Source organism: Adhaeribacter aquaticus DSM 16391 (assembly GCF_000473365.1).
Classification (GTDB): domain Bacteria; phylum Bacteroidota; class Bacteroidia; order Cytophagales; family Hymenobacteraceae; genus Adhaeribacter; species Adhaeribacter aquaticus.
The window spans coordinates 2,483,860-2,541,371 of the sequence record NZ_KI421517.1 but is presented as its reverse complement, the minus strand read 5'-3'; the positions used below and the strand labels follow the sequence as shown (position 1 = coordinate 2,541,371).

General features: G+C 38.9%; 55 protein-coding genes (1 of these 55 running past the window's edge). 32 read left to right on the top strand and 23 right to left on the bottom strand.

From position 1 onward, the window contains the following. Positions 1-18: 18 nt before the first annotated feature. From ADHAQ_RS0113305 to ADHAQ_RS0113290, 4 genes are all read right to left on the bottom strand, one after another. Positions 19-579: a hypothetical protein gene (locus ADHAQ_RS0113305; protein WP_026463352.1), complete on the bottom strand. Its 561-nt coding sequence runs from the start codon at positions 577-579 to the stop codon at positions 19-21. 70 nt (positions 580-649) lie between these two features. Next, positions 650-1,417, bottom strand: coding sequence for a M48 family metallopeptidase (locus tag ADHAQ_RS0113300; protein ID WP_245590613.1), 768 nt, complete (start codon positions 1,415-1,417; stop codon positions 650-652). Between the two features lie 75 nt (positions 1,418-1,492). Next, positions 1,493-2,320: a YkvA family protein gene (locus ADHAQ_RS25650; protein ID WP_034256809.1), complete on the bottom strand. Its 828-nt coding sequence runs from the start codon at positions 2,318-2,320 to the stop codon at positions 1,493-1,495. A gap of 256 nt (positions 2,321-2,576) precedes the next feature. After that, a complete protein-coding gene (locus ADHAQ_RS0113290; RefSeq protein ID WP_026463350.1) occupies positions 2,577-3,227 on the bottom strand; it encodes a C40 family peptidase in 651 nt (216 codons plus the stop codon). Positions 3,228-3,568: 341 nt separating this feature from the next. Between ADHAQ_RS0113290 and ADHAQ_RS0113285 the strand changes: the two genes are divergently transcribed. Both ADHAQ_RS0113285 and ADHAQ_RS0113280 read left to right on the top strand, forming a co-directional pair. Next, positions 3,569-3,829 carry a DUF4157 domain-containing protein gene (locus ADHAQ_RS0113285; RefSeq protein WP_245590612.1) on the top strand — a complete coding sequence of 87 codons (261 nt, stop codon included), beginning with the start codon at positions 3,569-3,571 and terminating at the stop codon, positions 3,827-3,829. Between the two features lie 58 nt (positions 3,830-3,887). After that, a complete protein-coding gene (locus ADHAQ_RS0113280; RefSeq protein WP_026463348.1) occupies positions 3,888-4,403 on the top strand; it encodes an acyl-CoA thioesterase in 516 nt (171 codons plus the stop codon). A 177-nt stretch (positions 4,404-4,580) separates the two neighbouring features. Here ADHAQ_RS0113280 and ADHAQ_RS0113275 read toward each other — a convergent pair whose 3' ends face one another. Then, on the bottom strand, positions 4,581-5,225 hold the full coding sequence (locus ADHAQ_RS0113275) for a porin family protein (RefSeq protein ID WP_026463347.1): 645 nt from the start codon (positions 5,223-5,225) through the stop codon (positions 4,581-4,583). 369 nt (positions 5,226-5,594) lie between these two features. Between ADHAQ_RS0113275 and ADHAQ_RS0113265 the strand changes: the two genes are divergently transcribed. Continuing rightward, positions 5,595-6,842 carry an MFS transporter gene (locus ADHAQ_RS0113265; RefSeq protein WP_051359910.1) on the top strand — a complete coding sequence of 416 codons (1,248 nt, stop codon included), beginning with the start codon at positions 5,595-5,597 and terminating at the stop codon, positions 6,840-6,842. Positions 6,843-6,923: 81 nt separating this feature from the next. Here the strand turns inward: ADHAQ_RS0113265 and ADHAQ_RS27650 are convergent, their stop codons facing one another. After that, complete coding sequence (locus ADHAQ_RS27650; RefSeq protein WP_071781112.1) at positions 6,924-7,058, bottom strand: 30S ribosomal protein THX; 135 nt, start codon at positions 7,056-7,058, stop codon at positions 6,924-6,926. Positions 7,059-7,614: 556 nt separating this feature from the next. Between ADHAQ_RS27650 and uvrA the strand changes: the two genes are divergently transcribed. After that, entirely contained in the window at positions 7,615-10,422 is a 2,808-nt protein-coding gene (gene uvrA, locus ADHAQ_RS0113255) for an excinuclease ABC subunit UvrA (protein WP_026463344.1), read from the top strand. 178 nt (positions 10,423-10,600) lie between these two features. On the opposite strand, the gene ADHAQ_RS27265 is transcribed toward uvrA, so the two are convergent. The 6 genes from ADHAQ_RS27265 to ADHAQ_RS25635 form a co-directional block, all read right to left on the bottom strand. Beyond that, entirely contained in the window at positions 10,601-11,878 is a 1,278-nt protein-coding gene (locus tag ADHAQ_RS27265) for a 3-keto-disaccharide hydrolase (protein WP_051359909.1), read from the bottom strand. Positions 11,879-12,059: 181 nt separating this feature from the next. Continuing rightward, positions 12,060-12,479: a PH domain-containing protein gene (locus ADHAQ_RS0113245; protein ID WP_026463343.1), complete on the bottom strand. Its 420-nt coding sequence runs from the start codon at positions 12,477-12,479 to the stop codon at positions 12,060-12,062. A gap of 169 nt (positions 12,480-12,648) precedes the next feature. Continuing rightward, complete coding sequence (locus ADHAQ_RS0113240) at positions 12,649-13,014, bottom strand: nuclear transport factor 2 family protein (protein WP_026463342.1); 366 nt, start codon at positions 13,012-13,014, stop codon at positions 12,649-12,651. Positions 13,015-13,903: 889 nt separating this feature from the next. After that, positions 13,904-14,344: a hypothetical protein gene (locus tag ADHAQ_RS0113225; protein ID WP_169728000.1), complete on the bottom strand. Its 441-nt coding sequence runs from the start codon at positions 14,342-14,344 to the stop codon at positions 13,904-13,906. A 224-nt stretch (positions 14,345-14,568) separates the two neighbouring features. Further along, entirely contained in the window at positions 14,569-15,483 is a 915-nt protein-coding gene (locus ADHAQ_RS25640) for a hypothetical protein (RefSeq protein ID WP_051359908.1), read from the bottom strand. 157 nt (positions 15,484-15,640) lie between these two features. Beyond that, positions 15,641-16,561: a DUF4380 domain-containing protein gene (locus ADHAQ_RS25635; protein WP_051359907.1), complete on the bottom strand. Its 921-nt coding sequence runs from the start codon at positions 16,559-16,561 to the stop codon at positions 15,641-15,643. Between the two features lie 167 nt (positions 16,562-16,728). On the opposite strand from ADHAQ_RS25635, the gene ADHAQ_RS0113210 reads away from it, so the two are divergent. Together ADHAQ_RS0113210 and ADHAQ_RS0113205 are read left to right on the top strand one after the other, a co-directional pair. Beyond that, a complete protein-coding gene (locus tag ADHAQ_RS0113210) occupies positions 16,729-17,082 on the top strand; it encodes a hypothetical protein (RefSeq protein ID WP_026463339.1) in 354 nt (117 codons plus the stop codon). A 133-nt stretch (positions 17,083-17,215) separates the two neighbouring features. Next, positions 17,216-17,743, top strand: coding sequence for a ferritin (locus ADHAQ_RS0113205; protein ID WP_026463338.1), 528 nt, complete (start codon positions 17,216-17,218; stop codon positions 17,741-17,743). A 31-nt stretch (positions 17,744-17,774) separates the two neighbouring features. Here the strand turns inward: ADHAQ_RS0113205 and ADHAQ_RS25630 are convergent, their stop codons facing one another. Beyond that, complete coding sequence (locus tag ADHAQ_RS25630) at positions 17,775-18,101, bottom strand: (2Fe-2S) ferredoxin domain-containing protein (RefSeq protein WP_051359906.1); 327 nt, start codon at positions 18,099-18,101, stop codon at positions 17,775-17,777. Between the two features lie 212 nt (positions 18,102-18,313). Between ADHAQ_RS25630 and tpiA the strand changes: the two genes are divergently transcribed. From tpiA to ADHAQ_RS0113170, 6 genes are all read left to right on the top strand, one after another. Then, positions 18,314-19,075 (top strand): triose-phosphate isomerase, encoded by a 762-nt coding sequence (tpiA, locus tag ADHAQ_RS0113195; RefSeq protein WP_026463337.1) that lies wholly within the window; start codon positions 18,314-18,316, stop codon positions 19,073-19,075. A 178-nt stretch (positions 19,076-19,253) separates the two neighbouring features. Then, positions 19,254-19,637 (top strand): 7(1) septoil knot domain-containing protein, encoded by a 384-nt coding sequence (locus ADHAQ_RS0113190; protein WP_026463336.1) that lies wholly within the window; start codon positions 19,254-19,256, stop codon positions 19,635-19,637. Positions 19,638-19,649: 12 nt separating this feature from the next. Further along, complete coding sequence (gene prmA, locus ADHAQ_RS0113185) at positions 19,650-20,480, top strand: 50S ribosomal protein L11 methyltransferase (protein ID WP_026463335.1); 831 nt, start codon at positions 19,650-19,652, stop codon at positions 20,478-20,480. 8 nt (positions 20,481-20,488) lie between these two features. After that, positions 20,489-25,720 (top strand): hypothetical protein, encoded by a 5,232-nt coding sequence (locus tag ADHAQ_RS25625; protein WP_051359905.1) that lies wholly within the window; start codon positions 20,489-20,491, stop codon positions 25,718-25,720. Between the two features lie 272 nt (positions 25,721-25,992). Further along, positions 25,993-26,637, top strand: coding sequence for a glycerol-3-phosphate 1-O-acyltransferase PlsY (gene plsY / locus ADHAQ_RS0113175; protein ID WP_026463333.1), 645 nt, complete (start codon positions 25,993-25,995; stop codon positions 26,635-26,637). Between the two features lie 62 nt (positions 26,638-26,699). Then, on the top strand, positions 26,700-28,061 hold the full coding sequence (locus ADHAQ_RS0113170; RefSeq protein ID WP_026463332.1) for a dipeptidase: 1,362 nt from the start codon (positions 26,700-26,702) through the stop codon (positions 28,059-28,061). Positions 28,062-28,117: 56 nt separating this feature from the next. Here the strand turns inward: ADHAQ_RS0113170 and ADHAQ_RS25620 are convergent, their stop codons facing one another. The 4 genes from ADHAQ_RS25620 to ADHAQ_RS0113150 all read right to left on the bottom strand — a co-directional run bounded on the left by ADHAQ_RS25620 (position 28,118) and on the right by ADHAQ_RS0113150 (position 31,176). Next, the gene (locus tag ADHAQ_RS25620) at positions 28,118-28,771 is read right to left on the bottom strand and encodes a porin family protein (protein WP_051359904.1); all 654 of its coding nucleotides are present in this window, start codon (positions 28,769-28,771) and stop codon (positions 28,118-28,120) included. 331 nt (positions 28,772-29,102) lie between these two features. Then, positions 29,103-29,756, bottom strand: coding sequence for a porin family protein (locus ADHAQ_RS0113160; RefSeq protein ID WP_051359903.1), 654 nt, complete (start codon positions 29,754-29,756; stop codon positions 29,103-29,105). A 187-nt stretch (positions 29,757-29,943) separates the two neighbouring features. Continuing rightward, positions 29,944-30,516, bottom strand: a complete 573-nt coding sequence (locus ADHAQ_RS25615) for a thioredoxin domain-containing protein (protein ID WP_051359902.1) — start codon at positions 30,514-30,516, stop codon at positions 29,944-29,946. Positions 30,517-30,519: 3 nt separating this feature from the next. After that, a complete protein-coding gene (locus tag ADHAQ_RS0113150; protein WP_026463330.1) occupies positions 30,520-31,176 on the bottom strand; it encodes a 4'-phosphopantetheinyl transferase family protein in 657 nt (218 codons plus the stop codon). Between the two features lie 127 nt (positions 31,177-31,303). On the opposite strand from ADHAQ_RS0113150, the gene ADHAQ_RS0113145 reads away from it, so the two are divergent. From ADHAQ_RS0113145 to folB, 3 genes are read left to right on the top strand one after another with little or no spacing between them, the layout of a single operon-like run. Continuing rightward, positions 31,304-32,257, top strand: coding sequence for a WD40 repeat domain-containing protein (locus tag ADHAQ_RS0113145; RefSeq protein WP_026463329.1), 954 nt, complete (start codon positions 31,304-31,306; stop codon positions 32,255-32,257). After that, positions 32,232-33,227 (top strand): DivIVA domain-containing protein, encoded by a 996-nt coding sequence (locus tag ADHAQ_RS0113140; protein WP_026463328.1) that lies wholly within the window; start codon positions 32,232-32,234, stop codon positions 33,225-33,227. Before ADHAQ_RS0113145 ends, ADHAQ_RS0113140 begins: the two co-directional genes overlap by 26 nt. Before the next feature lie 12 nt (positions 33,228-33,239). Beyond that, entirely contained in the window at positions 33,240-33,596 is a 357-nt protein-coding gene (gene folB / locus ADHAQ_RS0113135) for a dihydroneopterin aldolase (protein ID WP_026463327.1), read from the top strand. A 159-nt stretch (positions 33,597-33,755) separates the two neighbouring features. Here folB and ADHAQ_RS0113130 read toward each other — a convergent pair whose 3' ends face one another. After that, complete coding sequence (locus tag ADHAQ_RS0113130; protein WP_026463326.1) at positions 33,756-34,664, bottom strand: bestrophin family protein; 909 nt, start codon at positions 34,662-34,664, stop codon at positions 33,756-33,758. 780 nt (positions 34,665-35,444) lie between these two features. Here ADHAQ_RS0113130 and ADHAQ_RS0113125 point away from each other — a divergent pair. From ADHAQ_RS0113125 to ADHAQ_RS0113115, 3 genes are all read left to right on the top strand, one after another. Beyond that, complete coding sequence (locus ADHAQ_RS0113125) at positions 35,445-37,880, top strand: penicillin acylase family protein (protein WP_026463325.1); 2,436 nt, start codon at positions 35,445-35,447, stop codon at positions 37,878-37,880. A 22-nt stretch (positions 37,881-37,902) separates the two neighbouring features. Continuing rightward, positions 37,903-38,241, top strand: coding sequence for a hypothetical protein (locus ADHAQ_RS0113120; protein WP_026463324.1), 339 nt, complete (start codon positions 37,903-37,905; stop codon positions 38,239-38,241). A 355-nt stretch (positions 38,242-38,596) separates the two neighbouring features. After that, the gene (locus ADHAQ_RS0113115; protein WP_157433413.1) at positions 38,597-38,746 is read left to right on the top strand and encodes a hypothetical protein; all 150 of its coding nucleotides are present in this window, start codon (positions 38,597-38,599) and stop codon (positions 38,744-38,746) included. A gap of 23 nt (positions 38,747-38,769) precedes the next feature. Here ADHAQ_RS0113115 and ADHAQ_RS0113110 read toward each other — a convergent pair whose 3' ends face one another. Beyond that, positions 38,770-39,576, bottom strand: a complete 807-nt coding sequence (locus ADHAQ_RS0113110) for a phosphatase PAP2 family protein (protein WP_026463322.1) — start codon at positions 39,574-39,576, stop codon at positions 38,770-38,772. 152 nt (positions 39,577-39,728) lie between these two features. Here ADHAQ_RS0113110 and ADHAQ_RS25610 point away from each other — a divergent pair, with 152 nt between their 5' ends. Both ADHAQ_RS25610 and metK read left to right on the top strand, forming a co-directional pair. Beyond that, on the top strand, positions 39,729-40,382 hold the full coding sequence (locus ADHAQ_RS25610; protein ID WP_034256807.1) for a hypothetical protein: 654 nt from the start codon (positions 39,729-39,731) through the stop codon (positions 40,380-40,382). 115 nt (positions 40,383-40,497) lie between these two features. After that, complete coding sequence (gene metK, locus ADHAQ_RS0113100) at positions 40,498-41,751, top strand: methionine adenosyltransferase (protein ID WP_026463321.1); 1,254 nt, start codon at positions 40,498-40,500, stop codon at positions 41,749-41,751. A 92-nt stretch (positions 41,752-41,843) separates the two neighbouring features. Here the strand turns inward: metK and hpf are convergent, their stop codons facing one another. The 3 genes from hpf to rpsU all read right to left on the bottom strand — a co-directional run bounded on the left by hpf (position 41,844) and on the right by rpsU (position 43,313). Then, the gene (gene hpf / locus ADHAQ_RS0113095) at positions 41,844-42,143 is read right to left on the bottom strand and encodes a ribosome hibernation-promoting factor, HPF/YfiA family (protein ID WP_026463320.1); all 300 of its coding nucleotides are present in this window, start codon (positions 42,141-42,143) and stop codon (positions 41,844-41,846) included. A gap of 26 nt (positions 42,144-42,169) precedes the next feature. After that, complete coding sequence (locus ADHAQ_RS0113090) at positions 42,170-43,048, bottom strand: tyrosine-type recombinase/integrase (RefSeq protein ID WP_026463319.1); 879 nt, start codon at positions 43,046-43,048, stop codon at positions 42,170-42,172. 70 nt (positions 43,049-43,118) lie between these two features. Beyond that, positions 43,119-43,313, bottom strand: a complete 195-nt coding sequence (gene rpsU, locus ADHAQ_RS0113085; RefSeq protein ID WP_026463318.1) for a 30S ribosomal protein S21 — start codon at positions 43,311-43,313, stop codon at positions 43,119-43,121. A gap of 448 nt (positions 43,314-43,761) precedes the next feature. Between rpsU and ADHAQ_RS25605 the strand changes: the two genes are divergently transcribed. From ADHAQ_RS25605 to uvrB, 12 genes are all read left to right on the top strand, one after another. Further along, entirely contained in the window at positions 43,762-44,631 is an 870-nt protein-coding gene (locus ADHAQ_RS25605; RefSeq protein WP_051359900.1) for a polysaccharide biosynthesis/export family protein, read from the top strand. A gap of 32 nt (positions 44,632-44,663) precedes the next feature. Beyond that, the gene (locus ADHAQ_RS25600) at positions 44,664-47,099 is read left to right on the top strand and encodes a GumC family protein (protein WP_051359899.1); all 2,436 of its coding nucleotides are present in this window, start codon (positions 44,664-44,666) and stop codon (positions 47,097-47,099) included. A gap of 3 nt (positions 47,100-47,102) precedes the next feature. Then, the gene (locus ADHAQ_RS0113070) at positions 47,103-47,873 is read left to right on the top strand and encodes a tyrosine-protein phosphatase (RefSeq protein ID WP_026463317.1); all 771 of its coding nucleotides are present in this window, start codon (positions 47,103-47,105) and stop codon (positions 47,871-47,873) included. An 18-nt stretch (positions 47,874-47,891) separates the two neighbouring features. Further along, positions 47,892-48,872 carry an NAD-dependent epimerase/dehydratase family protein gene (locus tag ADHAQ_RS25595; RefSeq protein WP_034256804.1) on the top strand — a complete coding sequence of 327 codons (981 nt, stop codon included), beginning with the start codon at positions 47,892-47,894 and terminating at the stop codon, positions 48,870-48,872. 79 nt (positions 48,873-48,951) lie between these two features. Next, positions 48,952-50,349 (top strand): tetratricopeptide repeat protein, encoded by a 1,398-nt coding sequence (locus ADHAQ_RS0113060; protein ID WP_026463316.1) that lies wholly within the window; start codon positions 48,952-48,954, stop codon positions 50,347-50,349. Positions 50,350-50,410: 61 nt separating this feature from the next. Continuing rightward, entirely contained in the window at positions 50,411-51,187 is a 777-nt protein-coding gene (locus ADHAQ_RS0113055) for a phosphosulfolactate synthase (RefSeq protein WP_026463315.1), read from the top strand. Between the two features lie 60 nt (positions 51,188-51,247). Next, positions 51,248-51,925 (top strand): DedA family protein, encoded by a 678-nt coding sequence (locus ADHAQ_RS0113050; RefSeq protein WP_026463314.1) that lies wholly within the window; start codon positions 51,248-51,250, stop codon positions 51,923-51,925. Positions 51,926-51,970: 45 nt separating this feature from the next. Then, on the top strand, positions 51,971-52,705 hold the full coding sequence (locus ADHAQ_RS0113045) for a shikimate dehydrogenase family protein (protein ID WP_026463313.1): 735 nt from the start codon (positions 51,971-51,973) through the stop codon (positions 52,703-52,705). Between the two features lie 215 nt (positions 52,706-52,920). Further along, positions 52,921-53,175: an RNA polymerase sigma factor gene (locus tag ADHAQ_RS28685; RefSeq protein WP_245590611.1), complete on the top strand. Its 255-nt coding sequence runs from the start codon at positions 52,921-52,923 to the stop codon at positions 53,173-53,175. Beyond that, positions 53,169-53,498, top strand: a complete 330-nt coding sequence (locus ADHAQ_RS28680) for an RNA polymerase sigma factor (protein ID WP_245590610.1) — start codon at positions 53,169-53,171, stop codon at positions 53,496-53,498. Before ADHAQ_RS28685 ends, ADHAQ_RS28680 begins: the two co-directional genes overlap by 7 nt. Continuing rightward, complete coding sequence (locus ADHAQ_RS0113035; protein ID WP_026463312.1) at positions 53,479-55,122, top strand: hypothetical protein; 1,644 nt, start codon at positions 53,479-53,481, stop codon at positions 55,120-55,122. Before ADHAQ_RS28680 ends, ADHAQ_RS0113035 begins: the two co-directional genes overlap by 20 nt. A 227-nt stretch (positions 55,123-55,349) precedes the next feature. Continuing rightward, positions 55,350-57,380 (top strand): excinuclease ABC subunit UvrB, encoded by a 2,031-nt coding sequence (gene uvrB / locus ADHAQ_RS0113030; protein WP_026463311.1) that lies wholly within the window; start codon positions 55,350-55,352, stop codon positions 57,378-57,380. A gap of 54 nt (positions 57,381-57,434) precedes the next feature. Here the strand turns inward: uvrB and ADHAQ_RS0113025 are convergent, their stop codons facing one another. Beyond that, positions 57,435-57,512: the 3' portion of a nucleotidyltransferase family protein gene (locus ADHAQ_RS0113025; protein ID WP_026463310.1), read on the bottom strand. It continues 531 nt past the right edge of the window; 78 of the gene's 609 nt are visible here — the last part of the coding sequence; the start codon falls outside the window, past its right edge; its stop codon occupies positions 57,435-57,437.

Below are 57,512 nucleotides of genomic sequence, written 5' to 3'. Positions count from 1 at the left end.
GCGGCTTGTACTTTTTTGTTACTCCAGATAAGGTTTGTATTCTACCCGTTTCAGGGTGTCCTGGCTAAAGATTAAATACAGGTAATCTGTTCCTTCTCCGGTAGCTATTTCGATGTAATCAGGTAAAATTTTGTATTTGGCCAGGATAGGAAAAGCCTGCTGAATTTCTTTTTTGCTTTTCCCTACCTGTATCGATTGCTGAAAAATGGGGTAATTATCTTTAATGTCAGCACTCTTATAAAAGCACTTTTTTTCTTTGCTCACCAAATACATAGTAATGGAAGATTGTCCTTTGTAAAAGGTTATTAAGGTATCAATCTGACCTTTTACATACTGGTTTTTGATGGGCTGTCTTTTTATTTTAATGTTGTCTCCAAAAAGCAACCGGATGGCCTCCAGCGAAATAGTATCAGTTAAAAAAGGTTGATGGGCGATCTGGTCTTCAATGGTAATCGTATCGGGAATAGAAATAACCTTTTTGGGTTTGTTCTGGAAATAGGCTGCTTCTTTCCTGTACTCCCGGCAGGAGCAATCTAAGCATAAAATCAGTATAAATATTAGATGTAAGTACTTAGGCATAAAAATCTTACATACGTAATTTGGGGAAGGGGGTGCTGGCTTTTTCTTAGGAAATACAGGATTAAAACCTTTAAAATATTTCTATCCGGTAGTTTCTCATTTCTTTATCTAAGCCTTGTGCATTGCCGCTGATTTTATCCAGTAAAGCCCAGAATTTCGGCCCGTGGTTTTTCTCTACAGTATGTGCCAGTTCATGCAGAATTACGTAATCGCGCAGGTGCTGCGGTAAGCGCATTAAGTGTAAGTTCAGGTTTATATTATTCTGGTAAGAACAACTGCCCCAGCGGGTGCCCGCTTTTTTAATTGTAACCTTATTATAACTGAAGCCAAACTGCTGGGCAAAACAATGCACCCGCTGAGGTAAATATTGCTTGGCCTCCAGGCGGTAGGTTTCTTCAATGGCTTTGCGGATATAGTCTTGGATATCCTGGTCCTGTACATTCCGGTAAGCCGGGTAATGCACTAAAAGTTTTCCTTGCCGGATATTTGCTTTAAGCGTGGACTTATCATGGGGTTGCAGGTAGAGCTGGTGGGTAAATGTATAAAATATGGTTTGGTGATCGTAAATAGTGCGGTTGTTTTCCTGCTTTTCTATTTTAGGTAAGTGTTGTTTAACCCAATCCAGTTTAGACTGTAAGAATTGCTGCGCTTCCTCAAAGCTGGCCCGGGAGGGTACCAATACGCGTACTCCTTTTAAGGGCTGCAACCGGATGCTGATTCGTTTTGCTTTAGTGCTTCTTTGAAGCAATACCGGCCCAATACCTTCTAAATGAATTTGTAGTGATTGTAATAAAGGGGAGGAAGAGCGCGCCACGGATACCTGCTGAATTATTCCCAAAAGTAAACAATTAGGCGCAAAAAAAGAGGCCGGACTTATAAATAAATCCGGCCCTTATGGATGAAAATAATTTCCTTACCGAACATTTCCGCCTGTCCGGGCATCACTGCTGTTAGAGCTTGGGATGCGGGTGCTGTCGGTAGTAGCGGCCCGTACGTTTGGCTCGCCAGAACCCGACGAAGCAGCCCGTATGGCAGAATCATTTGGGGTTTGGGAGGTATCTAAATCATGTGCCGTAAAATCCTTAATTACGGGTTTCTCGTCCGGTTTAGATAAAGGCACCTGCCTGGTAGGAGTAGTGCCTGGCTGCGTAGGGGGCATGTTTGGGTCCCGATTCTCATACGCTTCATACTTAGGTGTTGTAGCGGCCGGATCGGAGGCGCCTGAGGTAGTGGGTTTGGCAGTGGCTTCGTTATCCGCTTTATTAGTAGTAATGGGCGTAGCTGCTAAACCAACTCCGCCAGGTTCTGCTGCCTGGGTAGCCTGATTGCCTTTTTCCCATTCGGCGAATTTATCCAGCTCGTGCTTAATACTGGTCATAAACCAGGCCAGTAAGGCTACGTCATCTAATAAACCAATTACAGGTATAAAATCCGGAACAAAATCAATTGGTGTTAAAAAATAAATTAAAACGGCTATACCACCTACAATGGTTGAGGTAGGAATACCAGTGTATTCACCGGTTACGGCTGCTTTTATCATCCGGGTTAACGTTTGCAGGCTATCCCACACTTCCTGGGCAATAGCACCTACGTCTTTTTTCTCACTAGCTTTTGTATAGGCGTCGTGGAGTAACTCCTTTACCCGGAGGGGTTTTTTCATGTAATCCTGGGCCTGGTTCATGAACTTTTTAAATATACCCGACTCGGCTATGTTGCGGCCTTTATTAGTTTGATTTTCCATAATGTTAATTTCTACTTCTTTCTCCTGATTGCGTAACTATCACTGCAAAACTATAGCTATTTCATAATTAGTTACATAACGTTTGAAGGAAAGTATATATTTTTTTATATACTTTGTAATGCCTTAATTATTTGCGTTTGTGAATCTCTTTTTACGCGTTAGTTTTCCAGAAAGATGTGCTATATAGGCATTCCTTAGAAATAAAAAAAGCCTGCTTGTTTTAGCAAGCAGGCTTTTTTTATGGTTTGTACAAATTCTAAATTACCCGACCGGCAGCATAATAGTTCCGGCTGTAGTAGGCATCTTTAAGTGAGCTAATACGAACTCCTCCGTTGGAGGCAGAATGCACAAATTTGCCATTCTTTAAATAAATACCTACGTGATAAATAGGTTGCTTAGGTCCTCTCCGGAAGAAAACCAGGTCGCCTTCTTTCACCTCGCGTTTGCTGATGTGTTTTACATCATGAAACATAGACCGGGAGCTACGGCTTAAATCTATACCATAAACTTCTTTGTATACCCGGGTTACAAAACCTGAACAATCGGTGCCTCTTTTGGTGTTTGACCCGCTCCGGTAAGGAGTACCAATCCAATCAGAAACGGTTTCCAGTAACTCAGTATTCTCAGTATAATTAACCCGTAAACCTAAAGTTTGCGCGTAATAGTTATACCGAAGAGAATCTTTGAAGGAGGGGTTTTTAGCTGGGTTAGAAACCGGGGCAGTTTCTTCTTTAATATCTTTAATAAAGGTTGTTTCTTCGGTAGGGAATAAAGAGGCGGTTTGAATGTGAGCGGCATTAGCTTTTGTTGGGGCAGTTGGGGTTCTTTCGAAAAAGAAAGATAAAGCTAAAGATACAACTGCTAAGCTACATAAAATACTATTTTTCATGAAGTGTTCCTTTTTCACGACTTAACTTAATAAAGTAACCTTAAGGGTTATTTTGGAGTTAAATCCCTGTTCTGTTGATAGTTTTTTAGGTGAAACTTAATTTTATTTCTCCGAAAAAAGAGGTTTGTTGTCTTTTTCTAATGATGAAGTTAGGCAAAACTAAAATAAGTGCCAAATATAAAAGGTTACAAATTTTAATTATTTTTTTTAAAATCCTGTAAAATTCATATTTGGCGGTTTTATGTATGGTTTAAGTAAGTGGAGTTATTGTATTGATTACTAGAAGGATGGAAGATTTAGAAAACCTTAAGTTAAAGGTTAAAGAAAATTCTTTTTTTGCAAGGCTAGCTCGTATCATTTTGAAAACTTCTAACGTAGCCATGGTTCTGGGCAAAACCATTCATTTGAGTGGGGTGAAAAAAGAAGAATTTCTTCAGGATCACTCTTGGGTAGCGCACGAACTGTGTCATGTTCAGCAGTTTAAGGAAAATGGGTACTTTAAATTCTTATGGTTATACTTGCTGGAATCTTATAGAAATGGCTATTACAACAACAAATACGAAGTAGAAGCCAGGCAAGCCGGAACCAAAGCAGCTCAAGAATGGCGAAATTTAACGTAAGTGAAGCGAGCAGGTATATATTTTAATCCTAATATTTTACCGCTGAGGCACTAATAACATGGCAGAAAACTACTCTAACTCACTTCCCCGAACGCCCGAAAGTACTGTATTTATTAAGGTCCAGGATTGTGACCCCCAGGGGCACCTGAACAATGTGCGTTATCTGGATTATTTTTTAAATGCCCGGGAAGAACATACGCAAACTTATTATGATTTAAACCTAATGACGCTAGCCCGGGAGCAGAAAGCGAGCTGGGTTGTAACCAATCATCATATAGCTTATGTGCGACCTGCTGCGGTGGGTGAACAGGTAGTGGTGCAAACCAAAATAATTCATTTTGATAATTCATCGCTGGTAATTGAAGCGACGATGTTAAACCAGGAGCGAAATTTACTAAAGGCCCTGCTCTGGACTACTATGCGCTTTGTGAATCTGGAAACTGGTAAAACAACCGACCACCCTGATACGCTGATGGATTTATTAGATGAGCTGGATGTGGGAGATGTGATGTATGAACCGGATGGTTTTTATGAAAGAGTTAAGGAGGTAAAGCATCAGGTTAAAAAGTCTTAGCCACAGATTGTCCGGTGATTTTTCTTATCAGGAAACAAAATAGAAACTTTACTACCCCGGAGGTATAACTGGGAGCCTATTTAACAAATGAGCCCTTGCTCATACAGCAATATAAACCGGTAAATAAGAAAGGCTGCATTTTGGTGCAGCCTTTCTTATTTACAGAATTAAAGCTTATTAATGAAAGCCAAGACCCAGGTAAACTTGAAAAACATTATTTCTGATGTTGGTTACTGGTGTATTACCTACCCGGTGACCATCTTTAAACACATCGCCTATGCTGTGGTTATAACGAGCCCCTAGCCGAAACATAGCTAGTCGACCTTCTATGCCACCTGCTAATCCGTAATCAAAACTGTTATAATGTGGCTGTTTGTTAATTTCGGTACTGCCTTGTTTTGCTGTTAAGAGCAAAGAAGCCTGGGGACCGGCCTGGATGGTAATATTATCCAATACCCGGAAACCTAATAATAAAGGCACATTTATATAATCCAGCCGGTTTAGCATGTTGTTTGTTTTAAAACCCTGCTGGGAATAAAGAACTTCGGGTTGTAAGGAAAACGCACTGCCCAGGCTAAACTGAGCAAAAGTTCCAAAATGAAAACTGGTGAAGCCGTCTAACTCAGGATAGGCTCCGGTATGGTCGCCGTGAATGTTGGCAAAATTTAAACCGCCCTTAATACCAAACCCGGCATTGCGGGGCGCGCTGCTACCTTCGCCTTCCAGGTTGTGGTTTACGGGGGCAGTAGTGGTAACCCGCCTTTGCGAAAAGCTGATAAAGCCGCAAAATAAAAGTATGGTTAGTAATAAAATTCTTTTCATAGTATTATGTAAGTTAGATTTAGGTCGTTATACCTCCTGCTTGAGCAGAAAGTATTTTTTATACTACACAAGTGCCATAAAGTTTCAAGCAAATAAATTGCATTTTTTTAATCGCTGTTCTTTTACAGGGAGATATTAATAAACCAGCAAGTTGCCTTTATTTTTAGGCTTTTACTCATTTTGTTTTCAGGAAATGTTTTAAATCAATAACTTATAAAAAAGCTTAGCAGCTGGGAGAACTTACGTTCTTTAATAAAATTGAGTGGCTGCTCTTGCTGCCGGCAACTCGGGTATAAAGAACTTGTTTCCTTAAATAGGACGTAACTTTTAATCTTAATCCGTAGTTTTGTTAGCTTAAATTTACTTTTCATGGAGAGCAAAGCTGCACCCATTCACGATCCTTATGCTGTTTTAAAAATTCCCGAATTCAGGCTGTTTATATCTGCCCGCTTGTGCATGACGCTGGCGCTGCAAATACAGGGCGTAATTGTAGGCTGGCAGATTTACGATATAACAAAAGATCCGCTTTCTTTAGGATTAATAGGTTTGGCCGAAGCTATTCCTTCTATTGTGGTGGCTTTGTATGCCGGCCATGTAGCGGATAACACCAGCCGCAAGAAAATAATAATTTCCTGTGTTCTTGTATTGCTGGTTTGTTCGGTGGCCTTGCTGCTGTTTACGTTAGATGCCACCACTATTTTGGAAGAGCAGGGCGTATTCCCTATATATGCCGTTATATTTTTAAGCGGTATAGCCCGTGGCTTCATAGGTCCGGCTATATTTTCGTTTATGCCCCAGATTATAAACAACCGCGAATTATATACCAATGCCGTTAGCTGGACAACAACTACCTGGCAGGGAGCTGCGGTAGCAGGCCCCGCAATTGGTGGATTACTCTATGGCTTTTGGGGCATAACAGCTTCTTATGGGGTAGATGTATTTTTAACCTTCCTGGCTACTATATTCTTTTTACTTATCAGCGCTAAACCGCTGCCTCCCACCACCGAACAGATATCTATTAAAGAAAGTCTGCTTTCCGGACTGCGGTTTGTTTTTGGTAACCAGGTAATATTAAGTGCTATCACTTTGGATTTATTTGCCGTTTTGTTTGGCGGCGCAGTAGCCTTGTTGCCTATTTTTGCTTCTGATATTTTGCATACCGGCCCACAAGGACTTGGCTTTTTGCGGGCTGCGCCTGCCATTGGTTCGGTGCTGATGGCGGTATATTTTACCCACTTTCCTATGCGGAAGGATGCCGGAAAAAGAATGCTTTACTGTGTAGCCGGATTTGGAATCTGTATGGTATTATTTGGGCTTTCGACCAGCTTTTGGTTTTCGTTGCTTTTGTTGGCCTTAAGTGGTGCCTTTGATAGTATAAGCGTTATCATCCGGCAAACCTTAATGCAAACCCTGACTCCCGAACACATGAAGGGACGGGTTTCTTCGGTTAATAATATTTTCGTGGGTTCTTCTAATGAAATTGGTGCTTTCGAATCGGGGGCAACCGCAAAATTATTGGGTACTGCGGCTTCGGTTATTTTTGGGGGTTGTATGACTTTAATTGTGGTTGGTGTTACCGCTTTAAAAGCAGACAAATTACGTAAGCTTCAACTTTAACTGTTTTAACCATTATTATTTTTTAAAAATGAAAAATCCCGTTTTAGCTAAAACGGGATTTTATTTTAAACTCCAGCCAGTTTATTTAGCTGCTGCAGGTGCAGCAGGTGCCTGGTTTTTAGTAGTATTATTCTTTTTTGATCTGCGTTTACGGCTGTTACCGAAACTACCCTTGGCAATTTTACCTTTTTTAGATTTTACGTCTCCTTTACCCATAGTCTTCAATTTAAGCGTGAATAAAAAATTAACGGTTCTGATAAAATACAGTTACAAAGATAGTTGTCCCTTTCTTTTCTCGAAATTATTAGCTCCAAAGTAGTGGTGCTGTCGGTAGGAAAGTCCTAAATCTAATACCTAAGCTGTCAAGTTTGCGTATAGGATAAATGTCAAAGTAATTTGGCACAGTTTTAGATTAAGTTTAAGTAGTGTAGCTCTAATTAGTCCATAAAAGAGCAGCCTTACAAGGGGCAGAGAAATTGGTGGTGGGCGGCCAATCACTTTTAGGATAGACTTCAGAAGCACTTCTCCAGGGAAGTGCTTTTTATTTTTACCCTACACCTGAAATTATCTGTAAATTTGTGAGCTTTATCTGAAAGAGTAGTAAGTAGGCCAGAATGTGTTACAGCAAGTGGTTTAAACTAGGAGCCTGCTCTTTTAGGTAAAACGTATACATAAGCGGAAGGCTACCAAACGTGCAAAAAGTTTAAGTAAAGAATAATCTTTTTGTCCGGAATGGTGTTATTACTAGAATGGTTTCAGACCAAAACAGCTCATGACCCAACATACAGATCAAAATATAGATACCCTCGATTCTAAGGAATTTATTATCATCAAAGGAGCGCGGGTACATAATCTTAAAAACTTAAGCGTAGCGCTGCCGCGCAATAAATTTATTGTAGTTACCGGCCTTTCCGGTTCAGGTAAGTCTTCGCTTGCTTTTGATACGCTTTATGCCGAAGGCCAACGGATGTACGTGGAAAGCTTAAGTTCCTACGCCCGGCAGTTCCTAGGCCGCATGGACAAACCCGATGTAGATTACATTAAAGGGATTAGTCCGGCTATTGCCATTGAACAAAAAGTTAGTATTAAAAATAACCGCTCTACCGTAGGAACCAGCACCGAAATTTATGATTACCTGAAATTACTTTTTGCCCGGATCGGAAGAACCATTTCCCCGGTTTCTGGTAATCAGGTGAAAAAAGATACGGTTTCGGATGTAGTAGATTTTGTTTTTAAGCTGGAAGACGGTACCAAGGTCATGATACTGGCTCCGCTCCAAACCGATGGCGACCGCCCTTTAGTTAAGGAGTTAGATCTGTTATTGCAGAAAGGGTATTCCCGTATTTATGCAGACGACCAGACTTTATTTATAGAAGACCTGCTAACTGCCGGTGCCGCTGATATTACGGGTCAGGTTTTTATTCTGATAGATAGAGCCGTGGTTCGGAAGGATGATGAGGACTTGCAGTTCCGGATTTCTGACTCGGTGCAAACTGCCTTTTTTGAAGGGCACGGCGAATGCCATATTTACCTGGGTTCAGAAACGCGGGTGTTCTCCGACCGCTTTGAGTTAGATGGAATGGTTTTCGAGGAGCCTAACGTAAACTTCTTCAGCTTTAACAACCCTTATGGTGCCTGCCAGCGTTGCGAAGGCTTTGGTACGGTATTGGGCATCGACGAAGATTTGGTAATTCCGGACAAAACGCTGTCGGTTTACGAAGGAGCAATTGCGCCGTGGCGTACCGAAAAACAAAGCGAATGGCAACGGCCACTTATTAAAAACGGCATCCGGTTCGACTTCCCCATTCATAGGCCTTACAATGAATTAACGCCGGAGCAGCAGCAATTGCTTTGGACCGGTAATAAATACTTTGATGGTTTGAATGCGTTCTTTGATCATATTCAAACCCAATCTCATAAAATCCAGTACCGGGTAATGCTTTCCAGGTACCGCGGACGTACTACCTGTCCCGATTGCCGGGGAACCCGCTTGCGAAAGGATGCTTCTTATGTAAAAGTAGACGGGAAAAGCATTACTGATCTGTTGTTATTGCCGGTAACGGGCGTGCTGGAGTTTTTCAGGCAATTGCAGCTGGATGCGCACGATATGGCTGTAGCCGATCGGTTAGCGATTGAAGTTGCTAACCGGTTAAGTTATTTAGTGCGGGTAGGTTTGGGTTACTTAACGCTAAACCGGCTTTCTTCTACCTTGTCGGGCGGCGAATCGCAGCGCATTAACCTGGCTACTTCTTTGGGTAGTGCTTTGGTTGGCTCTATGTATATTCTGGACGAACCTAGTATTGGTTTGCACCCGAAAGATGCGGAGCAATTAATTGGGGTATTACGCTCGCTGCAGCAAATGGGCAATACCGTAATTGTGGTGGAGCACGAAGAAAAAATGATGGAAATTGCCGATCAGATTATTGATATAGGTCCGGAAGCCGGATCGGGTGGAGGAAATCTAATGTTCCAGGGTACGTATCAGGATATGTTAAAATCGGAAGATACCTATACCGGAAAATATTTAAGTGGTAAGCTGGAGGTGCCGGTGCCCGCTCGCCGGAGGCAGTGGCGCAATGCTATTGAAATTGTAGGGGCCCGCGAAAATAACCTGAAAAACGTAACGGTAAAGTTTCCGCTGGATGTAATGACGGTAATAACCGGCGTAAGCGGATCAGGCAAATCCACACTTATTAAAAAAATATTACATCCGTCTTTAGCTAAAGCCTTAGGTGGGCATGCAGATGCAACCGGTAAGTTTGATAAGTTGCAAGGCGATTATACTAAGGTTGCTCACGTAGAATTTGTGGACCAGAATCCGATTGGTAAATCATCGCGTTCCAATCCGGTAACATACGTGAAGGCTTACGATTCTATCCGGGCTTTATTTGCCGATCAGCCGTTAGCCAAAGCACGGGCCTTTAAACCCTCTCATTTTTCCTTTAATATTGAAGGTGGCCGTTGTGACGTTTGCCAGGGAGAAGGACAGGTAAAAATTGAGATGCAGTTTATGGCCGATATTTACCTAACCTGTGAGAGCTGCAATGGCCAGAAGTTTAAACAAGATATTCTGGACATTAAGTTTAAAGAGAAAAGTATTGCCGATGTATTGGATATGACCATTGCTGATAGCATTGGTTTCTTCTGTGATCAGCCGAAGGTAGTAGAGAAGTTAAAGCCATTGGATGATGTGGGTCTGGGTTATATCCGGTTAGGCCAATCGTCTAACACGCTGAGTGGGGGAGAAGCCCAACGGGTAAAATTAGCGTCTTTCCTAACCAAAGGGGCTACTGCTCATTCCGAAAACATCTTGTTTATTTTTGACGAACCTTCCACGGGTTTGCATTTCCATGATATCAGTAAACTACTAACGGCTATTAATGCCTTGATCGAGAAAGGGAATTCGGTCATTATTATTGAACACAACATGGATATTGTAAAATGCGCCGATTGGATTATAGATATGGGCCCGGAAGGGGGAATAAACGGTGGTCATTTATTATTTGAAGGTACCCCGGAAGAAATGGTAAAACTGGAGAATAACGCTACCGCTGCTTATTTAAAGGAGAAGTTGGTGTAGCTAAGAGTTCTGATTTTTTAAGTTTAAAATAAAAGTCTCATCCTGTTTAAGGATGAGGCTTTTATTTTTTATTTACTTTAACGGCCATCTAAGAGTGATTTTCAGCAATTGGATAGTTTATGAATTTCATAAACTTACCTTAACCATTAAACTTCAAATAAAACCGGGGTAAATAGTATTACCATTTCGGAATATAAAGGTCTTTATATGTAAGTTTTGCCGCTTTTATAGCCTCCATCACATACATTGATTTTTGCATGTTGGATGCAGGTACCAGGCCCGCGAAGGTAAATTTGCAGCCTTTGGCTTTTGCCATTTTGATAACTTCCACCGACGGACTATTGCTCACATTGTCAATTTCTATAGCAATATTGTTTTGCTTTGCCAGGTCTAAAAGTTCGGCGGCCATCCGGTTGTCCAGTGTTCTGCCCTTATCAGACCAGATATTTATTTTATTTCCACGAAGCAATGCCTGCGCAGTTTTTACATCAATGCTTTCGCCTACAATATAGTCTGCGGCTGATGCCTGAGCCGTTGCCTGGTTTATGGCATTCACTTTAATGCCGGTAAAAAGAGGGAGATTCTTAGCGGTTGCAAGTTCTTTGGTAGTTGTCGGGCTTTTTACCAATGAAACATTGATGCCGGTAGTATAAAAGTAGCCGGCCAATTCTTTTGCTGATAAAGTAGTCTTTGGATTTAAATCAATAAAAGCAAACTGACGACCTTGCAGCACCACGAGGCTGTCGTGCCAAGCACCCAATTTAGGCGCAGTCAGGCCCGAACGGGCATCGTCCGGCAGGCGGCGCACCCGGAAACTTTTATACTGCATTTTACTCAAACTGTCATGACCTTGCAGCGCGAACGTTCCTTTTCCCAGGCGTTTTACCGCCGCAAAAGTTTTTTCAGGCTGCAGATAGTCCACTGTTTTCATGCCATTAAGCCAAATTTGGACCCGGTTGTTTTCTACACGGGCTTTTACCGTCATCCATTCACCATCCTGGCCAAAAGCTTTATATACATTCCGGACCCCATAGAGACTGGCGGTTTTTTTGAGTTCAATGTAATTGCCTTCCCCAATGTGGGTATTGTTTACCTGTATTTCCATACCGTTATTGGGCCAGCCTTTTTCCTGGTACCTGGTATGAAAATAGATGCCTGTATTCGCCAGCTTATAAGTTTTTACCTGCACTTCCAGTTCAAAATTTTTGAAACCGTCCTTCAGGTGTTCGCCCTCATAAAAAAGATGCGAAACTTTTCCGTCGGCCTGGAAAAGACCGTCTTTTATTGACCAGGTAGAAGTATTTTGGGTAGCTTTCCATCCGGTAAAATCTTTTCCATTAATAAGTTCCACCCAGCCATCGTCATAAGAGGGGTTGGAAACCGTTTTGTAATCAGCAGGTTTGAAGGCCAGCATAAACAGGGCAAGTAGGGTTAGCAGGCCAGATAATTTTTTCATTTATTTTTATTTACATGTATACTAATTTTATTCAACTTTCTAAGTATAGAAATAAAGAGAACTACGTGCAATTTTCCTTCAGAAAGGAAATCCAATAGTTACTGTCCGTTCTCTTTTTTAATAATATAATTAAAAATAGGTACCTATTGTTTGTACAACGGGCCAAATGTATGCTGACTTATTAGATTATATTTATCTTATGATTTATTTTAAGTAAGTCTATAATCATTTCATCGTTATTTTCTGGGGCAATATAAATTTCATCAAATTTGTTGTATTTTATAATCAATCCATTTTTAGCCAAAGCTGGCTTAATGCCAACCCACAATGTTTTACCTTTAACAATTTCTCTGATTTCACCTATTCGAATTTCACCACTTAGAAATGCTGATCGGTATTTAAGGGTTTGATTTGCTATTGCGTAAAATGTATCAAAATAGATCCACAATAATAAAGCAGTTGGAATCAATAAAATTATAAAAGCAAGAGGTTTATCCTTGAATGATTCATGTGCAAGTAAGAAAATAATACCTGTAAAAACCGCAAATGCTACTATCAGATATATGATTGGACCTTTTCTATTTGCTTTGTAAACTCTCATTTTATTATCCTTTACAACTTGGATACCATTAAGTATATGCCTTCGGTGGGGAATTTTAAAGTAGCTCATTATTCCCCAAGGCCGGAGTAGGATAATAAAGCCTAATTTATAATGCCTGCCACAGTAAGGTATATATGCTGTTAGCGTTTCGTTTTTTCTATTTCAGTTATTAAATTTGGAATCCGCTTCCTGCAATTATTTGCCACGAATTGTTGAATAGTTGCCATACCCGTAAGTACCTAAATTTTCCATCTATTATTTGGTCAGCATACTTTGCTTTTAAATGAATAGTAACTACAACAGTAGATATGTTTTCAATGGTTTTTATCATTTGGTCAGTTGTTGAAATGTCCTTAACAGTCATGATTCCTGAACGATAATTTTCGATATCCATTTCTTTTGTTATTGTTTGACCTGTTGGAATATTGAAAATTAAGCTATCATGCAAAAGTTCGTCAAGAGTTTTTATATCACCATTTTTCATAGCGTCTAAAAGTCTATTTTCACAATCAATTATTTGTTCCTCCTGTGTCATAATTTATTTTGGAATTAGGTTGTGGACTTAAGTATCGAGGTAGCTCTACAATGGCCGCTAACGTTATCGCATACCAGCAAGTGCCGTATGTTTGCAATGAGGTTTCTAAAGTAGACAAATTATTCTTTCACCTGAGTAGTTTCTGAGGCGGGTAAATAAAAGCATGGCTGGTATGCAGGGTAAGTGGCAGTTTTTATTTCTCAGGAGATTTTTTGTAGTCTTTAACTATAATAAAAATTGAAAAAAGAAAGACGACAATATAAACTATGGCTAAACCTGTGTGTTCAAATTTCAAGGTTTCAAAATCAAACTGTTTAATCAATGTAGATCCTAAAATGATTGCTATAATTAAGAAAATGAAGTTTACGGTTCTCTTATTTTTCATGATGATGTCAAAAATTAACTAAGTTAGCGCTATTTACTTTTTTTGAGAAGCACGATTTTTTCTATAGGTATTTCACACAGTTTCACCAGGTTTGATTAATAGTTTTCTTTTAACGGAGGGAAAGTCTTTTGTAAACACTCTACTTGTTCAACTTCGGAATAATATATAACCCTTCGATTTTTTTAATCTCATTTTTTGTTTTCAAATAATTGATTTCTTCTTTGGCGAATTGCTTAGGCAACGACATTCTGAAATATTGATGGTACTCTAACTTTTTCTCCTGCTTATTCAAAAATGAAAATACCAAGTGGGAATTGCCTGTTATAAAATTACCGCCGCAGCTTTTTTATCATATTAATTTATTGCCACTAACGCCCGTATGCATAAGGAGCATTAGCGATAGCAAGGGTTACTTATGCATTTGGGTGTGGGTTGTATTTGTATTTTTTTGTTTGCATCCGATTACTTCTGCTTCTGAACCTTTAACAATAGGTAAAATTTATTTTACTCAGCTTTTGGGCATCCAGAAGTTGAAAAGGTCTTTCCGCAAACTTTTATAGACACAGGGGATGGCTCTTCTCTATCTATAATCATTGTGCAATGGTAAAATTCGGTACAGCTATTAAAATCTTTAGTGGTATCTATTGTAAAATAAAAAGGCTTGCTGTAATCAGCACCAAAGTCAAGACTTTTAGGAAGGTTACTTAACAGGATAACATTTTTATATTCTTTGCCTTCGTAAGTAGACGTAGTGCCAGTTTTAGCATTAAGTAGTTGTACATATATGGCAGAAGTACAGCGGTAAGAGGTAATCAATCTTCCTTGCAAACATTTGCCTTTTAAACTGGTAATTGGGTCTACATCTTCTTTTTCACAACCTGCAACCAATATTGAAAAAAACATGATTAAGCTAACTAAAAGGGTATTGTGAAAATTGTGTTGCATATCGGCAGGTTTTCTAGTGGAGGTTATATTTATATGATTCCTTATTAGCTTAATAGGTTACATGCTTTAGCCATCTTTGCTAATTTCTCTGTCTTACATTACCCACAACTCGTAGCTAAACGGAATGCGTTCCAGTTATACACCCAAAAGTAGTTGGCTAAACGGAACTGGTTCCGGTTATTACGTCTTTAGGAGTGGCCCTTATGAATAGACTTTTAGAGACCTTATTTTATTAAATTTCGCACAAAAGCCGTTAATGCCGGGTTGCCAGCTTCTGGTTTAATAGAAGGCGGAAGTTTACGTAAATACCAGGTTACTTCCCAGGCAGTGGATGCACCGGGCTGCAGCTCCACATATTCTCCCTGATTTTCTACTTCTACATACAATTTATCCGGGTTGGCATAAATCTCTACTTCGGCCTCGCCGGGAGCCGCTTTGGTTGCAGCAATCTCCGGAAACTTCTTTACAAATAATATATCGCCGTTTAACTGGGCTACCCAGCCTTCGGCACCATCCGAAAAGAATTTGGTAGTACTGCGGGTAATTTTGTCGGCCGGATAATTAAACCAGGTAATGCCGTCCTTGTCCTCGGCCAGGCCAGCCATGTTGCCCCAACGCTCACCGGTGCCTTTCGGGTAAAAAGCTATCCCATTGGGGTGCACCCGCGTCACTTCCCAGGGCGCTACCTGCTGCACCTTTCCAGATTCATTACTGATTACATATTTAATAGTATAGGTGCCTTTCCGGGCATCGCCGGAAATTTGTTTGGTGAAAACATAGCCCAAATTAGAGTCTTTTGGGCTAGTCATTTTAAGTACATTGTTCTCTACCGAAACAGTATAAGGTTTCTGGTCTACTTCCAGCACAGCCGGGTTTTTCCAGACACTTTGGGGGCTTGGCCAAAAGCTGGATCCCCAATAGGCGGGGTGTACGTCTTTGCTGGTTAAGAAATTTTTACCATCCAGTTTTAAAGCCGTAATGCGGCCTCCTTGCTCCGGATCGATTTCCAAAACCTGGTTTTGTAACACTATACTATAAAGGCCATTCTTTCGCTCCAGTAGCGCATTTCTATTGGCAGAATTTTGAGCCTGAGAAATAAAAGCTAAGAATAATGCGGGTACAATCAAAAACTTCTTCATACTAGTGTGGTGGACTTGGTTTATGGACTCGATATATAAATATATTATTTTCTTCTATTACACCCTATTGCATTTGCCTTAAAGTAGTAAGAAAGGGTCTGAAAAAATAAAGCTAGCGGTTCAGGCTAGCTTTATTTTTAAATTTTTTTGGTTAAAACTATTTTGCCAGTTTCCGGGCAAAATCAACTAAAGCCTGGTTGCCAGCTTCTGCTTGTATATTAGCAGGTAACTTTCGTAAAAACCAGGTCATTTCCCAGGTAGTAGAGGCGCCAGGCTGTAGCTCTACATAAGGTCCTTGTTGTTCAATTTCTACATAAGTTTTACCTGGTACGGCCGGGCTGGTATAAATCTCTATTTCTCCTTCGTTGGGAGCTTTGCTTGCCAGGGGCATATCCGGGAATTTTTTTACCATTATATAACCATCGTTTACCTGGGCAAACCAACCCTCGGCTCCATCCGCAAAGAGTTTGGGGTTACGGTCCGGAATTTTTGCTGCATCATAAATAAACCAGGTTATGCCATTTTTATCCAAGGTAGAAGAAACCAGTCCGCCGGTTTTTTCGCCCTGGCCGGTTGGGTAAAAAGAGATGCCGTTGCCTCTAACGCGGCTTACTTCCCAGGGCGCTACTTTCTGGGCCTGATCGGCTTGGTTTGTAAGGGTATATTTTAAACGGAAAGAGCCAGCTTTTTTATCGCCCGAAAATTCTTTGGTGATTACCAAGCCTGTTTTTGGGTTTTTCTGGCTAACCATTTTTACAGTGTTATTTACCAGTGTAGCCGTGTAAGGTTTATTATCTAACTCCGGTAAAGGCGGCCAGCCCCAGTTGCTTTGCGGGCTTGGCCAAAACGTGGAACCCCAATTGCCAGGATTAACAGTATTGTCCGTAAAGAAATTAACTTCATCTAGTTTAAGGGCGGTGATTCTGCCACCTATGGCCGGGTCAAACTCTAAAGTTTGGTTTTGTACCTTAATGCTGTAGCGGCCATCTTTATTTTCGGGAACTGCCGGACTAATTTTTTTTGGGGCGGTGCAACCAATGGCCAGGAAAAGAGCCGAAATGGTTAAAAAATTTTTCATGGTAAGATAGTAGTGGATAAAAGTCTAGATTTTCGATCCTAAATATAGAAATTATCCTCTTGATGGACGTAAAATAAAGTTAGTTCTTTAAATTATTTGGACTAAATCTAAATTGTGCCTACTTTTGTCTCAGATTAACCAATCAACCACCTTACGTAACTGGTTATATGCTAAACTCCCTGTGTCAGCCCGTTGAAATATTTAAGACAGAACACGGTGCCGTTTACCAATGTAATGGAAGAAATTGCTTTTGGGTAGAGTTTGCCGGCGGCAAGACCTCTTTTAAGGTAGAAGACTTTCTACTGTTAAAGCAAAAGGTAGAAGCGATTGATGTGCAAAGCATGGCTAACAGCACTACGCGTGCTACCGATATTGCCATTGTTATGCCGTTGCGTTCGGAGCGGTGCTTTGTCCTAACGCTTACAGATGTACTTAATTTTCGGGAATTATTACAGGGTGCCAAAGCGATGCTGGATCTGAACAGCCTGATTTATGAATGTTTGCACGCCATGGCGGTTTAAGTGTAATTTAGACTTAATATGTATTAAGGCTATTTAGCTTTAAGCAAAACCATTTTTTGATTTTTCAGTTTATATTTAGGTCAGGGATACGCAATAAGATCTCCTGACTTTTTTTATTTAATTGATAATCATCATGAAAGATTTATTAAGACTTAGAACGTCTCTTTCTGAAGAAATTGAAACGCTCTTAAACGAACAGATAAAAGTAGAAGCACATTCGTCGTCTGTGTATTTGGCTATGTCGTCGTGGTGCAACCGCCACGGGTTTGATTACAGTGCCGGGTATTTTCAGAAACAGTCTGGTGAAGAGCGCGAACATATGTTAAAGCTCTTTAATTTTGTTAACGATTTAGGTGGTCGGGCTATTTCTCCGGAAGTAACCAATATACCGCAGGACTTTGAATCGTTCCGGAGTGTGTTTGAACAGGCACTTCAACAGGAAATTTATGTAACGCAGCAGTTTAACCGTATTGCTGACCGGTGTATGAAGGCACGGGATTATGTAACCTTCCAATTCTTACAGTGGTTCTTAAAAGAGCAGGTAGAGGAGGAGTATGTAGCGCGTCGGGCTTTAGAACTGTTTGATGTTATTGGAGAAGAAGGTACAGGCCGTTACGAAATAGACAAGCACGTACCAAAAATCAAATACGATAACGAATAGTTAAAAGGAATTAAAATCCAGTGTTAATCCCTCAATCCTCCGGATCTGAGGGATTTTCATTTGGTATTGCTTCTGAATTATTTCGCCCTTTTCCTAAAATATGCTGTTGTAAAATCTGGTGGGCCATTTGTTCAGAAACCTGATGGAACCAGGTGTTTTCGGGTTGCAAGGTCACATTGGGCGCTAGTTTACAACGGTCGGTACAGTCTGTTTTTATTATTTCTATATTGCCTTTCAAACCGGTATCTTTCAGGTGCGACCGGAAAAACTTACTTAATTCTTTCCCGCCCTTTTTTTTACACTTACTGCCAGTACATATATATATTACCTGCTGAGGTGTATTAAATGCTTTACTCATGTTATTTTGTTAAAATTAAAGTTAAATCCGATGCTGCTGTAAAGATAGCTGCTTTTTAAAGCAATCAAGTCGTTTTACTTTATCTGAAACGAACACTTTTCCGGCAAAGTTTATATTCAAAAAATATTTCCTGCCGTAAAATCTTAGGCTATTTTAGTTAAAATCCTTAATCTTACGCCTTAAATTGTTAGTGAAGAAAATCCGAAAATAAAATGAGAAAGAAAATAGTTGCCGGAAACTGGAAAATGAATAAAACCTTTGACGAAGCACAAGCTTTGGTTTCGGAGGTAGTAAATATGGTTCAGGACGAAGTAAATAATGATACAGAAGTAGTTATTTGTCCGTCTTTCCCTTTCTTAAGCAGTGTTAGCAAAGCCATCAACGGCAACGCAAAAATACAGGTTGGAGCTCAGAACTGCCACCAGAATGAAAGCGGCGCCTATACCGGTGAAGTATCGGCTGGTATGCTAAAATCAGTAGGAGTATCGTATGTAATTTTAGGACATAGCGAGCGCCGGCAGTATTTTCAGGAAGATAATCAGTTACTGGAAGCCAAGGTTAAAGCTGTTTTAAAACAAGGTTTAAAACCAATTTTCTGCATTGGCGAATCTTTGGAAGAGCGGGAGCAGGACTTAACTTTTAAAGTACTTGAGTCGCAGTTAAAAGAAGGTTTATTTCATGTAAGCAACGAGGAGTTTGCCCAGGTGGTAATTGCTTATGAACCTATTTGGGCAATAGGCACCGGCAAAACAGCTACGAGCCAGCAAGCTCAGGAAGTTCATGCTTTTATTCGGGAACAAATTGCCCGTAATTACGATGCGCAGGCAGCAGCTGATACTACCATTTTATATGGTGGTAGTGCCAACCCGGGTAATGCAAAAGAGTTATTTTCGCAACCGGATATTGATGGCGGATTAATTGGTGGGGCCTCTTTAAAATCCCGTGATTTTGTGGATATTATCAAATCTTTCTAAAAAATACCTTATTTTTTTATAATTTAACAGCAGGTAATGTAGGTGTATGCTTACTACCTGCTTTTTTTATGAAAAAATTGCAAGGTTTTTGCTGACTTAGCAAAACAGCAGGCTTTTATAAAAAGTACCTGGAGGTTCCAGGAAATATAGGAGGGGCCTAGTATATGGTTGTTGGCGCATGCATTTATTATTTTTTTCTTTTATTTCTTTAATAAGTTTTTGGGAAAAGCCAGTTTCAGAGGCTACCGACGGTAAAGCAAAGGTTGCGGTAAGTGCTGAACCCGAAATATGCCGTTTGTTTGGATCGGTTTATTTAACCAGCGATCCGCGGCATAAAAACCTGGCCCGTTATGTTATTTACCTGGAGCCCGAGTCGGCTTTTGCCGATATGCAGGTTTTTAAAGAAAACAACAAACTATTTGCCGATGCTCCTGGCTTATGGCATATAGCCTCTAACCGTGATTTTGCCGATCATATATTTTTTGTAACTACCAATCGGGCTTTAGCCGATTTCTCTATCCATTTTACCAAAGTAAGAACATTTTCCGGTTGCCGGAATTAACCAACCCTATTCATGAATTTTATTGAAGTAACTATTTACTCGCCTGAAGAATTAAACGATATTTTAACTGCTGAACTGGGCCAGATTGGGTACGATACCTTTATGGAAACAGAAGAAGGTTTGAACGCTTATATAACGGAAGATATTTTTTCGGAAGAAGATTTAAAAGTTGTCTTGGAAAAATATTCAGTTGAAAACTCGCTTACCTATGCCATTCAGGAAATTGAAAAAAAGAACTGGAACGAAGAATGGGAAAAAAACTTTGAGCCTCTTTTAATTGCCAATATATGTTCTGTTCGGGCTTCTTTTCATCCTAAACCCGATCATGTTGCCTATGATATTGTTATTAACCCTAAGATGTCGTTCGGGACCGGGCACCACGAAACTACCTCTCTGATGATTGAAAATCAGCTAGAGGTTGATCATGCCGGGAAGCGGGTGCTGGATATGGGGTGTGGTACCGGTATTTTAGCTATTCTGGCTTATAAATTAGGTGCAAGCGAAGTAGTTGCCGTAGATATTGAGGACTGGACGGTAGAGAATGCCCGCGAAAATGCTGAACTAAATAATTGCCAGGTTGATGTACGGTTGGGCGATGTTGGAGTAGTAGGCCAGGAGCAGCCTTTTGATATAGTACTGGCCAATATTAACCGCAATGTGCTTTTAGCTGATATGCAGGAATATAGCAAGCTTTTAAAGGCCGGCGGAACCCTGATTATGAGTGGTTTTTATACAGAGGATTTGGATGCAATAAATAATCAAGCCTTACTATATAATATTACGTATAATATAAACCGTGTGAAGAATAATTGGACGTCGGTTATTCTTAAGAAGAACACTTAGTATCCTATATGAAACACTTTTTCCTTATCTTGTTCTTTGTAGCTGGGGTAGTTGGGATGGCGGAGGCACAAAACTACAAACTATCTAAGGAACCCCAGCAGTTTATTACCGATCTTAAATCGATGATGGCTTCTACCCATAACCAAGGTGCTATGGAGGTAGGAGCTAAATTTGAAGGCTTGTGGAATAATAAACAACTGACACCCACTCAGCAGACCCGCATTATTGATCTTTCACAAAAAATGTTAGGCCGAAAGCTGAGAGCCCGACCGCATTTCGAAAACTTTTTAGGAGCAATAGTCAGCGGCGTTACTGTCCAGAATTTAAACAATGTTGCTTTAGACCAATTTTTAACCGTTACAGAAAAAACCCTTACTCACGAACAAATTCCTGCCTTTGATAAATATTTACAAACCGCTTATACCTTTCTTGATTCTAAAGTTATTTATAAATCTCAGCTAAATGCTTTACGCGTTTTAGGGGGTACATTCTCTTTTGCCTATTTAGATGGATCAGAATCTAAAAGCCTGGATGAAAAGAATGAAAAAACAAAAATAAAAAAAGAAGCTAAAAAGAAACCGGTTAAAGATGGAGAAATAACCTGGTTTACGGATGTAGCCGATAGCACAACTGCTGATGCTTTGGTTTCTGGTTCGGCTAGCAGTATTCCGGCCGTAAAGGGTGCTGTGTTACAGTTACAAAACATTGATCTATTTCTGAGTAACAGAGAAGATTCGCTGCTTTTAAAAAACACGAGCGGAGCGGTACTTTTATCTAAAAATACTTACGTAGGAGATAAAGGTCATTTTGAATGGCTGCAAAAGAATGGAGAAGCATCTGCAGATTTTAAAAAATTTAGCTTTGATGTGACCAAGCCGGTTTTTAAAGCTGAAAATGTGACATTAACCTACCCGGCTGTTTTAGAGGCCCCGGTAGAAGGTGTTTTTGAATACCGAAGTGTGCAGAGAAGGGGCAATGGCGATACAGATTTTCCTAAATTTATTACCTATACAAATAATGCCCGCATCAAGAATATCGGTGAAAATATTCAGTATGTGGGAGGCTTTTCTTTAATTGGGAGTAAAGTTAGTACCGGGGCATTAGATGGTAGTCCGTCAAATATTACGGTAAGCCTGGATGGGAAACCAAAATTTAAAGCATCAGCAGCTAATTATTCTTTATCCGATTCTTTAATTATTTCCAATAGAGCCGTAGTGCTGATTTATCAGGGAAAAGATTCGCTGATGCACCCGGGTATCCGGCTAAAATATTCCAAACCGACTAAGAATTTGTCGCTTACTCGTTTTGATGAATCGCAGACCAGTCCTTTTTACGCTTCCTATCACCAAATGGAAATTAATGCGGGTATGCTAAACTGGAACTTAGCTACTCCATTAGTCGATTTTTCCATTCTAAGCGCTAAAAACCAGGTGCCGGCTCAGTTGATGTCGATGGAATATTTTACCGAGAACAGTTACGAGCATCTGAAAGGAACAGCCGACTTTCATCCGTTGATAGTGATGGCAAATTTTGCCGATAAACAGCGGTCCAATTCTTTTTTTCTGGCTGATTTAGCTCAGAAAACAAAAATAAAAGAAGATGAATTACGCGTCGCCGCCTCTATGTTGGCCCGTCAAAATTTCTTGTACTATAATAACAGAACCGGAGAAGTTACTTTAAAAGCTAAAGCTTTTCATTACCTGCGGTCGGCGCAGAAGAAAAAAGATTATGATTATATAACCCTTAAATCCATGATGCCTTCGGGTAAGAATGCCACTTTGGATTTAAATAAAAATGAATTGATAGTTCGGGGTGTAGAAAGGTTTTACTTAACTGGAGACTCTATGGCCGTTTATGCAGTGCCTGATAGTAACCAGGTGCGCGTTCTCAGAAACAGAGATATAAAGTTTAATGGGCAGGTATTGGCCTCGCACTTAAAATTTAAGGGTTCTAAGTTCACCTTTAAGTATAAAGACTTTCTAATTGATATGGCAAAAATTGATACCATTGCTTTTGCCGTTAAAAAGAAAGATAAAAAAGGCCTGAAGGGAAATGATCCGGGAGAACAATTTATCTCTAATACAATTAATAAAACCTCCGGAATTTTATATCTGAACAAGCCTGACAATAAATCGGGTAAAAAGAAACACTTGAACTACCCCATGTTTAATGCAACTTCAGGAGCTTATGTGTTTTTCAATAAACCGGAAATATTAGGAGGAGCCTACGACACCACCGTATATTTTGAAATTCCGCCTTTTAAAATTGATAGCCTGGGCAATACTGTGCCGCGGGCCATCGGCTTAAAGGGTAAGTTTCACTCCGGAGGTATTTTCCCTCCCCTGGAAACCAAGCTTGAAGTAATGCCGGACCAATCGCTCGGGTTTATCTATAAAACACCTAAAGGGGGCTTACCTGCTTATGGTGGCAAAGGAAAATATTACAACACCATCACCTTAAATTATAAAGGATTGCAGGGAAATGGTGATATAGAATATTTAAGTGCCAAGCTACAATCTAATGCCTTTACTTTTTACCTGGATAAAGTACATACTTTAGGAACAAGGGCCCTTGTAACAGAAGCTCAAATTGGCAATGCCTACTACATGGAAGCCGATTTTGATAAATATGCTTTGGAGTGGTTTCCACAAAAAGATACCATGAACATAAGCACGGTATCGGAGCCTATTAAACTGTACAACGGAAAGTTTATTTACCGGGGCATGGCTACGCTTACCCGCACTGGGTTTTACGGAGATGGCTTGGTAGAAGGAACCGATGGCACAATTAAGTCGCCGTTATTGCAATTTGCCAAAACTAATTTCAAAGCTAATAAGGCCATTCTGGAAATTAAATCTAATATTCCGGAGAAACCGGTTTTACGGGCTACGGATGTTTTTGTAGATTATGATTTAAAATCAGGCATAACGGCTTTTGCACCCGAGAAAGCAGGCACGGTAAGTACAGAATTCCCTTACTCGCAGTTTAAAACTTCTCTCAACAGCGGTAAATGGGACGTTACTAAAAAGCTGGTAGTGATGAAAGAGCCCGATGATAAAAGTGAAGCAAAAGCATACTTTGTTTCTACCCGGCCTTCTCATGAAAATTTAAAGTTTAAGGCTAAAAGCAGTACCTACGATATCAGCAAGAATACTTTATTGATAGGAGGTATACCCTATATAGCGGCCGCCGATGCACACATAGTTCCGGAAAACAACCAGATTTATATAGAGAAAGCTGAACTGCGACCGCTTCAGAATGCGGCGGTTATTACCGATACCATTCAAAAGCATCATCAGATGTTTAAAGGCGAAGTTGATATTGTTTCGCGGTACAAATACCAGGGTTATGCCCGGGCCAATTACGTGAATGCGCAGTCAGATACTTTTGCTATTAAGTTTGAAAAGTTTATCATGCGCAACATGGATAAAGCCAAAGCTTTAGCCAGTGTAAAAACAAAGGTGTTCATAGATACTACTAAAGCGCCTAAAGTTGCCAGTATTAATACAGAGATATTGCCTGATGACCCCATGGTTAATGATCCGGTTGAGGAGTCTGAGCAAAAAGGTGTTTTTAGAAAGGTAGGCTTCTTAAACAAAAAGAAAAAAGAGGAAACCGATGGCATGCTGGCTATAGAAGCGCTAACGGCTCCGCCTGGAGAAGGAAAAGAACCAGCGCCAGAAGAATTAGTGAATCCGAAGAAAGCAAAAGCCTTTGGTTTTTTAGGTAAAAAGGAAGGTATATCCAATGTTATTGATTCTACTGGCACTGATTCTACTGCAACCAGCTTTAAGACATTAGTGGCCAAAATAGGTAAAAGAAAATCTAAAGGCGATTTAGATGAGGACGATATGGTCCCTTATACGGTTGCATTAGCCTCAATAAAAGAGGACGACAACTTATTTATTGCTCCGGGAGTTCGGTACAAAGGTAATGTAACCATGAACTCGAATAAGCAATATTGGGATTTTGATGGTTTTGTGAAGCTGGCATTTTCAGATGCCCAAGGTGCTTCTGACTGGTTTCCTTACCAGGCTACCGTTAATCCGGCAGAGGTAAAAATTAATATTGAGAAACCAACTGCAGCAGATGCCACTCCTTTAAAAACCGGTTTGCACGTGTCGGCAGCAAATAATAAAATTTACAACACGTTTGTTTCTAAGAAAAAAGATGAAGCAGACTTAGATGTTTTTGAAGTAGAGGGACAATTAGCTTATTTGAAAAAGAAGAAAGAATTTCGGATTGGGAAGCCAGCCCGGGTTTCCGGCGAAGAACTGGAAGGTAATCTGCTAGTTTATAACGACTCTTCCAATGTATCCAGATACGAAGGAAAGTTTAAACTCATGCATCCAACCAAAATATTTGCCATAAATGCTGCAGGTACTACTGTTGCAAAATCTTCTGAAAAACAATATAAAATGGATGCCTTACTGGCTTTGGATATAAAGCTTCCGGAACAAGCAGTAGTTTCTATGGGTAATACCTTATCAGAAACTACGTCTGGGGCACCAGAAGCTAAAGTTGATATGGCTTCCGTGGTAAATAAATTGGCTCAATTTGTAGGGACTAAAGAGGCTCGATCGTTTGCCGAAAAATCTACCTATACGCCATTGGCCTCATTTTCTTCTAAGTTTGTTAAAAGCTTGGTGTTAAGTGGGGTTCAGCTGCAATGGTCTGATTCTACCAAAGCTTGGTACAGTGTAGGGAATTTGAACTTATCTAACGTATTAAAACGCGACATTAATGCGCAGGTACCTGGTTATATCGAAATTAAACGTGGATCAGCCTCTGATATAGTAAGTGTGTATTTAGAACCTTTGCCAGCGGTTTGGTACTACTTTAGCTTTGATAACAATGTGGTGCTGGCCGCTTCTTCTGAGCAACAGTTTTTTAATCAGATAGCTAAGAAAAAAGGCCGGACCCTTATCCCAGGCGAGGAGATGGATAAAGTGCAGTTTGTAAACTATTTTAGAAGAAACTATTTGAAAAATAGTAAAACAGATGCCCCGGCAGTAAAAGTGGCTCCTGCAAAAGAACCGGGTTTTGATTTTGCAGAAGAAACGGATGCAAAGAAAAAGAAGAAAAAAGCTAAAACAGAGGAAAAGGTACAAACGCCGGCCCCGGCTGCCAGAGAAAGTGCTTTACCCGAAATAACAGAAGAACCAAAAGAACCTAAAAAGAAGAAAAAGTCTAAAAGGGGAGGTGACGACGGATTGCTTCCGGATGTAGATATGAACTAAAAAAAATGCCGCATATTATATGTGGCATTTTTTTTAATAAACTTTAATATATCCTTGATTCTGTGAATCTTATTCAATAAGGGGTGGGTTAAGGAGTTTGTTCTTGAAAATTTTCTAGTATACAGGGTGGTAGCCTTATTGTAAAATATACCCGATTTATTTGTTTACTGCATCTGAATTTGACTATATTTGGAATAAGAATTCTTAAAAAATGGTGATACCTGCTGGTTTATTTTTCGTTAAAAACTAGCAATAGTAATAAAAGTTAAGAAATGGATATCCTGATAAAAGTAGGTTTTTTACTGGCCGCTTACCTGATAGGAGCCATTCCGACAGCAGTTTGGGTGGGGAGGGCATTCTTTGGTATTGATGTAAGAGATTATGGAAGTGGTAATGCCGGGGCTACCAATACCTTTCGGGTGTTAGGTAAAAAGCCAGGCTCTTTTGTAATGCTCTTCGATATTTTTAAAGGCTGGGCGGCTACTTCTTTAGCTAATTACCTACTACTGCTTAACCTGATTCCGGCTGAGAATTTAATTCAATATAAACTTATAATGGGGGTGCTGGCGGTACTGGGGCACGTTTTTCCGGTGTACGTAGGTTTTAAAGGAGGCAAAGGGGTGGCTACTTTAATGGGCATGGTCCTGGCCATACATACTCCGGCAGCTCTTATTTGTTTAGGTATTTTTATTGTGGTGCTGCTTATTTCCCGGTATGTTTCTTTAGGTTCTATGATAGCAGCTATTTCCTTTCCTTTACTGTTGTTAATGCCACGTTTCCACCCCGACGAGCCATTATTGATTATATTCGGCTTTCTGCTATCAGCCATGGTTGTATTAACCCATAAAAAGAATATTAATCGTTTGCTGCATGGCCAAGAAAGTAAGGCCAATATCCGGATATTAAACAGAAAATAGTTTAACTTTTAGTCTTAACCTTCAAAACTGCTGCTGCTAAGCTGTAGCCTATCTTTTATCTCATGCAAAGTTATCTCCAGGAAAATAAAGAGCGGTTTATTAACGAGCTGCTGGATTTGTTACGAATTCCTTCTATTAGTGCCGATCTGCAATATAAAGGAGATGTACTAAAAGCAGCCGAATTTATTGCTGATAGACTGCGGGAGGCCGGAGCAGATAAGGTAGAGTTATGTGAAACACCGGGCAACCCAATTGTATATGGCGAGAAAATCATTGATCCGGGTTTGCCTACGGTACTGGCCTATGGACATTACGATGTGCAGCCTGCCGACCCGTTGGAGCTTTGGCACTCGCCACCCTTTGAGCCGGTTATTAAAGATGAAAAAATATATGCGCGTGGAGCCTGCGACGACAAGGGGCAGCTATACATGCACATAAAAGCTTTTGAGTTAATGATGCAACAGCAGGAATTAGCTTGCAATGTTAAATTCATGATAGAAGGGGAGGAAGAAATTGGATCTAATAATCTGGAATGGTTCGTACAAAACAATAAGGAGAAATTAAAGGCCGATGTAATTTTGATCTCGGATACCGGCATGATTGCCAATGATATTCCTTCCATAACTACCGGGCTGCGCGGTTTAAGTTACCATGAAGTTGAAGTTACAGGTCCTAACCGCGACTTGCATTCGGGGTTATATGGCGGAGCAGTGGCTAACCCAATTAATATTTTGTGCAAAATGATTGCGTCTTTACACGATGAGAACAATCATATTACCATTCCCGGATTCTATGATAACGTGGAAGAGTTATCTGAAGCGGAGCGGGCAGAAATGGCTAAAGCACCTTTTAGCCTGGAGGAGTATAAAAAAGCCTTAGACCTGAATGATGTTTATGGTGAAACGGGTTATTCTACTAATGAACGTAACTCCATTCGGCCAACATTAGATGTAAATGGCATTTGGGGAGGATATACTGGTGAAGGGGCCAAAACAGTTATTCCATCAAAAGCATTTGCCAAAATATCGATGCGGTTGGTTCCTCATCAAACATCAGAGGAAATAACAAATTTATTCAGAAAGCATTTTGAGCAGATTGCTCCGGCTGGCGTAAAAGTAGAAGTAAGGCCGCACCATGGCGGTGAGCCGGCCGTTACACCTATGAATTCTATTGCTTATAAAGCCGCGAGTATGGCCTACGAGCAAACATTTGGGAAGAAGCCAGTGCCAATGCGCAGCGGCGGCAGCATACCTATTGTGGCTATGTTTAAACAAGAATTAGGACTTGATTCTGTATTAATGGGATTTGGACTTGATTCGGATGCTATTCACTCACCTAATGAGCATTTTGGAATATTTAACTTCTTAAAAGGTATTGAAACCATACCTTATTTCTTTAAACATTATGCGGAGCTGAGTAAATAATTAAGATAGTATTAATCAAATAAAAAAGGCCTGGTTTTGTACCCAGGCCTTTTTTATTACAATTGGGAAAAAGAACTTAATAGGATTCCCGCTTGTAACTGTAAAACCGCAAACCTGGCGTTGGTTAAAGAGTTGTTTGCATTTTCCCGGGCAAAATTTTTGATTTTACCATTATAGCGTAAGCCTATGCTGATTCCTTTTTCTGTTTGGTAACCAAGGCCGGTTGCAAAGCCGAGCTCCCAAGGCTCCATATCTCCTTTGCTAATGCGCTGCACCTCCTTTTGTTCAATATTGTTTATGCTTACTTCAGTTCGGTCTTGGATACCGGTTAAATAAGATAATTGTGGACCTAATTCAGCAAAAAGGCCTTTTGCTTTTAATCGTAGTAATAACGGAACATCGATATACGTGTAATTAACTTTTCCTTTCCGCTCGTATACGCTGTTCCCGGTTCTAACTTCGTTTTCCATGTATTGGTAGCCTTTTTGGGAAAGAATAACTTCTGGCTGAAAAGAAAGAAAATAACCCAAACCTACATTAGCTGAGATTCCACCGTGAAAAGCTGTTTTGCTGTTTTGATCATTACTTTTCATTAAATCCCCGGATAAGTTTGAGTAATTGAGCCCACCTTTAAATCCAAGTTTTACGGTTTGGGCCTGTGTAATAGAATAGCTAAAAAAAGCAAGCAGTAAGCATATAAATTGTTTCATGGTTTTAGTTCGTAAGTTTTTCTCATTGTGTTCTGGTAAATTGTATTTTGGTAATATAGTTGTTTTACGTTTATGAATAAAAAAGTTTGATTCGAGTTTATATAGTTGCTTGATTAAGGGTGGAAGAATGATTTTGGGTTTGTATTTATTTAATATATGGATTGGATTTAAAGAAAAAAGTTGGTGCGCGTGGTAAGTACCTTGATTCAGTAGAATTTATAATAAAAAAGCCTTAACCGATACACTCGATTAAGGCTTTATATAAGTAGTTTTATATTTTACTATATTGGGCTAAAGAAAAATGTTTTACGCAAATAATTTAATTAAAGAATTATTTGCTACCCCCGCTTATTGGAAAACCAAGCTGTAGTAAGAAAGCAGAATGACGGGCATTAGTTAATTCGTCGTTGCCGGTATTTTTTGCCAGATCTTGAACGCTACCGTTATAACGCACGCCTAAGCTTACTCCATTAGAAGCCTGGAAACCCAAACCAACTGCATACCCAATTTCTAATTCAGCTAAATCATCTTTATTAATTCGCTGATAGTTCTTATTTTCTATGCCATTTATGGTTTCTTCAGTATTATCGCGTACTCCTAATAAATACGAAATTTGTGGACCAGCCTCGAAGAAGATGCCACCGGCATTTATTTTAGCCAGCACAGGTACGTCAATATAATTAAAATTACGTTTTCCTTTTCTTTCCCGGGTGATTCCTAAAAACGTAAATTCTTCATCCTGGTATTGATAGCCTTTCTGATTATATAATATCTCAGGTTGAATGGATAAAAAATTGCCAATCACTGGAAAGTTGGCAGTAATACCACCGTTAAACCCTAATTTGTTCTGATAGATACTTTCATTTTCTAAATCTCCAGCAATATTAGAATACGTTAAGCCGCCTTTTAAACCAATTCTGGTGGATTGTGCTTGTGCAAACGTGAGGCCTAAACATGCTACCAACAAGCATAAAATCTTTTTCATAGTTTGAGTAATTAAGTAAACAGTTAAATATTATTTATGTAATTCTATTTACGTATTCTACTGATGGGTTGGATACAATTTAATCCTGCTTTGTATAGATTTCCGTTGATGGGCCATGACCAGGTAGTAAATGGTTTAACTAGAAATAAGAATTAATAATTCTATTGTTTTTCTTTTAAATGCTTAATTAATAACGTTTTATAAGGCAACCAATGCTGCGTCTTTCCGGGGTGGTAACTGTTCTGTTATTTACTACTGCCTCCAGCGCATCCCGCAAATAATTGTCTTTTACAGAGGTGCTGAGCTGTGGATTATCGTCTATAGCGCCTTTATATTTTAAAATAAACTGACCATTTTGATTTTGCAGCAAAAAGACTTCCGGTGTTTTAGTGGCCCCAAGCTGTGAACTTATTTTTAGATTCTCATCTGAGATAGAAGTACTTAAATTTCCACCAGGAATTATTTGCGCCAATTCTTTTACTCCTCCACCACTATCCTGCATATTGATAGGAACATTCACAAAAACAAAATTTACGCCTTGGCTGCTATAGGCATTCGCTAAGGTTTGTAACCGGCTTTCATACAAACGTGAGTTGGGGCAGGTATTATTTACAAATACAATTACTACAGCTTTGTTAGCAGTTATATTTCTTAAAAAATCTAAATTAGATACCGGCTGCCCTATCTGAGCATTTGATTGCTGCCCAATAGCCGCCAGTGATATAAAGGAACTTATTATAAGAGTAAATATAGCTTTCATAGATTATGTTTCAGATAATTCTGAGGTTAAACAATAACTAAATATAAAGTCGGGATGCAATTCGTAAAATACATGTAGCTTTCTGTACAAGTTGGGCAGAGCAATAGTTGCTGCTAAACTTCCAAAGGTTGCCAATTTAAAAGGTTGTACCTGCAAATGTTCTTTAAATAAAACCTGCCCTTTCCCGTATAGTTTATATAATGTTTCTTTTGTGCACCAATACACCAGGGTTTTTTCTAAGCTGTCTTCTGTATATTGTATTTCAGCCTCAGACAAAAACTTGTGCTTTACTTTCAACACTTTTGAACTAATATTTTCAATATCTATGCCAACTTTATATGTATCAGATAATATAACACCAACTGTATTTGCCGTATGCGAAATAGACAACGAGTAAGTGCTATCTTCGAAAACAGGTTTACCATGTGCATCTACCTGGAGATGTAACTTATCGTTGGTAAATTCCTGCAATAACCGGTAAGCTAATAATCTGCCCGTAAGCCATTGTTTTTGCCGCGGAAGATTCGTAAAGTTTAGTATCTCAAAATTGGCTGGCGCTAATGCTGTTACCTGCTCTTTTAAGCTTTCTATATCTTCTGTAAGGTTCCAGAATCCTAAGACGGTAGCTTCATTGATTTTGCGTATTTCGGTTAATGGCATGAGTAATTTTGCAATAACACTATTTTATAACGGGTAACTTAAAACAGTTTCTGGGTGCAATTATGTAAATATTGGCCTGAAATAGCGTATTCTTGTAAATAATTTCTTTAAACTAATAGTTCGTACTATGGCTAGTCCCGTACAGGTCCAGAAAATTGCAACCCTTACAGGGCATCGAGATTGCATTTATACTTTGGAGCGTTCCGATAAAGCAACTACCTTCTACTCGGCAGCCGGCGATGGCATGGTGGTAGCATGGGATTTAAACGATCCGGAGAATGGTGAATTGGTGGCTCAGGTTACCAATTCTGTTTATGCCCTAAAGTATCTGCCGGTTCCTAATTTGCTTTTAGTCGGGCATAATCAAAATAGCATAGAAGTAATAGATTTAAGCACCAAGCAGGTTAAGAAAACCATTCCGTTGCCTGGTAGTGCTTTCTTTGACATTGCTTACTCCAGTAAAACAAACCAGGTTTATGTAGGAACCGGTGATGGAACCCTGTATATTTTAAATGGGCAGGATTTTACGGTAAAAGCAAGCCTCAGGTATTCGGGAAAAAGCTTACGCTGTTTGGCTATAAACGAAGAAAGAATGGAGTTAGCTGCTGGTTATAGTGATTGTTTCATGCGTATTCTAGATCTGGAAACCGGCGCGGTAAAAGAAGAAATAGAGGCCCATGCTAATTCTGTTTTTACCGTTGTGTATTCGCCTGATAAAAAATATTTATTAAGCGGCAGCCGGGATGCCCATTTAAAAGTTTGGGATGTAACTAATAACTATCAGGAATATACTTCCATTATAGCGCATCTTTTTGCTATCAATCACCTAGCCTTTAGCCCGGATGCACAATATTTTGCTACGTGCAGCATGGATAAATCTGTAAAAATATGGGATGCAAAAACCTTTAAACTTTTAAAAGTAATTGATAAAGCCAGGCACGCCGGACACGGCACTTCCGTGAACAAATTATTTTGGACAGATCGAGTAAATTCGTTAGTTTCGTGTAGCGATGATCGCACCATTTCAGTCTGGGATTTAAACTTTAGCTTGCGGTATGAAAATAACACCATTAGAAATTAGGCAGAAGACTTTTGAGAAGGCTTTTCGTGGATTGGATAAAGATGAAGTAAGTGCTTTTTTGCTGACCTTATCGCAACAGTGGGAAAAGCTGCTCGATGAGAATAAGGATTTAAGAACCAAACTGGATGTGACGAGTAAAGAGGTGCAAAAAATGAAAGAGGTAGAATCTACCTTATACCGCACCTTAAAAACGGCAGAAGATACCGGAAACAGCATGTTGGAGCAAGCTTCTAAAGAAGCAACTTTGCAAGTACGGGAAGCCCAGCTTAAATCGGAGCAGTTATTAAATGATGCCCGCTTGAAGGCTCGTGCCATTATTGAAGATGCTTATGGCCAGTCTGAGAAAGCAATTGCTGAAATGCACAGTGAAGTAAAAGATTTAGAGCTGGAGCATCAGCGCTTAGAAAGCTATGTAGATAATTTATTACGGGATTTAAGAAACCTGGCTACAGACGCTTTAGATAAAGTAGAGAAGAATGCTGCCAAGCAACGTCCTTCTTTATCCAGCATTTTAGCGAAAGCGGCTAACATAAAAGTTAAGCGGGCTGAGTTAGATAAAGTCTTTCAAGATGTTCCATCTGCCGTTACAAGCAACTCTGATCCGGTAATAAATAAAAATATAGGAAATTTATTAATAGACAGGCCGGTTTTCAAAAATGAAATTGACCCTATTCAGCCAATACAACCTATTGAGCCTGTTCAACCCATTCAACCTTTCCAGCCCGAGGTACCGAGTCCGGTTACACCTGTACCCAACCCGGTTGGGCCGGAAATAGAACAGCCAAAACCAGATATTCCGGAAATAGCTCCAGACAGAATAGAAACACCTAGTCCTGATATTCAACCAGTAACACCTAATAATCCGGAAATTCAACCTCAGGTGCCGCAACCCGCTCCGGCTCCTGCCCAGCACAAGCCAGTAAGAGAACTTGCTTCGGCCAGTTCCTCTTTTTTTGATGATTTTGAATAGGTAAAACCTACCATGGGAAGGATTGCTTTAGAAGGTATGGAGTTCTTTGCTTTTCATGGATTCTATGATGAAGAGCAAAAAATTGGGAACAAGTATGGAATAGACTTATACATTTATACCGACCTGCATGCTGCTGCGGCAACAGATGATCTGACGCAAACAGTAAACTATGAGGTGGTATACAAATTAGTATTAGAAGAAATGTTAAATCCTGCCCGCCTGCTGGAGCACCTGGGGCACCGCATTATCGACCGCGTTTACAGTAGATTTCCTTTGATTAGGGCGGTAAAGGTTAATGTGTATAAGTTTAATCCGCCATTGGGAGGTATTTGTCGGCAGGCGAAGGTTACGATAAAAGAAAAACGGTAATTACCCTTCTAGTTATTTAATATAGGGGGAGCTTGATTGCGGTTTAACAAGTTGTATAAGTATTAATAAATACCTAATTAAGGTTAAAAGGACAAAGCCCGAACTTCTTATTTTATAATAAGAAGTTCGGGCTTTGTCCTTTTAATATTGGTTTATATTTTATAAAACGTAAAAATCAGTTGAGTTAATTTTATCGGGTATTTGGTAGTCATTTATCATTTGCATCAAATTACGTTCTATGGTTCTGGAAATAGCAGTTACCGGGGTATCGGTAGCTCTGTTTTCAAATGGATCTTGTAAGTGAATGGCCATTTTTTCTATCAGGAAAAAAGAAGCAGCTATGATTGCTACCATTGGAATTTGCAGAATGCCAAAAGTTTCCAGCAAAGCAAAAGGTAATAATAGTATAAATATAAAAAGTGAGAAGTGAATATATAATCCGTAGGTTACCGGGAATACAGTATTTTTAATTCGTTCACATTTTCCCATAGCGTCACAAAGACGGGTAAGGGTGCCATCTATCTCTACTTGTTGATATTTATTTATCTGACCATCTTCCAAAAGCCTTTTAAGGTCGCGGGCATGCAATTGTAGGAGCGCATTTGGCACGTTATCATGTTTGCTAACAAATTCCAGTTCCCCTGGAGTTAAATATTTGGGTAGCCCTTCTATAGGGGATTCGTTGCGGAGTGATTGTCCTAAGCTATAGCACCAGGCAATTTGCCGGTAAGTAAACCGATCCTGAAAATCTTTGACATTTACTGAAACATAAGGATCGGCTATGAAATTAAGTAACTGCCTGGTAAGGGTTCTGGAGTCGTTAACAATAGCTCCCCAAATAATTCTGGCCTCCCACCACCGATCGTATGCCTGATTTGATTTAAATGCAAGCAATAGCGAAAGTACAGTGCCTAAGATCATGGGGACACTTAACGGGATAGAGATATTAATGACATGAAAATATTTATCCCACGTGCCAATTAAGGTGGCATAAATAAGAACAAAGCTAACCTCATACTTCACTTTGCCAAATACATAGGAGATCGGAATGTTTTTCTTTAATAACATAAGGATTAAAATAAATGGTTAGATACAGCTTTATTAATCAGGTATTAAAGAATTAAGCAATTGCTAGAGACAGACTCCTTGTATATGGCCACATCACAGAAGATTCTCTTTCTGGTGAAGAAGCCTGTAAAATAGCTTTATTTTCCTTCAGGAAAGTCTGGCACGTTCGACCTGTCATTATTTGCAACCCCAACTTTATCAGATGAAGCAAGGGAATAGTTAGGTTTGTAGGTAATACTATTTTTTTCACAGTCTCGCAATTCTAGTACAGTAAAACAATTCCTCCTTAAAAAGACCAATATTGAAAAAAGTTATTAAGGGCTAGTTAAAAAGATATTAAAATTTAGTTAATATAGTTTTGATGAATCTGCGGATTCTTAATGTGAGTTTAATTTGGTAACATAAAGCCTAATGTATGGATTTAGTAAAATTTAAATATTTACCTCCTATCCATAAATAATAAATAGTATTTTCTTAAGTTATTTTTATATTATATTAAAGTTTATATAGATTAAAACAGCATTAAAAGAGGTAATTTGTTTAGGTTCTTACTTTTTAAATGAAAGAACATTTTTTCTGAAGGTGATTTTATAGAGGATATAAATCATTTTAATTTCCTTTATAGGAGGGAGTTACATTATAGTAATTGCCTTCCTAAGTACAGTAACTTGGTGGAAAGAATACTATTTTTTGATTACAATTGGGTTCAAATTAAATTAGTATTCAAGGTAGAAATTTATCTGCCTTTGATTTATAACTACAAGGTTTAACGTATCTATCATGAAGTTACTTAAAGCTGGGTTAAGTATTTTTAGTTGTATAATACTGGTATATGCCCTAAACACTAAAAATGGTGATATTCCTCCTTTAGGTAAATTTTTAAGTCCATTTACAGGCTTTTGGAAAAATGCTGAAGCCACAAGCTCTAATAAATCAGAAAATTTAGACTTAAAAGGATTAAAGGGGGCAGTGGTTGTGCAGTACGACCTAAACCGGGTGCCGCACATTTTTGCCAGTAACAATTACGATTTATATTTTGCCCAGGGCTATGTAACTGCCAAAGACCGGCTTTGGCAAATGGAATTTCAGACGCATGCAGCAGCCGGCCGTATCTCAGAAATTGTTGGGGAAAAAGCTATAGAATTAGACCGGTACCAGCGCCGGATAGGTATGGTTTACGGTGCTCAGCAATCGTTGGCTGGTATTAGGGCCGACCCGGAAACAAAAGAATCTGTTGAAGCCTTTACAGCTGGCGTTAACGCTTATATTAAAAAACTTACTCCTGCTGATTATCCAATAGAATATAAACTGCTGGATTACGAACCTGAGTCCTGGACACCTTTAAAATGTGCCCTTTTATTAAAATTAATGGCTTACGATTTGGCTGGTCAAGGTGACGATCTATATATGACCAATATTTTGAATAAATATGGGCTAGAGGTGGTGCAGGATTTATTTCCTGATTATCCTTTTCGGGAAGTTCCAATTGTGCCTGTTGGTACAAAATTAGATTTTAAGCCTGTTGCGGTGCCTGCTCCTCCTGCTAATTTTAGTGGAGCTTATGTTCCAAACTTGTTTTTAAAGCATAAAGAAGAAGGTATTGGTAGTAATAATTGGGCAGTTTCAGGAGCAAAGTCTGTTACGGGCTATCCCTTACTTGCTAATGATCCGCATTTACAACTAAATCTGCCTTCCATTTGGTATCAGGTGCAGTTAGTGGCTCCGGGTATAAATGCTTATGGTGTGTCTTTGCCAGGAGCGCCTAATATTATTATCGGTTTTAATAAGGAGGTAAGTTGGGGCGTAACCAATGTGGATGCTGATGTGCAAGACTGGTACCAGATAAAGTTTAAAAATAGCTTAAAACAGGAATACTGGCACCAGAACCAATGGAAGCCAATAAGGCAGGTAACAGAAAGAATAAAAGTTCGGGGTAAGAAATCTTTAGTAGATACGGTATATTATACCCACCACGGACCAGTGGTTTATCATAACAAAAAAGAAAAGCCCTTTAAGAAGAATACACCAGTATTTCATGCTTTTCGCTGGATTGCGCATGAAAAATCTAATGAAATACGAACGTTTTATCTTTTAAATCGGGCAAGTAATTATCAGGATTATTTAGCGGCCTTAACCTGGTATACGGCGCCTGCCCAAAATTTTATTTACGCAGATGTTCACCAAGATATAGCTGTTTGGGTGAATGGTAAATTCCCGTTAAAATATAAGAATCAGGGGAAGTTTATATTGGATGGTACAAATCTGGCTCACGATTGGTCTGGTTGGGTGCCGCAAACTCATAATCCGCATCTTAAAAATCCGGAAAGGGGCTTTGTTTTCTCTGCCAACCAATTTTCAACGGGGCCAGATTATCCTTATTATTTAAATTGGCAATATGCTTCCCCCGACCGGGCCATTCGCATCAGTCAGCGCCTGGCTGCTATGCAAAAGGTAAGTGTAGATAGTCTGCGGCAATTGCAAAATGATAATTTTAATATTTTGGGAGAGGCCGTTTTACCTGTTTTACTTTCCCAAATTAATTTAAATAAGCTGCCTAAAAATGAACAGCAGGCCTGGCACGAGCTTAAAAACTGGCGGTACTTGAATAATGCCAATGAAATTCCCCCTACAATTTTTGATGTTTGGTGGCAGAAATTAACCAAAGCTATCTGGCATGATGAATTTAAATCAGGAGAGGGGTTAGAAATGCGTTACCCAAGTCAGGACAGAACTATTCAGCTGATTTTGCAAGAACCACAAGCCCAATGGTTTGATAACGTCAGTACACCTATAAAAGAAACCTTGCCTTATTTAGTTACTAGAACCTTTAGCGAAACAATGGCAGAATTAACCAAACTGCACGGGCCAATTGGTAAAAGCTGGGAGTGGGGTCGGTTTAAAAATACCTCCATTCAGCATATTGCCAGTTTGCCCGGATTTGGAAAAGAAAACATTATGATTGGTGGCGGGCCCAATATTATAAATGCTACCGGAGAAAGAAAAGGTCCTTCTTGGCGCATGGTGGTTGCACTAGGGCCACAGGTAAAAGGTTATGGTGTATATCCGGGTGGGCAATCAGGTAACCCGGGCAGCTTTTATTATGATAACATGATTGAGACCTGGCGGATGGGGAAATTAAATAAATTGGTTTACCTGCAAAGTGCCAATGAGCAAAAGGAAAATGTATTAGCAACCTTAAACCTTCAGCCCGAATAATTTTTTATAAATAATAAACTAAATGCGTCTTTTCCTCCTAATTACTATTGTTGGATTTTTGCTGCAACTGTTTTTGCCTTGGTGGATATTAGCAGTTGTTTCTTTTGTATTGGCCTTTCTGTTAGCCCGAAAAATAAGCCATGCTTTTGTAGCTGGATTTAATGGTATTGCCCTGGGTTGGCTGGCCATGGCTTTATTTCAACATATCCGAAACGATGGGATTCTAACTACCAGAGTAGCCACTTTATTTACGTTACCTCATCCGTTTCTATTAGTACTGGTAACGGTAATCTTAGGAGGTTTGGTAGGCGGTATTGCAGCTTTAGCAGGTTTCTTTACCAGAAAAGTGCTTACAGCTTAAGTTAATTAAATTTCATAACAGTATTTGAGATCATCAATCATACTCCATTAAAAGCTACAGGAACTGCATCAGGAATATGACAATCAGCTATTTACTTGTCTGCCTCCGGAAAAGCTTCATATTAGAGTAATTGGCCAATACTTATGGAAGCAATTGTATTAGGCCCAAAAAATACCTTATTATCCCTTTTCATTTAGTAGAACAGGCAATCAAGTATCTGCTGAATTTTAAACTATACCATCCGGAAAATCAAATTGGGTATGACCAAATAATACCTCTTTCGCCTATTTAGCCGATGTCTTTGCACTACCGCATATCAAAATCGGGGCTGGGACAATGGTTAAACAAGCTTATTATGAATCATAAAGATTTGAAAGAAATGTGGTGGTTCTGGCTTATGATCCAGGATGCCCAGAACTTATTTGCCAAATATAATTTTAACCAGCTTAAGCATCCGGAACAGGGTATGCAAATAACCAAGCCAGGACTATACCAGGTATGGTAAAGCCCGGACTTGGCCTTGAATTATTAAAACGTATAGTTTAAAGCTAAACCTCTGCCTTCTATTCTATTATAAGTTGGGGTGATTGACAAGCCAGAATTATTGCCCTTTTTATGAAGATGAGGTACTAAAATACCTACCGTTGTACCAATTGTATAACCAATGATTACATCGCTTAAAAAGTGCTTCCCCGCTTTTAATCTTAAATAACCAACAGCCGCCGGAACAGCCGCTGCTGCCCCCCAAACAAAAGGACGGGCTGGCGAATCCGGATTAAAATCATTAAAAACTTTAGCTACAAAAAATGTTGCAGTAGCGGTAGCCGCCGGGTGCCCAGCAAAAAATGAATTGCGGGCATTTTTACTGGTTCGCTCACGAATTGGGGCTTCCTGACTGTAAACCAAAGGTCTTTTTCTGTCTACAAGACCAGCAGTCATGGCAAACAAAGCGCCAGTTACAGACATCGTTTCGCCGTAAAGTAAGAAAACCTGGGGGGCATTGTGGTAAACGTCTTTATCCAGAAGTAAGGCCAATGGCATTACAAAAGAGCCGTAAAACGGAATATCACTTAAATTTTTGGCGCTTTCGCTATAATTTCCCGCTGAAAAACGGTCGAAGGCATTAACTTCATTTTTGCTTATTTGCCGTACCGCCTGTTCATTTAAACGATCCTTCTTGCTGATAAAATAAACGCCTAAGCCACTTAATCCAACACCAGCAGCAGTTACAGGTAAATCTACCTTTACTTTAGTTGTATAAGGAGATTCTGTTTGTGCCTGAGTATTAAAGCTAAGTGATAAGACAGAGATTAAAATGAATAAATATTTTTTCATAGTGGTATAGTAAAATCAGAATATTGTAAAAGGTTGAAACGCGTTTTCTCTTTAAAAGTTTATTCCAAATCCGGTATCACCGTGTTTTGGTGAAGGATAAGAATTAGATGTATCTTTGAAATTCAATACTTACTTTAATAATTGAATTAAAAATGTCGAAAATTGAGTCATTAATCTTGTATATAACATTTGGATTGCTCCTTTTCGGTATTGTTATGTCCCGAGCCGACCAATATTGGTTTGATTTTACCTATGCCGTAGAGGATGGGTTTATAGAGTGGATGACGGTTATTGCTTTATGTGTTATTTTGGGCGCTTGCTTGGTCAGGTTCTGGAATTTAAAAAATCGCCGCAAGCCTTTTTTTCTTTTTGCTTTATTAGTATTAGCAGGCCTTTGCTTATTTGTGGCAGGAGAAGAATTAAGTTGGGGGCAGCGCTTATTTCAGGTAAAAAGTTCTGAATTTTTTACCCGTAATAACTCTCAACGCGAAACGAACTTTCATAATTTGGTAGTTGCGGGTAAAAGTATTAACCTCATTATTTTTTCCCGCTTATTAATCTTAGTTATAGCCTTTTATTTACTTGTTCTACCTGTTTTATATAAGCGCTCCAGTAAAATCAGGGATTTTGTAAATCAATCAGCAGTTCCGGTACCTCAATGGTATCAAACGGTTTCTCTTTTGTTAGTTTTTAGTTTGATAGCTTTGTGTCCGTCGGGTAAGCGGGCAGAATTACTGGAATTCGGTACTTGTTTTATGTTTATGAGTATCGTTTTATTTCCTAAAAATGCGGCTATTTTTAAATAAAAAGATGAAATAAAATTGATATTTTAAAATTTCCGAAAGGCGGCTAGTTATATTTTTACTATTAACTGAATATATTAGCTTTGCAAATAAATTTAAATCTGTTACTCAAAAAGGAATGCCATATTTATTCACTTCAGAATCCGTGTCGGAGGGACACCCAGATAAGGTTGCCGATCAGATTTCGGATGCCCTAATTGATAATTTTTTAGCATGGGATCCTGATTCTAAAGTAGCCTGTGAAACACTTGTTACAACAGGTCAGGTAATTTTGGCAGGAGAAGTTAAATCTACTACCTATTTAGATGTTCAGAAAATAGCCAGAGACGTTATTCGTAAAATTGGCTATACTAAGTCTGAGTATATGTTTGAAGCTAATTCCTGTGGTATTCTTTCTGCTATACATGAGCAGTCAGCAGATATAAACCAGGGAGTAGACCGGGTTAATAAACAAGAACAAGGTGCCGGTGACCAGGGTATGATGTTTGGCTATGCTACCAGCGAAACAGATAACTATATGCCTTTAGCTTTGGATTTGGCTCATAAAATATTAATTGAGTTAGCAGCCATACGTCGGGAAAATACAGATATTACTTATTTGCGCCCGGATGCAAAATCGCAGGTAACTATTGAGTATAGCGATGATCATAAACCTATTAGAATTGATGCTATCGTCGTTTCTACTCAGCATGATGATTTTGATTCGGAAGAAGCTATGCAGCAAAAAATTCAGGAAGACATCATTAATATTTTAATTCCGCGGGTAAAAAGTCAGCTGAAGCCTGAACTACAACCTTTGTTTACAGACCAAATTAAATACCATATCAATCCAACCGGTAAATTTGTAATAGGCGGACCTCATGGCGATACCGGGTTAACTGGTCGTAAAATTATTGTTGATACTTATGGAGGTAAAGGGGCGCACGGAGGTGGAGCTTTCTCTGGTAAAGATCCTTCAAAAGTAGACCGTTCAGCCGCTTATGCCACGCGTCATATTGCTAAAAATATGGTGGCCGCCGGAGTGGCCGACGAAATTCTGGTTCAGGTTTCTTATGCTATTGGGGTAAAAGATCCTATGGGTATTTATGTAAATACTTATGGTACCTCTAAGGTTGATTATACAGATGGGGAAATAGCACAAAAAGTAGCTGAGTTGTTTGATATGACACCGTACGGAATAGAAACCAGATTGAAATTACGGAATCCTATTTATGCAGAAACAGCGGCTTATGGGCATATGGGCCGAAAAAATGAAACCGTAACAAAAGTATTCTCAGGCGCAAATGGCGATACGCAAAAGCTTGAGGTGGAATTATTTACTTGGGAAAAGCTGGATTTTGTAGATAAAGTAAAAACTGCTTTTAACTTATAATAAAAAGTTTATAAATATAAAAGCCCGGTAATCTAACTTGATTACCGGGCTTTTATATTTATAAACCTCAAAAGCTAGTGTTGTACTATAATTTAATGAGAGCTCAATTTTTCTTTATATTTCTTTAATTGCCTGCTCATAGAATCTAAAATCTGATCTGTAGCAGATTCAAAAGTGCCTGCTTCTTCTTTTGCAAAGAGAGTAGAGCCCGGTACAAACAATTTAACTTCAACAATTTTATTTTCAGTGGAGCTATTATTGTCATGTTTTAAAAAAACCTCCCCTTCAACAATCCGGTCATAAAAAGTATCGAGTTTATTTAATTTTTGCTGAACAAAATCAGTTAAACCGCTGTCGGCGTCGAAGTGGACGGAATGAATTTGTAATTTCATAGTCTTTAAATTTTAGTTGAACTTACTTACGCTTTAGGATGTGCTTTATCAAAAATCGATTTTAGCTTCTCTATAGAATTATGCGTGTAAACTTGGGTTGAAGCCAGACTACTATGACCCAGCAGATCTTTTATGGCATTCAGGTCTGCCCCTTTATTAAGTAAATGAGTGGCAAACGAATGGCGCAATACGTGCGGACTAGCATGTTCCGATGTTGTAACCAAGTTAATATATTTTTTTACAGTTCTATAAACAAACTTCGGATAAAGCGGAAGTGCTTTATTAGTAACGAGCAGTTTTACGGGAATGTTATCTGAAAATTTGGTTTTTTTCTTTTCCAGATACAGTAATAAGGTGGTGTGTAAAGAGTCGTTTATTGGAATTATTCGCTCTTTATTGCCCTTGCCTAATACCTTAACGGTTTTATTGAAAGAATCAATATCTAATTCTTTAATACCAATTAATTCCGCTAAGCGCATCCCTGTGCCGTACAACAACTCCAGAATAAGTTTGTCCCGGTAACCCTCAAAAGAATCCTCAAATTCAAAAGAATTTAAAAAGGTGTTAAATGTTTCTTCCGGTACAAAGGCAGGAAGCTTTTTGGCCGTTTTAGGTGGGGTAATTTTTAAAGTTGGATTTTGAGTTATCCGGTTGTTTCGGAGTAAAAATTTATAATAAGACCTTAGACAGGCTATTTTGCGGTTAATGGTGCGGGAATCTAAATTTTTTTGAACGAGCGAAACAATCCAGGAACGAATAATTGCGTGATCTGCTTCAGCTAAATCAGTAATTTGGTAAGTGCTAGATAAATATTCGGAAAACTGACCTAAATCAGTTTGGTAAGAGAGAAGCGTATGTGGGCTATAACGCTTCTCAAATTGAAGGTATTTAAAAAATAATTCCATAAACCAGCGGCTGTGTCCTTAACATCACATGCGCTAATTTATGGAATTGTAATATAAAAGCTAGTAAGAACTAGTAATTTTCGTTTGCGAAAAGTTGCTGTTTGTAAATAGCTCTCTCTTTTTGTCTTTTTTTAGACACAGATGGTTTTTCAAAATAAGTACGAGAACGTAACTCTTTTAAAACACCAGTTCTTTCAAATTTTTTCTTGAATCTTTTAAGAGCTCTGTCTACTGACTCGTTATCTTTTACGTTAACAATAATCATTTTTATATATTTCTTTGCTATATTTTTAGGACTGCAAATTTATATACAAAAATACTGAAAATCAAGAGAAAGGTTGAAATATTTTTATGGAGGAGCCGGTATTCTTATTTCGAATTTGCTCCTTAGGCAAGCAAACCTGATAGGGTTATCATAAAAAAAAGATATTTAAGTTTTAATATATTTAAATTCAGTAAACACTTTATAGGGCTTTTTACGTTAAAAACAAAACGTAATCACTTTACATAAAATTCAATGATTTTGGTAAGGCAACCAATTTTAACTTATTTTGTGCCAGATTGCTGGCAGTTTTAATAAAACTCTCCATTATATTCTTCAACTATATACTTTGTAATTAATGCAGGTATTTATAAAGACTAATTATTTACGTCTTCTTATTTTCTTTTGTAGTATCTCCATCTTTTCCTGTAACACCTATAGACAGGGGATAATGTTCCAAAGTACCAATAGTGTAAATGTGGACCGTTTGAAAAAATCACTCGTTAATGTTGAACAGAACTACATTATACAGCCGAACGATTATTTAGAGGTCCGTGTTTATACCAATAAAGGCGAGCGTATTTTTGACCCAAATGGGGAATTGCCTTTTGGAGCACCCGGTGGAGGTGTTGGAGGGGGAAATAACTCTACTTCAAGAGGAAGTACTGTGGTTAGAGGCGGTATTGGTGGCTCCGGGAGAGGTGGAAACGCAGGCAATCAAAACGTTGCTAATAATGAATTTTTAGTTCAGTATGATGGTACTGTTAGGCTGCCAATGATTAATGATGTGAAATTGAGCGGTTATACCTTATTGCAGGCCGATAGTGTTCTTCAGACTTTGTATTCAGAATATTATATAGATCCTTTTGTTACAACCAGAGTTTCAAATAACCGGGTATTTGTTTTAGGTGCTATAGGCGGAGGCGGAGGTGGACAAATTGGAGGAATGATGGGTGGCTCTTTTGGAAGCTCTGCTTCTTTAGGAATGGTGATACAAATGAATGATGACAATATGAATTTATTAGAAGTATTGGCATTGGCAGGGGGAATATCTGGTACAGGAAAGTCTTATAATATTAAGATTATTCGTGATTATATGAATCATGACCCGATTGTGCAGGTAGTGGATTTAAGTACCATAGATGGTATGAAAAGAGCAAATTTAAATATTGAGCCGAATGATGTCATTTATGTAGAACCCAATCCTCGTGTTTTCTTAACTGCATTTCGAGATATTGCACCTGTCGTGAGCACCATGTTTGGTGTAGTTGGCACAATAGTTACTACAATTCTTGTTTTCAATAATTTAGGTCAAAATTAATAGTAACCTAATTTAAAATAATATACTAATTAATGGCAAAAGAGTATTCCGCTGACCTTGATGAGCTAAACAGTAAGGTTAATATTGATTCGGAAGAAGATGAAGGTGGCGGTGAAGTAGATTTTGTAACCCTTTTAATTGTAGCCCGAAAAAGTCTTATCTGGATTGTATTATTGATCCTTTTAGGACTTACTGCTTCCTATTTATTTCTTCGGTATACTAAACCGGTATACCAATCCTCTTCTATTTTAAAAATTAATGAACAATCAGAAGCTAATGCGCTAGGTTTAGGTGGTGCTTTGGGCGAAGCTGCCAGTAATAAAAAAAATATAGAATCTTTATCCGGTGAAGTAGAGCTTATTAAATCTAATTTAATTTATGAAAAGCTCAAAGAGAAATTAGATATAACGGTAAGCTATTACTTAGTAGGAAATGTATTAAATGAAGAAAGGTATAAAACATCACCTTTTAGGATTAAATACACTATTAGGGATGAAAGCTTTTATAATAAAAGGTTTAATATAGACTTTCTGGAAAATGACCAATTCAGACTCTCTTATTTAGTAGGCGAGCAGGAAATTGTTGAAGAACATAAAATTGGAGAACCAATTCATAAGAATGAGATAGATTTAATCATAACGAAAACATCTTTTTTTGATGAAAATGTTTTAGACCAAAATTTCTATTTTGTTATCAATAGTAACTCCGCTTTAAATGATTATTTCAATGAAAATTTAGCCGTTGAGATAATAAATCCGGATGCACATACCATTGGTATTTCTTTTACAGATTATAATCCGCTTAAAGCAGTTGACATTATTAATAAGATAGATTCTGTCTATTTAGAGCAAAAACTTAGGCAAAAAGATCTGGCAACCCGCCAAACGTTAGACTTTTTAGATGAGCAATTGCAGGAAACCCGGGATAATCTTCAGCAGTCTGAAAACCAGATGGAATCCTTTGTCCGGAAGAATAAAACCTATGATGTAAAGGCGGATGTAGGCAAGAGTATGGAGCGGCTGGAAGAATTTCAAAAAGAGCGGCTTGAACTGGGTGTTCAAATTTCATTGCTAAAAGAAGTTTTAAATCTAGTAAATCGTAATAGTAACCTGGAAGAAGTTATTCCTAGCCTGAAGGAGGTAGAGGATTCAGAGCTTTCTGAGCGGGTGACCCAGTTAAGTGATATGCAGTTAAACTACAAGTTATTATTGCGTTCGTATAAGCCGACTACCGAAGCCGTGCAGCTTTATCAGAAGGAAATTGAATTTACAAAGCAAGCAGTTGTAAAACTATTGCAGCAGAACATAGATTTATTACAAAAGCAATCGGTTACCATCGCAAATAATATGCGGGCAATTGAAAGCAATTTGCAACAAATGCCCGAAAAGGAAACAGAAAGAGGCCGGCTCCAGCGTCTTTTTGATTTATACGAGAAGTATTATTTAACCCTGATGGATAAAAAGGTGGAATTTGGTATTGCCAGAGCAGGAACAACCCCCGATTTTCAAATTTTATCATCAGCAAGTGTTCCTAAAGCACCTATCTCGCCCAATAGATTAATTATTTATGCCATTGGTTTAGGAGCTGGATTATTCTTGGGTATTGGACTTATAGGAGCCCGTTACTTGATGCATAATACCATTTCTAACATAAGTGAAGTTGAGCGGAATGTAAAAGCACCTATTTTAGGAATTGTTCCCCGGTATCATAAAGAAAAATTAGCGGCATCTAAATTAATTATTAATAAGAACCCCAAATCCTCTATTAGTGAATCATTTCGGTCTATCAGAACAAATCTAGATTTTATAAGCTCTGCAAAAAGTAAAAGATTAATTTCTGTTACCTCTACTGTAAGTGGAGAGGGTAAGACTTTTGTGGCCGTTAATTTGGGAGGTATCATTGCTATGTCCAATCAGAAGGTAGTTGTACTGGATTTAGATTTGCGCAAGCCCAAAGTAAATATTGCTTTTGATGCTGAAAATTCAGTAGGTGTAAGCACTATTCTAATAGATAAAAGTTCGGTTCAGGAATGTATCCGGAATACGCCAATCCCCAATTTAGATTTTATTTCTGCCGGGCCTACACCTCCTAACCCTTCAGAATTAATATTAAATAGTAAATTTGAGGAAATGTTGCAGGAATTATATCAGTTGTACGATGTAATAATTGTAGATACGCCTCCAATTGGTTTGGTAACTGATGGCATCTTGATAATGCGAAAAGCGGACATACCGCTTTTTATTGTTCGGGCCGATTATTCCAAGAAAGGGTTTTTAAAGAATTTAAGTAAAGTTATTAAAACACATAATTTTAATAAGCTTTCAATAATATTAAATGATGCGAATGCTTCAAATGGGTACGGTTATGGCTATGGTTACGGATATGATTATGGCTATGGAAGTTCTTATTATGAAGAAGATGAAGTAAAAGAGAGCTTTCTAACTCGCCTCAGAAGGAATTTTACATAAGATATGCTTGCGGCTTTAAAGAAAATATTTGCGAAATCAGAATCAACTGAAACAGAATATACAGAAGAATTTTTAGATTTCAGTGATGTCATGGTGGATATGCATTCTCATGTATTGCCCGGTTTAGATGATGGATCTGATTCGCTAGAATACTCTTTGGGAATGGTGGAAGAGTATATCCGCTTTGGATATAAGAAGTTAATTATGACGCCCCACATAATGGGCGATTTTTACAAGAATACCCCAACTGGTATTCGTCAAAAGTTAAAAGAGTTACAGAACGCGGTTAAGGCGAAAGGATGGGATATTGAGCTAAATTGCGCAGCAGAATATTATTTAGATGAATGGTTTTTGAAAAAGTTAGAGGACTCGGAAGAGTTACTTACTTTTGGTGATAACTATTTGCTTTTTGAAACCTCTTTTTTAAATGAACCATTTAATTTTAAAGAGGCTGTTTTTGCACTCAGATCTAATGGGTACAAGCCTGTATTGGCGCACCCGGAAAGATATACCTACCTGTATGGCCGGTTTGATGATTTATTGAGAATGCGTGATACAGGTGTATTGTTTCAAATAAATATCAATTCTTTAATTGGATATTATTCTGAAGGGGCTAAGCGAGTAGCCGAAAAGCTGGTTGACCAAAAACTCGTAGAATTTATAGGTACAGATGCCCATCATAACAAACACATGGATGCGTTAGTTAAAACGGCAAATACGCCTTATTTTAAAAAGGTTTTAGATTTACCTTTACGAAATAAGGAATTATTATAAATGCTTTATCCATACTAAATGGTTTTAGTGACCGGTGGAACAGGCCTAATTGGTAGTTTTTTAATTAAAGAGCTACTAAAAGAAGGCAATAGAATAAAAGCCCTTTACCGAAATAGTATTCCTGATGAACTGCAGTCTGTTCCAAATTTAACGTGGGTTAAGGGGGATATTTTAGATTCAGCATTGCTAGAATTATTAGTGCAGGATGTGGATCAGGTTTACCATTGTGCTGGTTTAGTTTCGTATGCTCCTCAGGATGCAAATTTGCTTAAAGAAATAAACATTATTGGTACCAGTAATGTTGTAGATGCATGTTTAGATAAACCAGGTATAAAGCTTTGTCATGTAAGTTCTATCGCCGCCATTGGGCATGTAAAAGGAAAACAAGTTTTTAACGAAAATACTAAATGGGAAGCTTCCTCAGAGCACTCTGTTTATGCCAGTTCCAAATATTTTGGTGAATTAGAAGTTTGGCGTGGCATTGCCGAAGGGTTACAAGGCGTTATTGTAAATCCTTCTGTTGTTTTAGGGCCAACATTAGATTGGAGCAGGAGCAGTACCCAATTATTTAAATATGTATTTGAGGAGCGTGCTTTTTATACAAAAGGATGTGCCAACTTTGTTGATGTCCGGGATGTGGTGGCTGCTATGGTTAAACTAATGAACTCTGAAACAAAATCAGAAAGATTTATTTTAAATGCTGGCTTACTTTCCTATAAAGAATTCTTTAATTTAGTTGCTGATTGTTTTAAGAAAAAATCACCTCAAATACGTGTGCCAAATATGTTAGCTGAAATTGTTTGGCGCACGGAGCATTTACGCTCACTTATTACCGGTAAGAAACCTTTGATCACAAAAGAGACTGCTCGAATATCAAAAAAGCAACACCTTTACAGTAACGATAAAATCAAAGAGGTTCTTCGGATGGAGTTCCAGGCTTTACCAGAAACCATACGCTGGTGTTGCCAGGAATTAAAAAAACTGCATACAGAAATTTAACCGAATGGATCGGATTTTGTTTTGTAGTTGTTGTTAAAGATGGAAGCTGTAACTTACAGCAGAAAGGAAAATACCTGAGATGGACGAAAATTTTGAAGATCGCAATGAGGAGTTGGAGTTAGTAGCTAAGTTTGAAAATATGGTTAAAAACAACGAGACCATATTTTTTGATTTAACGGATTTCGAGTTAATCATTGACCATTATACCAATAATTTAAATTACGTTAAGGCCTTAGAAGCGTGTAATGCAGCTTTGGCTCAATATCCCTTTTCTACCGAATTACTAATTGATAAGTCCCAGATTTTAGCTATGTCGGGGAATTTTGCTGAGGCCTTACAATTGATAGAAGAGGTAGCCTTAATAGAGCCCGATAATGCAGATATTTTTGTAACCCGGGGTGTTATTTACACCCAAAAAGGTGAATACGATACCGCTATAGATTTTTTTAAAAAAGCAGCCGAATCAACAACTGATCGGGACGATATCTATTTTAACATTGGGTTAACTTACCAAAGCTGGGGTAAATTCAAATCAGCAGCTAAGTATTACCGGCAGTGTCTTAAAATAAATCCGGAAAATGAACTGGCCATGCAGGAGATTTTATACTGTCTGGATATTACCGGCGGTTTGGAAAGCTGCCAGCCATTTTTTCAGGAGTTCATTGATGCTGATCCTTACTCCCACACGGCCTGGTATAACATGGGGTTGGTGCAGGCCCGGTTAGGCAATTATGAAAAAGCATTGAGCTCTTTTGAATATGCAACTATTATAAAAGCAGATTTTGCCCCCGGCTATATTCAGCTGGCTAATATGTATGTGCAGTTAGGAGAGTTTGCTAAGGCAATAGATGCTTTCATGACTTCTAATGAATATGATGATCCTTCGGCAGAACTATATTGTAACGTAGGAGAGTGTTATGAAAAATTAAGCCAATGGGATAATGCCCGGAAATACTACCAGAAAGCAATAGATATGGATGCCAATATGGATGAGGCCTGGTTTGGAATAGGTGTTATCCTGAATGCTCAGGAAAAATGGTTTGAGGCAGTACATTTTTTCCGGAAAGCGGCCACCCTTTATCCGGATAGTTCAGATTATTGGTTAGCATTAGCAGCAGCAGAATACAATGTTGGCAATATTACTTCCAGCACCGAGTGTTATGAAAAGGCCAGTGAGTTGGCTCCTGACAATAAAGAAATCTGGCTAAATTGGTCTATAATTCTGTACGAACAAGGTAATTATGAGGGCGCTGTAGAGTTGATGGAAAATGCTATTGAGGTTCAGCCAGACGAGGCAGAATTGCATTACCGTATGTGTGCTTACCTTCTTTCTGCAGGAAATTATAAAGAAGCATATAATTATTTGGAAAATGCTTTAATTTTGGACTTCGATAAACATTACCTGCTATTTGAGTATTTTCCGGAATTAGAATCACAAAAGGCACTGGCCCGACTAATAGATCAATACCGCAAATAGGCTTTTATATTATTACTTAAACAGAAGCCGGCTAAATAGTAGCTTTTAAACTGACATGTTGATGAATTATAATTTAGATCAATTACCTGAGAGAGAAGCTAAACCGCGTCATATAGGTTATACAATGGCCATGGATAAAGGCCTAAGTATTCGGGAAGTAGAAGACTTTGTTGAAGTAGCCGGCGAATACGTAGATATCGTGAAAATGGGTTGGGCAACCTCTTATGTAACACCAAATCTGAAAGAAAAGATTGCAGTTTACAAAGCAGCAGGTATACCGGTTTACTTTGGCGGAACTTTATTTGAGGCTTTTCTGATACGTAATCAATTCGAGGACTACCGCCGGGTTTTAGATACTTACGGATTGGAATATGCAGAAGTATCGGATGGTTCAATTGAATTGAATCACGACAAAAAATGTGAATACATCCGTACGTTAGCCAAGCAGGTAACGGTGTTATCGGAGGTAGGTTCTAAGGATGATCAGAAAATTATTCCGCCCTATAAGTGGATTAGTCTGATGCAGGCAGAATTAGATGCCGGCTCCTGGAAGGTTATCGGTGAAGCTCGTGAAGGAGGAAACGTAGGCTTGTTCCGGTCTACGGGTGAGGTTAGGAGTGGCTTGGTAGAAGAGATATTAACTAAAATACCTTTCGAAAAAATTATTTGGGAAGCGCCCCAGAAAGAACAACAGGTTTGGTTTGTTAAGTTATTGGGAGCTAACGTAAATTTAGGTAATATTTCTCCTAGGGAAATTATTCCATTAGAAACAATTCGGTTAGGCTTACGTGGCGATACCTTCATGCATTTTCTGGATAATAAGCAGGCTGATTGCTAATCCGGAATTACCTTATATTCTAAATCCTGCTACTTACTAGCAAATTGTTAATTTATAATAATGGAATTACTGCGTAGTTTTATTGATTTCTTTTTGCACCTGGATGTGCACCTCTCGCAAATAATTATTGATTACGGAGTGTGGGCCTACCTTATTTTATTTTTAATAATCTTTGTTGAGACAGGCTTTGTGGTTATGCCTTTTTTACCAGGCGATTCGCTTTTGTTTGCGGCGGGGGCATTTGCTGCTCCGCAATTAACAGAGGCAGGTCAAACTATACCCGGACCGTTTAACCTTTTTTACCTGATTTCACTTTTATTTATTGCAGCCTTTTTGGGCGATACCTTAAATTACTACATTGGCGATTATGTTGGTCCTAAGGTGTTTCGGCGCGATTACCGTTTCTTGAAAAAAGAACACTTATTAAAAACGCAGAACTTTTACCAAAAGCATGGGGCCAAAACTATTATTTTTGCCCGCTTTATACCTATTATCCGCACATTTGCTCCATTTATAGCAGGAGTGGGTACCATGAAATACGGAAAGTTTATTGCCTATAATATAATTGGCGGATTCCTGTGGGTAGTGCTTTTTGTGGGAGCAGGTTATTTCTTTGGTAACATTCCGGCAGTAAAAAAGAATTTTACTTTAGCTATTTTTGCAATAATCCTTATTTCGCTTCTGCCACCCGTAATAGAGTTTTTAAAGCATAAGTTTTCTTCGGCAAAAGAAGCGTAGTTTTTACCAGATAATTAAGGCTTCCTGCTCATTTTTATAGGTTCTATGAAAGAATACGCACTTATAGGTTATCCGCTAACCCATTCTTTTTCTAAAAAGTATTTTACCGAAAAGTTTGAAGCTGATAATATTAAGAACTGTGTCTATAACCTATATGAGTTGCCTGATATTAATGGTTTCCCTGAACTTCTGAAAGCTCATCCTAACCTGGCGGGGTTAAATGTTACCATTCCGCATAAAGAAGTAGTTATTCCTTTTCTGGATGAAGTAGAGGAAGAGGCCGCAAAGATTGGAGCTGTTAATGTAATAAAATTTACAGACGGAAAAATAAAGGGTTTCAACTCCGACTATCAGGGGTTTATGCAGTCCTTGCAGAAGTTTTATCCTTGTTCTCCCGGGTCAAAAGCTTTAATATTAGGTACGGGAGGAGCTGCCAAAGCAGTAATGGCAGCTTTGGATTTTTTGCAAATTACCTATAAAACTGTTTCCCGGAAGCCAGAATCCGGACAACTGCATTATGATGCCATAACGCCAGAACTATTGGCCTCTTATACGTTAATCATTAATACCACCCCATTAGGCACCTATCCGAATACCGCTACGTGCCCCTCTATTCCGTACCAGGCCTTAACGGAAGAGCACTATTTATATGATTTAGTGTATAACCCGAGCGAAACGGTATTTTTAAAAAAGGGTAAGGAAGCAGGAGCCCACTCCAAAAATGGTTATGAAATGCTTTGCTTACAAGCAGAGGTAGCCTGGCAAATATGGAATAGCTAAAGTATCCAAATCCTGCTTGGATATTGGTCCTCTTTAAAAACTAATAAATTATTTTCTTATTTCTTTTTTATAAAATCTAAATCTCTGGTAACCCTCAAAGATTTAGAGGCTTATCTATTATATTTACTTTTAAATATTTTTATTAGCAATGCAACCATTCCGGCTCAAATGGGATCATTCTATAAAGCACGGGCAAATTTATTAAGCAAATCTACTTGAAGCTCTTTCGGAAAGACAAACTTACTGTAGAACAGGAAATGATACAGGGGTGCATAGCTGGCAAACGAGCTATGCAAAAGATGCTGTATGACCTGTATGCCAAGAAGATGATGGCAGTTTGTATCCGTTATTCTAAAACTAGTTTTGAGGCAGAAGACATAATGCAGGAAGCTTTTATTAAAGTTTTGAGCATATCGGAAGCTTTAAAGGAGAGTGTCCGCTTGAGTTTTGGATTCGCCGGATCATGGTGAATACAGCACTTAAACACCACCGGAAAATGATGCACATTAGTTCGGTAACGGATAATGATCAGGCTGAAAAGATTCCGGAAGAAGAGTTTATTATGTCGGGATATGCTTATGAAGATTTGTTAACGATGGTGCAGAGTTTAGCCCCGCGTTACCAGCTTATATTTAACTTATACGCCATTGAAGGATATTCCCATAAGGAAATTGCAACAATGCTGGAGATTTCTGAAGGAACATCCAAATCGCAGTATTCGCGGGCACGGGCAATCCTTAAGAATATGTTAGAGGAAAAAGAAGAATTATACAATGAACGAGTTATCAGATAAAGACGGGCCAAAGAAGCTGGAAGATATTTTCCGGGCGGGAATGGAAGAGGCCGAAGTGTCTCCTTCTGACCGACTGTGGAGCCGTATTGAACAGAACCTGGACTCTAAGGAAACTAAACTTTATAAGGAGAAGCTGGTTTGGTACCAAACCTTAGTAGCGGCCTGTATTACTTTGGTTGTTTGTGCCGGAGCCTTTTTATTCTACGATTATAATAATGAACGGTCCCATACCAGAAATCTAATAGCAAATCAGCCGGTTAAATTAAATACTCCAGTAGAAAATAACCAGCGGTTGCCGAAAGCAAAAACGGAAATACAATCAGGTTTAGCTATCGCCGGGAATACAACTAAAGTACCTGTTACCCAAGAAGGTCGTGCCATCAAGGCCCCCAATACTGATCTGGAAGAGATAACTAAATGGGAAGCAACAACAGTAACATCAACAAATATTTCCGAAAAAACGAAATCTGTTCAACCTCCACTATTAAATAGCAATAACGATAAAAAAGTATTAGCCTTGGCTGAGAAAAATAGCTTTAGTCATAGTGCGGTCGCGTTACCAAATAACCCGGAAAATAATATAGATTTCACAGGTGCCTTGGGAAGTGGTCAAGAAGCTAATAAAGAAGTTTTATCAGATGCATTTTTGGATAGCAGACCTGTTGTGGTAGAATCAAATGTGTCTTCTGTTTTACCTGAAAAACTAAATAGGGTAAAGCCTATTATGCCGAAGCGCGCAACTACTAATTATTTAGCCATGACTGAGGAGCCAGAAAAAAAGCGTACTCCTCGCTGGTCGGTTATTAGTAAATATTCTCCTCATTATTTTAATCAAAATATAGCTTTAGCTACTAATAATTCGAGTTTACCGGCCTCTTCAGTTGGATTTGCTGCGCCGGCGTCAAACGCTGGGCTGTCCAGTTACAGTTCAGCCATGCAGGAATTCGATAATAATACAAAACCGCAATATTCTTATAGTGCTGCCATGGGAGCCGGTTATCAATTAACCAGTAATTGGTCGCTGGAAACAGGGTTGGCATTTACTCAAAATACCGCTAGTACAGAATCATCTTATATTATCAATAACAACCAAGGGGCAGCGGCTAAATTTAATTCTAGTACCAGATTGCACGACCAGAATAGTAAGCCGGAAGCGGCTCTGCCCACAACTGCTTTGATAGCCTCTTTAGGCGGGCAAAAAAATATAGCCAGTGCCCAGGTAGTGAAAACAACTTCTTTTGAAACCCAATACCGGTACCGTTTGCTGGGGGTACCTGTTAAGGTAACCTACCAAATGAGCCGAAGTAAAAGTATTTATTATGCTTCTTTTGGTTTCCTGACTAATTTATTAATTCAAACCCACATTTTCTCTGATTCTCCCCGGGTTCCGGATTTAAAATATGGCCCTAATAGCGATTCGCCATTCCGGGGTTTGCAAATGGCTGCCGTCGCTTCGGCTGGCAGAGGCTTTATTGTCACCAAAGGACTTAGCCTTCGGGCTGGGATAGAGGCAACTCAATACATGACAAGCTTGGTCGCTCAACCTGATAACCTGGAGTTCAGGCAAAGAAAACCATATAATATTGGCTTTTCGCTTAGCTCCACGTATACTTTAGGTAAATAACTTATTTAAAAATTTCCTGTTTTCACAGATTCTGAGTTTTACAATTTTTTAAAAGAATTACTAAACCTGCTTTCTGTAGAAGCAGGTTTTTTATTTTATAAGTCTTAAGTTTTTCGCCGCTTATAGGCTACTTTAAATTTTAAATAACAGAAATAGATAGGCGAAATGGCAACTTACAGCCGCTCATAGTTGTTATTTATTATCTTTACCCTATATAAAATCATAGAATGGATTTTAATTTAACATCTGAGTTCAAACCAACCGGCGATCAGCCCAAAGCCATAACCCAATTAGTAGAGGGCATCAATAATGGAGAGCCGGTACAGGTATTATTGGGTGCTACCGGTACGGGTAAAACGTTTACGGTAGCCAATGTTATTCAGGAAGTAAAAAAACCAACGTTGGTACTTTGTCATAATAAAACGTTAGCGGCCCAGTTGTATGGGGAATTTAAACAGTTCTTTCCTAATAATGCGGTCGAATATTTTATTTCTTATTACGACTATTATCAACCGGAAGCTTACATTGCTTCTACCAATACGTTTATTGAAAAAGATTTAGCCATCAACGAAGAAATTGAAAAGCTTCGGTTGCATTGTACATCGTCCTTGCTTTCGGGCCGGCGCGATGTGATAGTGGTGGCTTCTGTTTCTTGTATTTACGGTATTGGCAACCCCGAAGAGTTTGGTAAAAATGTTATCTACATTAAGCCGGGGCAAAAGGTAAGTCGCAATAATTTGCTTTACCAGTTTGTACAAATCTTGTACAGTCGTACGGAAGCTGAGTTTACCCGTGGCTCTTTTCGGGTTAAAGGCGATACAGTAGATGTGTATCCGGCTTATGCTGATTATGCTTACCGTATTTATTTTTGGGGCGATGAGATTGAAAGTATTCAGCGCATTGATCCGGGAACCGGCAAGAAGATAGCCGAAGAAGACCAAATAGCTTTATACCCGGCAAACTTATTTGTGACGGGCCAGGATGTGTTGCAGCAGGCTATAAAAGAAATTCAGTTTGATTTAGTAGCCCAGCATGAATATTTTCAGAAAGAGTTTCGCGACGATGAAGCAAAGCGGATAAAAGAACGGACCGAATTTGACTTGGAGATGATCCGGGAATTGGGTTACTGCTCCGGTATAGAGAACTATTCCCGCTACTTCGATCGTCGTCAGCCAGGTGCACGGCCTTTCTGTTTACTGGATTATTTCCCGGAAGATTTCCTGATGGTGATTGATGAAAGTCACGTGACGGTTCCGCAGGTTCGTGCTATGTGGGGCGGCGACCGTTCCCGGAAAACACAGTTAGTGGAATTTGGTTTCCGATTACCTTCGGCCATGGATAACCGGCCCCTTACTTTTAACGAGTTTGAGTCGATGATGCGGCAGGTAATATTTGTAAGTGCTACGCCCGGCGATTACGAATTGCAGAAAGCTGGCGGGGTAGTAGTAGAGCAGATTATTCGGCCTACTGGTTTATTAGATCCGGTAATTGAAGTTCGACCAAGTATCAATCAGGTGGACGATTTGCTGGATGAGGTGGATAACCGCATCAAAATGGGGCATAGGGTATTGGTAACTACGCTAACCAAACGTATGGCCGAGGAGTTATCTAAATACATGGACCGCCTGAACATAAAGGTAAAGTATATTCATTCGGAAATTAAGTCTCTTGATCGGGTTGAGATTTTACGTGAGCTTCGGTTAGGCCATATTGATGTATTAATTGGCGTAAACCTGTTGCGGGAAGGATTAGACTTACCAGAAGTATCTTTAGTAGCTATTTTAGATGCTGATAAGGAAGGTTTTCTGCGTGACCAACGGTCCTTAATTCAAACTACGGGCCGGGCAGCACGGAATAGCCAGGGCAAAGTAATTATGTATGCCGACCGGATGACAGGTTCTATGCAGCGTACCATTGATGAAACCAATCGGAGACGTGAGGTTCAAATGGCTTACAACGAAAAGCATGGTATAACGCCAACTACTGTTTATAAATCAATAGAAGCTATTATGGAGCAAACTTCTGTAGCAGATGCGAAGAAGGAAGTTAAAATGTATGCCGGGCCAGACGAAGCTATTACTTCTATTGCAGCGGAGCCCGTGATACAGTATATGAAGCGCGACGAGCTGGAAAAGGTAATTAAGAAAACCGAAAAACAAATGGAAGCCGCTGCTAAAGATCTGGACTTTTTACAAGCAGCTAAGTACCGCGATGAGCTGGCTGAATTACGTAAAATGCTAAAAAACAGACGTGATTAAATAATTTTAAGAATCTTTGAAAAGCTCCTGTATTATTGGCAGGAGCTTTTTAATTTATTCTGAGTCACCCTTCTGCAAGTTCTCATAATCTTGTGGGGTGTCAATATCTATACTCCCCTTAGGGAAAGCAAC

Excerpts from the sequence above, each read along its gene's own strand:
- tpiA (WP_026463337.1), top strand. The coding sequence starts at position 18,314 with ATGAGAAAGAAAATAGTTGCCGGAAACTGGAAAATGAATAAAACCTTT.
- ADHAQ_RS0113210 (WP_026463339.1), top strand. The coding sequence starts at position 16,729 with ATGCTAAACTCCCTGTGTCAGCCCGTTGAAATATTTAAGACAGAACAC.
- ADHAQ_RS0113190 (WP_026463336.1), top strand. The coding sequence starts at position 19,254 with ATGCATTTATTATTTTTTTCTTTTATTTCTTTAATAAGTTTTTGGGAA.
- ADHAQ_RS27650 (WP_071781112.1), bottom strand. The coding sequence starts at position 7,058 with ATGGGTAAAGGAGACGTAAAATCTAAAAAAGGTAAAATTGCCAAGGGT.
- ADHAQ_RS0113275 (WP_026463347.1), bottom strand. The coding sequence starts at position 5,225 with ATGAAAAGAATTTTATTACTAACCATACTTTTATTTTGCGGCTTTATC.
- ADHAQ_RS0113265 (WP_051359910.1), top strand. The coding sequence starts at position 5,595 with ATGGAGAGCAAAGCTGCACCCATTCACGATCCTTATGCTGTTTTAAAA.
- ADHAQ_RS0113090 (WP_026463319.1), bottom strand. The coding sequence starts at position 43,048 with ATGGAATTATTTTTTAAATACCTTCAATTTGAGAAGCGTTATAGCCCA.
- plsY (WP_026463333.1), top strand. The coding sequence starts at position 25,993 with ATGGATATCCTGATAAAAGTAGGTTTTTTACTGGCCGCTTACCTGATA.
- ADHAQ_RS0113245 (WP_026463343.1), bottom strand. The coding sequence starts at position 12,479 with ATGAGAGTTTACAAAGCAAATAGAAAAGGTCCAATCATATATCTGATA.
- ADHAQ_RS0113120 (WP_026463324.1), top strand. The coding sequence starts at position 37,903 with ATGCGTCTTTTCCTCCTAATTACTATTGTTGGATTTTTGCTGCAACTG.
- ADHAQ_RS0113280 (WP_026463348.1), top strand. The coding sequence starts at position 3,888 with ATGGCAGAAAACTACTCTAACTCACTTCCCCGAACGCCCGAAAGTACT.
- ADHAQ_RS0113205 (WP_026463338.1), top strand. The coding sequence starts at position 17,216 with ATGAAAGATTTATTAAGACTTAGAACGTCTCTTTCTGAAGAAATTGAA.
- ADHAQ_RS25620 (WP_051359904.1), bottom strand. The coding sequence starts at position 28,771 with ATGAAACAATTTATATGCTTACTGCTTGCTTTTTTTAGCTATTCTATT.
- ADHAQ_RS0113045 (WP_026463313.1), top strand. The coding sequence starts at position 51,971 with ATGAAAGAATACGCACTTATAGGTTATCCGCTAACCCATTCTTTTTCT.
- ADHAQ_RS27265 (WP_051359909.1), bottom strand. The coding sequence starts at position 11,878 with ATGAAAAAATTATCTGGCCTGCTAACCCTACTTGCCCTGTTTATGCTG.
- ADHAQ_RS25650 (WP_034256809.1), bottom strand. The coding sequence starts at position 2,320 with ATGGAAAATCAAACTAATAAAGGCCGCAACATAGCCGAGTCGGGTATA.
- ADHAQ_RS0113125 (WP_026463325.1), top strand. The coding sequence starts at position 35,445 with ATGAAGTTACTTAAAGCTGGGTTAAGTATTTTTAGTTGTATAATACTG.
- ADHAQ_RS0113160 (WP_051359903.1), bottom strand. The coding sequence starts at position 29,756 with ATGAAAAAGATTTTATGCTTGTTGGTAGCATGTTTAGGCCTCACGTTT.
- ADHAQ_RS0113055 (WP_026463315.1), top strand. The coding sequence starts at position 50,411 with ATGAATTATAATTTAGATCAATTACCTGAGAGAGAAGCTAAACCGCGT.
- ADHAQ_RS0113060 (WP_026463316.1), top strand. The coding sequence starts at position 48,952 with ATGGACGAAAATTTTGAAGATCGCAATGAGGAGTTGGAGTTAGTAGCT.
- ADHAQ_RS0113225 (WP_169728000.1), bottom strand. The coding sequence starts at position 14,344 with ATGCAACACAATTTTCACAATACCCTTTTAGTTAGCTTAATCATGTTT.
- ADHAQ_RS0113110 (WP_026463322.1), bottom strand. The coding sequence starts at position 39,576 with ATGAAAAAATATTTATTCATTTTAATCTCTGTCTTATCACTTAGCTTT.
- ADHAQ_RS0113115 (WP_157433413.1), top strand. The coding sequence starts at position 38,597 with ATGAATCATAAAGATTTGAAAGAAATGTGGTGGTTCTGGCTTATGATC.
- ADHAQ_RS0113305 (WP_026463352.1), bottom strand. The coding sequence starts at position 579 with ATGCCTAAGTACTTACATCTAATATTTATACTGATTTTATGCTTAGAT.
- ADHAQ_RS0113070 (WP_026463317.1), top strand. The coding sequence starts at position 47,103 with ATGCTTGCGGCTTTAAAGAAAATATTTGCGAAATCAGAATCAACTGAA.
- ADHAQ_RS25630 (WP_051359906.1), bottom strand. The coding sequence starts at position 18,101 with ATGAGTAAAGCATTTAATACACCTCAGCAGGTAATATATATATGTACT.
- ADHAQ_RS25640 (WP_051359908.1), bottom strand. The coding sequence starts at position 15,483 with ATGAAGAAGTTTTTGATTGTACCCGCATTATTCTTAGCTTTTATTTCT.
- ADHAQ_RS0113240 (WP_026463342.1), bottom strand. The coding sequence starts at position 13,014 with ATGACACAGGAGGAACAAATAATTGATTGTGAAAATAGACTTTTAGAC.
- ADHAQ_RS25595 (WP_034256804.1), top strand. The coding sequence starts at position 47,892 with ATGGTTTTAGTGACCGGTGGAACAGGCCTAATTGGTAGTTTTTTAATT.
- ADHAQ_RS0113170 (WP_026463332.1), top strand. The coding sequence starts at position 26,700 with ATGCAAAGTTATCTCCAGGAAAATAAAGAGCGGTTTATTAACGAGCTG.
- ADHAQ_RS25610 (WP_034256807.1), top strand. The coding sequence starts at position 39,729 with ATGTCGAAAATTGAGTCATTAATCTTGTATATAACATTTGGATTGCTC.
- ADHAQ_RS0113140 (WP_026463328.1), top strand. The coding sequence starts at position 32,232 with ATGAAAATAACACCATTAGAAATTAGGCAGAAGACTTTTGAGAAGGCT.
- ADHAQ_RS25600 (WP_051359899.1), top strand. The coding sequence starts at position 44,664 with ATGGCAAAAGAGTATTCCGCTGACCTTGATGAGCTAAACAGTAAGGTT.
- uvrB (WP_026463311.1), top strand. The coding sequence starts at position 55,350 with ATGGATTTTAATTTAACATCTGAGTTCAAACCAACCGGCGATCAGCCC.
- ADHAQ_RS28680 (WP_245590610.1), top strand. The coding sequence starts at position 53,169 with ATGGTGAATACAGCACTTAAACACCACCGGAAAATGATGCACATTAGT.
- ADHAQ_RS25615 (WP_051359902.1), bottom strand. The coding sequence starts at position 30,516 with ATGAAAGCTATATTTACTCTTATAATAAGTTCCTTTATATCACTGGCG.
- ADHAQ_RS0113145 (WP_026463329.1), top strand. The coding sequence starts at position 31,304 with ATGGCTAGTCCCGTACAGGTCCAGAAAATTGCAACCCTTACAGGGCAT.
- ADHAQ_RS25625 (WP_051359905.1), top strand. The coding sequence starts at position 20,489 with ATGAAACACTTTTTCCTTATCTTGTTCTTTGTAGCTGGGGTAGTTGGG.
- prmA (WP_026463335.1), top strand. The coding sequence starts at position 19,650 with ATGAATTTTATTGAAGTAACTATTTACTCGCCTGAAGAATTAAACGAT.
- uvrA (WP_026463344.1), top strand. The coding sequence starts at position 7,615 with ATGACCCAACATACAGATCAAAATATAGATACCCTCGATTCTAAGGAA.
- rpsU (WP_026463318.1), bottom strand. The coding sequence starts at position 43,313 with ATGATTATTGTTAACGTAAAAGATAACGAGTCAGTAGACAGAGCTCTT.
- ADHAQ_RS25605 (WP_051359900.1), top strand. The coding sequence starts at position 43,762 with ATGTTCCAAAGTACCAATAGTGTAAATGTGGACCGTTTGAAAAAATCA.
- ADHAQ_RS0113150 (WP_026463330.1), bottom strand. The coding sequence starts at position 31,176 with ATGCCATTAACCGAAATACGCAAAATCAATGAAGCTACCGTCTTAGGA.
- hpf (WP_026463320.1), bottom strand. The coding sequence starts at position 42,143 with ATGAAATTACAAATTCATTCCGTCCACTTCGACGCCGACAGCGGTTTA.
- ADHAQ_RS0113050 (WP_026463314.1), top strand. The coding sequence starts at position 51,248 with ATGGAATTACTGCGTAGTTTTATTGATTTCTTTTTGCACCTGGATGTG.
- metK (WP_026463321.1), top strand. The coding sequence starts at position 40,498 with ATGCCATATTTATTCACTTCAGAATCCGTGTCGGAGGGACACCCAGAT.
- ADHAQ_RS0113035 (WP_026463312.1), top strand. The coding sequence starts at position 53,479 with ATGAACGAGTTATCAGATAAAGACGGGCCAAAGAAGCTGGAAGATATT.
- ADHAQ_RS25635 (WP_051359907.1), bottom strand. The coding sequence starts at position 16,561 with ATGAAAAATTTTTTAACCATTTCGGCTCTTTTCCTGGCCATTGGTTGC.
- folB (WP_026463327.1), top strand. The coding sequence starts at position 33,240 with ATGGGAAGGATTGCTTTAGAAGGTATGGAGTTCTTTGCTTTTCATGGA.
- ADHAQ_RS0113130 (WP_026463326.1), bottom strand. The coding sequence starts at position 34,664 with ATGTTATTAAAGAAAAACATTCCGATCTCCTATGTATTTGGCAAAGTG.